This is a genomic window from Mesorhizobium sp. WSM4848 (genome assembly GCF_055811375.1).
Map to the genome: position 1 here is coordinate 1 of NZ_JBVVPX010000046.1, position 48,317 is coordinate 48,317.

General features: G+C 60.1%; 29 protein-coding genes and 3 pseudogenes. 8 read left to right on the forward strand and 24 right to left on the reverse strand.

All coding sequences use genetic code 11. The features are described 5' to 3' along the window. Nucleotides 1–73: 73 nt before the first annotated feature. The 4 genes from AC0L16_RS29700 to AC0L16_RS29715 form a co-directional block, all read right to left on the reverse strand. Nucleotides 74–3,982 (reverse strand): ATP-binding protein, encoded by a 3,909-nt coding sequence (locus AC0L16_RS29700; RefSeq protein WP_473624977.1) that lies wholly within the window; start codon nt 3,980–3,982, stop codon nt 74–76. 1,097 nt (nt 3,983–5,079) lie between these two features. Continuing rightward, nucleotides 5,080–6,279: an IS256 family transposase gene (locus tag AC0L16_RS29705; RefSeq protein ID WP_473624979.1), complete on the reverse strand. Its 1,200-nt coding sequence runs from the start codon at nt 6,277–6,279 to the stop codon at nt 5,080–5,082. 540 nt (nt 6,280–6,819) lie between these two features. After that, nucleotides 6,820–7,122: a DUF2285 domain-containing protein gene (locus AC0L16_RS29710; protein ID WP_473624981.1), complete on the reverse strand. Its 303-nt coding sequence runs from the start codon at nt 7,120–7,122 to the stop codon at nt 6,820–6,822. 16 nt (nt 7,123–7,138) lie between these two features. Continuing rightward, nucleotides 7,139–7,621: a transcriptional regulator domain-containing protein gene (locus AC0L16_RS29715; RefSeq protein ID WP_473624983.1), complete on the reverse strand. Its 483-nt coding sequence runs from the start codon at nt 7,619–7,621 to the stop codon at nt 7,139–7,141. Nucleotides 7,622–8,965: 1,344 nt separating this feature from the next. On the opposite strand from AC0L16_RS29715, the gene AC0L16_RS29720 reads away from it, so the two are divergent. The 3 genes from AC0L16_RS29720 to AC0L16_RS29730 all read left to right on the forward strand — a co-directional run bounded on the left by AC0L16_RS29720 (nt 8,966) and on the right by AC0L16_RS29730 (nt 15,414). After that, nucleotides 8,966–11,092, forward strand: a complete 2,127-nt coding sequence (locus AC0L16_RS29720) for a prolyl oligopeptidase family serine peptidase (RefSeq protein ID WP_473624985.1) — start codon at nt 8,966–8,968, stop codon at nt 11,090–11,092. A gap of 697 nt (nt 11,093–11,789) precedes the next feature. After that, nucleotides 11,790–12,467: an OmpW/AlkL family protein gene (locus AC0L16_RS29725; protein WP_473625018.1), complete on the forward strand. Its 678-nt coding sequence runs from the start codon at nt 11,790–11,792 to the stop codon at nt 12,465–12,467. A 607-nt stretch (nt 12,468–13,074) separates the two neighbouring features. After that, on the forward strand, nt 13,075–15,414 hold the full coding sequence (locus AC0L16_RS29730) for a S9 family peptidase (protein WP_473624987.1): 2,340 nt from the start codon (nt 13,075–13,077) through the stop codon (nt 15,412–15,414). A 1,481-nt stretch (nt 15,415–16,895) separates the two neighbouring features. Here AC0L16_RS29730 and AC0L16_RS29735 read toward each other — a convergent pair. From AC0L16_RS29735 to AC0L16_RS29760, 6 genes are all read right to left on the reverse strand, one after another. Then, nucleotides 16,896–17,072, reverse strand: coding sequence for a hypothetical protein (locus AC0L16_RS29735; protein WP_473616566.1), 177 nt, complete (start codon nt 17,070–17,072; stop codon nt 16,896–16,898). After that, nucleotides 17,069–17,305 (reverse strand): hypothetical protein, encoded by a 237-nt coding sequence (locus AC0L16_RS29740; protein WP_473624989.1) that lies wholly within the window; start codon nt 17,303–17,305, stop codon nt 17,069–17,071. Before AC0L16_RS29740 ends, AC0L16_RS29735 begins: the two co-directional genes overlap by 4 nt. Beyond that, nucleotides 17,302–17,604, reverse strand: coding sequence for a hypothetical protein (locus AC0L16_RS29745; RefSeq protein WP_473624990.1), 303 nt, complete (start codon nt 17,602–17,604; stop codon nt 17,302–17,304). Before AC0L16_RS29745 ends, AC0L16_RS29740 begins: the two co-directional genes overlap by 4 nt. A 27-nt stretch (nt 17,605–17,631) precedes the next feature. Continuing rightward, nucleotides 17,632–18,024 (reverse strand): hypothetical protein, encoded by a 393-nt coding sequence (locus tag AC0L16_RS29750; RefSeq protein WP_473624992.1) that lies wholly within the window; start codon nt 18,022–18,024, stop codon nt 17,632–17,634. Nucleotides 18,025–18,051: 27 nt separating this feature from the next. Continuing rightward, complete coding sequence (locus AC0L16_RS29755) at nt 18,052–18,942, reverse strand: omptin family outer membrane protease (protein WP_473624993.1); 891 nt, start codon at nt 18,940–18,942, stop codon at nt 18,052–18,054. 345 nt (nt 18,943–19,287) lie between these two features. Continuing rightward, nucleotides 19,288–19,581 carry a GNAT family N-acetyltransferase gene (locus AC0L16_RS29760; RefSeq protein WP_473624995.1) on the reverse strand — a complete coding sequence of 98 codons (294 nt, stop codon included), beginning with the start codon at nt 19,579–19,581 and terminating at the stop codon, nt 19,288–19,290. A gap of 519 nt (nt 19,582–20,100) precedes the next feature. Between AC0L16_RS29760 and AC0L16_RS29765 the strand changes: the two are divergent. Then, nucleotides 20,101–20,668, forward strand: a pseudogene (locus AC0L16_RS29765) (DNA-binding protein); the annotation flags it as partial. Between the two features lie 4 nt (nt 20,669–20,672). On the opposite strand, the pseudogene AC0L16_RS29770 reads toward AC0L16_RS29765, so the two are convergent. The 12 genes and pseudogenes from AC0L16_RS29770 to AC0L16_RS29825 all read right to left on the reverse strand — a co-directional run. Beyond that, nucleotides 20,673–21,489: pseudogene (locus AC0L16_RS29770) on the reverse strand (ParB/RepB/Spo0J family partition protein); the annotation flags it as partial. 320 nt (nt 21,490–21,809) lie between these two features. After that, the gene (locus tag AC0L16_RS29775; protein ID WP_473624996.1) at nt 21,810–24,584 is read right to left on the reverse strand and encodes a hypothetical protein; all 2,775 of its coding nucleotides are present in this window, start codon (nt 24,582–24,584) and stop codon (nt 21,810–21,812) included. Next, complete coding sequence (locus tag AC0L16_RS29780; protein ID WP_473624997.1) at nt 24,581–25,417, reverse strand: hypothetical protein; 837 nt, start codon at nt 25,415–25,417, stop codon at nt 24,581–24,583. The genes AC0L16_RS29775 and AC0L16_RS29780 overlap by 4 nt, the downstream gene beginning before the upstream one ends. 39 nt (nt 25,418–25,456) lie before the next feature. Further along, nucleotides 25,457–27,538, reverse strand: coding sequence for an AIPR family protein (locus AC0L16_RS29785; RefSeq protein WP_473624999.1), 2,082 nt, complete (start codon nt 27,536–27,538; stop codon nt 25,457–25,459). Further along, nucleotides 27,538–28,521 carry a PD-(D/E)XK motif protein gene (locus tag AC0L16_RS29790; protein WP_473625000.1) on the reverse strand — a complete coding sequence of 328 codons (984 nt, stop codon included), beginning with the start codon at nt 28,519–28,521 and terminating at the stop codon, nt 27,538–27,540. The genes AC0L16_RS29785 and AC0L16_RS29790 overlap by 1 nt, the downstream gene beginning before the upstream one ends. Next, complete coding sequence (locus tag AC0L16_RS29795) at nt 28,518–31,280, reverse strand: Z1 domain-containing protein (protein ID WP_473625002.1); 2,763 nt, start codon at nt 31,278–31,280, stop codon at nt 28,518–28,520. The genes AC0L16_RS29790 and AC0L16_RS29795 overlap by 4 nt, the downstream gene beginning before the upstream one ends. After that, nucleotides 31,277–32,761: an ATP-binding protein gene (locus AC0L16_RS29800; protein WP_473625003.1), complete on the reverse strand. Its 1,485-nt coding sequence runs from the start codon at nt 32,759–32,761 to the stop codon at nt 31,277–31,279. The genes AC0L16_RS29795 and AC0L16_RS29800 overlap by 4 nt, the downstream gene beginning before the upstream one ends. A 171-nt stretch (nt 32,762–32,932) precedes the next feature. After that, nucleotides 32,933–34,414: a DNA cytosine methyltransferase gene (locus AC0L16_RS29805; RefSeq protein ID WP_473625005.1), complete on the reverse strand. Its 1,482-nt coding sequence runs from the start codon at nt 34,412–34,414 to the stop codon at nt 32,933–32,935. Then, a complete protein-coding gene (locus tag AC0L16_RS29810; RefSeq protein WP_473625020.1) occupies nt 34,411–34,794 on the reverse strand; it encodes a very short patch repair endonuclease in 384 nt (127 codons plus the stop codon). The genes AC0L16_RS29805 and AC0L16_RS29810 overlap by 4 nt, the downstream gene beginning before the upstream one ends. A 1,051-nt stretch (nt 34,795–35,845) precedes the next feature. After that, the gene (locus AC0L16_RS29815) at nt 35,846–37,210 is read right to left on the reverse strand and encodes a hypothetical protein (RefSeq protein WP_473625006.1); all 1,365 of its coding nucleotides are present in this window, start codon (nt 37,208–37,210) and stop codon (nt 35,846–35,848) included. Further along, nucleotides 37,207–39,330: an ATP-binding protein gene (locus AC0L16_RS29820; RefSeq protein ID WP_473625007.1), complete on the reverse strand. Its 2,124-nt coding sequence runs from the start codon at nt 39,328–39,330 to the stop codon at nt 37,207–37,209. Before AC0L16_RS29820 ends, AC0L16_RS29815 begins: the two co-directional genes overlap by 4 nt. 337 nt (nt 39,331–39,667) lie before the next feature. Beyond that, a complete protein-coding gene (locus AC0L16_RS29825; protein WP_473625009.1) occupies nt 39,668–41,320 on the reverse strand; it encodes a hypothetical protein in 1,653 nt (550 codons plus the stop codon). Nucleotides 41,321–41,460: 140 nt separating this feature from the next. Between AC0L16_RS29825 and AC0L16_RS29830 the strand changes: the two genes are divergently transcribed. The 3 genes from AC0L16_RS29830 to AC0L16_RS29840 all read left to right on the forward strand — a co-directional run bounded on the left by AC0L16_RS29830 (nt 41,461) and on the right by AC0L16_RS29840 (nt 44,931). Continuing rightward, a complete protein-coding gene (locus AC0L16_RS29830; protein WP_473625010.1) occupies nt 41,461–41,652 on the forward strand; it encodes a hypothetical protein in 192 nt (63 codons plus the stop codon). A 1,030-nt stretch (nt 41,653–42,682) separates the two neighbouring features. After that, nucleotides 42,683–42,829 (forward strand): hypothetical protein, encoded by a 147-nt coding sequence (locus AC0L16_RS29835; RefSeq protein ID WP_473625012.1) that lies wholly within the window; start codon nt 42,683–42,685, stop codon nt 42,827–42,829. A gap of 422 nt (nt 42,830–43,251) precedes the next feature. Continuing rightward, nucleotides 43,252–44,931 carry a tetratricopeptide repeat-containing sulfotransferase family protein gene (locus AC0L16_RS29840; RefSeq protein WP_473625013.1) on the forward strand — a complete coding sequence of 560 codons (1,680 nt, stop codon included), beginning with the start codon at nt 43,252–43,254 and terminating at the stop codon, nt 44,929–44,931. A gap of 335 nt (nt 44,932–45,266) precedes the next feature. Here the strand turns inward: AC0L16_RS29840 and AC0L16_RS29845 are convergent, their stop codons facing one another. Together AC0L16_RS29845 and AC0L16_RS29850 are read right to left on the reverse strand one after the other, a co-directional pair. Continuing rightward, on the reverse strand, nt 45,267–46,484 hold the full coding sequence (locus AC0L16_RS29845; RefSeq protein WP_473625014.1) for a porin: 1,218 nt from the start codon (nt 46,482–46,484) through the stop codon (nt 45,267–45,269). Between the two features lie 316 nt (nt 46,485–46,800). Then, a complete protein-coding gene (locus tag AC0L16_RS29850) occupies nt 46,801–47,448 on the reverse strand; it encodes an antitoxin Xre/MbcA/ParS-like domain-containing protein (protein ID WP_473625016.1) in 648 nt (215 codons plus the stop codon). A 609-nt stretch (nt 47,449–48,057) separates the two neighbouring features. On the opposite strand from AC0L16_RS29850, the pseudogene AC0L16_RS29855 reads away from it, so the two are divergent. Then, nucleotides 48,058–48,317 (forward strand): annotated as a pseudogene (locus tag AC0L16_RS29855) (hypothetical protein); the annotation flags it as partial.

Genomic DNA, 48,317 nt, shown 5'->3' on the forward strand with positions numbered 1-48,317 from the left:
ACGCTTCACCCCAGCCGAATGCGCCAACTACTTCAAGGCAGCTGGATACGACCCAGATTAAACAGGACGCGCTCTAGATGTTGTAGAGCACGCCGACGATTTTCCGGGCGCCAATGACCGACGGAACCCCATTTGCAGCCTTTCCCACGGAAAGGACCTGTGACGATCCCATCCCGCCTACGCTCTCGAACAGCCTTAAATGGGAAAGGTCGCCGGAAAGCGCCGTCCCCACCCGCTTGAAAATGCTGGATCCGTCACTAAGGGCAAGGGCGACGAGCGCATCCTGGTGATGCCCGAGGGTGTCGAGTTGGACGCGGCCTCCTCCGAGGACAACTTGCTTATCAAGCGCTAACGGCACGGCACTTTCATCGACCACGCGAAAGGCGATTTCGATCCGCTGCAACTCCCTGTTGGCGTCGACGGCCACGGCCTCTTCCGGGCCATGATCGACCCGCACCGTGTGATCGAAAATGATCCCGATAACTTGGTGGATTGCCGTTTCATCCTCGGGAAGAAAGACGCTTTTGGGGTTGCGGATGCGCGGGTCCGGGGCTTCGGCGGTGAGGCCGATCAATCCGCCACCATTTGCGTTGCGAACTAACCGGCGCGCGTAAACGTCCTTGCCGTGCCGAGCGATCACCAGCCGCCGGTCCGCGCTAGACGTGGCGATGGACTTGACGATCGCAAGGCTGCCAGCGGGTGTCGCGAATCCGAAGTTGGCTCGCCTGAGATAGTATGCAACGCAGCTCTCAAGAACGCGGGGCTCGAGAATTTCCGGCTCGTCCTGGGTTTCCGCAGCCACCCGGTCCCTAGTAAAGGCCGCCAAATCGGGACAGATGACGACCCGGGGTGCAGCGAGCGAGGTAAAGTCGATCGCGGCCGGCGCCTCAAGCTTCTGCCTCGCTGTTGGTAAATCCCGCCGGCGCCAGCGATAGCATTCTTCACGAATGTCCTCCGCGAGCTTGATCAGATCAACCAATGGGCCAGCGCATTGCGCGACCTCACCAGCCGTGATGTCTCGGCGACGCCCGTGGTGGGCCTTGTTCATCAAGGTCACCACCGGGGAGTTGTCACCCAGCGCAGGGTGTTCAGCGAACCGCCTGAAAATGTCTGCACCGAACATCCCGGCCGACCCGGCCCGCACCAAGGGGCGCATCCGCTGCACGAAATCGGCGAGCGTGGGATTCGGGGTGGCCTTGGCCCAAGATGAATGGGCCGGATCGTCGAACATGTCACCAAGCTGCGCCTCGAGGAACACGCGACATCCATCGGCGAAATCGCGTGCGGGCTCTTCTTCATTTGGGTCGGCATCGAAGCGCTTCTTGCGCTCAAGCAGGACGGAATGGGGCACGATCGTCCTGAGACGGGGCTGCAACCGCGTCGCGGGGTGCACTGCAAGATGCTCAACTCCGCCCGGAAGCTGGATTTTGGCAACCCGGCCGCTGAACCGAGGATCATAGGACGTAACGATCACCTGCGCGCCCCCACTCGCCAATTTTCCGAGCGCGCCCGCCAGCCGCTCCCGATTTTCGTCGTCAAGCAGCTCCTGGGGATCGTCAAGCACGAGGGTAGTCAAGCCACCGCGCTCCTTCAGCACGTGCTGCCAGAAGGCGAAAAAGAACGCGACCAAACTTGCGCGCAGGGCCGACGCGTTCGTGACATGTTGGGCTGGGGCCGCAACGCCTCCTGTTTGGACGACGAGGTCCAATTCCCCTTTGCGGCCCATACCGGTATCGACGAGTTGGTGAGCCGTATCGGGAAATGCGCCGAGATAGATCAGATCACGCCAAGCGGCGGCATCCGTTCGAAGAATTTTGCGAAGCTGGTCGACTTGCTGGTCAGCCAGCGTCCCCAAATCAGCGAGTCGACCGAGCGCCGTGCTTGCCGTCGCGTAGTTGCCAAGCCGGGCTTCAGCCGCCCGGCGCGTCGCCAAGTGCTGTGAAAGCCGCACACACTGGGTCAACGCGTCCGAGATCGGCTCGGCTGCTTTCACGATGTTTTGGAGTTCTAACAGCTTCCCCGTGAGGGTCAGTTTCTCTGTATGCTCCCCTTCCTTGGGCTTGCGCCCGAGCACGCGGGTGAGAACATCCTTTGCCAAGGCATCGTTGTTCTGGCGCCAATGGGCAAAGCGGATTGCTCGGTCAAGGCGCTCCAAGGCTAGTTGAAGGTCGCTGCACCCTGCTGGCAACGCGATGGCAAGGGGATCATCCAACTCCGCGCGGTTCTGGAATATGGCATCGAGGCTTAGGGCCGTTGGGGATTTCAATTCGCCAAGAATGCCCGCGAACGGTGCGAACGAAAAAGCCTCATCAACGAGCGCTTTTCGCAGAAGGTCGCACGGATGCGACGGCAAGTCGGCGACCAACTCAGTGCGAATCGCATCGGGTAACGAGCGCAACAGATCGCCATGGGCATTTGCCGCCCAATGGGCAAGGGTTTGCGACAAGAGGTCAGCATCGGAAGCAGACCCGGCTAGGTGCTGTTTGACCGGTTGGCCCGTAACAGGGTCAACGGCATCGGCATGATCGCCACCACAGACGACGCACCGGTTTTGGTCGCGTGCAGGGTCCGGATGATCGGCCATCCAGGCCTTGATCCGTGCATACAAGCGCGTGCGCGCTGCGCTCGACGGATTTTGCGCCAGCTCCTGCAGGGTGCGCGCTTCCGACAGAATGGCAGTTAGCCTGTTTTCGGCGTCGGCAAGCTCGTCCGGCGTCAGTTTGCGGAGATCGGCGAGCCGTGCGATCGACTTCAACGTTTGAGGCTGGCTGATACGCTCGAGCGCCCGACCGATATTCTCTTCGAGGTCCGATCGCAGTTTTGCATCGGCGGGGTCGAAACGCCCGCCAAGAATCTCTTTCGCGGACTCAAACGCGCATGCCTTCGCGTCGTCGAAGTGCGTCTTGATGGTCTTAAGCTTTTCCTCAATGGCCTTGTCGTCCGACGGGACTGGCACCGGCGTCGGCGGCTCTAGCATAGCATGCGTCCGCAAGATCTTTTCGAGGTCGACTTTGGCAATGTTGTAGTCGGCGTCCGCCTTATCGCGTTCGCCGCGCTTGGCCTTGACGAAATCTTTGTCGATCTTGGTTTTGGCGCGATGCGAATGTGCAGCAAGGTCCACGAGCGCTGACAACCCTGTAAGCTCGGACACTGCGCGTCCCAGTTCCGACTCAGATCCCAACTGAATGAGCTGGAGTAAGCCCGGCATGACGGTACCGATGCGAAGTGCGATGGGATCGACCCCAAGCGGGGTTAGATCGGGCGGCAACTCCTTCAGCTTGCCCTGAAGCGAGCGCGTCATGCTGCGGCGGATGGGGGGAAGCTTCACGCCGCCATCTTCAACGAAGGTCAGTTCAACCCATGTATCAGCTGGAACCCAGTCCTTGTCGGGTCGGTACTGATCCAGGAGTGGCATGGGTGTCAGTGACGACATTTTGTGCGTTGTCCGCTCGTCCTCCTCATTGCCTATCCAGCAATCGAAGTCCTCCGGGCTTTCAGGTTCGCGCTGGGGCCGAAGCATCTGACCTGTGAGCGTCCAGATAACGGCATTGAGCAGCGACGTCTTGCCGGATCCGTTCCGCCCTTCGAAGAGCGTGATTGGGCACGAGAACTCATGGACATAATTCTCCGGGGCCGCATCCGGTGTCCCAAACTTGTGCAGGCCGGCGAACCGGTGAGCCTCCATCCTCTTCAGCCGAAGTCGCCTGTTGTTGGCGTTCGCGGGCCGCGAAGGCAAGGCCTTCACAGCAGGTGGCGGTTGGGAAATCGCGTCTACGAGTTCTTCCGCATGCGAAGAGCGGACATCAGCAATCCAAGCCGCCGGGCCACGGTTTTGGTACCATCCCAACGCGCTACGCGTTGCAGCATCAGGTAGAGAAAAGGTGCGCGCGCCCTCAATGAGAACTGGCTCGCCTGCGATTAGATCGGCAACTAAAGAGTCAATGGTGTGCAAATGCAGCGCACGAGTATTCAATCCATCCATGTTTACGTCTGTCCATTGTTTCGCCTGAGACATCGTTCATCAAAGGCAGCATGCTCTGGCTCCGCCGCACCGCGCAGTCATCAGCAGTTCTTACTTTGAATGGTCTGGGGACCGTCGACCCCCAGTATGCTTGTTGCGATATCCATCTTCGCATCATGTATAATCATTGATGCGCTGCATGGAGACCGGATTAGTCTAGTCTTTGCACACTTACCCCTTACGACCTCTCGTAAGGACAATGCCAAAGGTATCCAGCGAACACTGCAGTCGATCACCGGCAGTTTCGCGGGGCATTCGCCTCGGTAATCTGGCTGTTTTAGGTGAATCTGTTCCCCAGTCTCCGTCCTTTAGGCCAATCCTGGGACGGCTCGATACCCGCATGATGACATATAGCAGTCCCAGATGGACCGGGTCCCGCGAACAACCGTACCGTCGTCGCAGGAAATCGGCGTTTTCGCGGCGTCTGCGCACAAGACCCGCAGTTGGCTGCTGAGAGGTGCGAAATCCCCCGCTCTGCGGTTGCGCGGGGGAACTGCCCAGGTGCATCGTTGCGTCGAAGCGTGCGCTGCGGCACATTACTGGGGACGCGAGATCGCGAAGCTCGGCCGTGAAGTTCGCCGTGCTGCTTTCCGTTCATGTGAAGCCGTTCGCCAAACATCAGAATAATGACGCGGCAGACGCCGCAGCTATTGTGTAGGCCGCCATCCGGCCTCCGATGCGGTTTGTAGCACAGAACTGTTCGATGATCGTCCGGACACGCGATCTCTCGTGCGACGGAGAACGCAGATCATAAATGCTCTCCGGGCCACCGGGCCGAACATGAGGTCATTGCGTCGCCATCCCGGTATCGTGGCCGTCTTTCGGCTGGCCCGCGGTCGGCAACCGGTCGCCTAATGGAGAGGCAGCCCCTGAGATCGCGCTCGTCCGGTGCCCTGAGTCTCTCGGGCGCTCCTAGGTGGTCCATCCGCCCCAATCCTCTTCAGCCGGAGTTGTGTGCGTCAAGTTCTGCAAAATGGCGTCGCATTCAGCGGTGACGTTGGCGTGTCCGCCGCGCAGCCCCCGTGTTTAGCGGAGCGGCGGACATGGCGGGCCGCGTCTCAGGCGGCCAGTGCCCTCAGGTTCTCCTTCTTGTGCTCGCGCAGATGATCCATGTTGAGGTAGCGGGTCGCCTCGAGCCAGTTCTCGTGGATCTCCACCGCCAATGCCCGAACCAGCCGCAAACAGCTCTGCGGGCTGGGGAAGATGCGAACGACCAGGGTGCGCCGCTTGATCTCCTGGTTCAGCCGCTCCAGCATGTTCGTCGACTTCATGTGCTTGTGATGCGGCAGCGGCAGCCGGTAGAAGCTCAGCGTCTCCTCGATGTTGTTCTCCACCCAATCCACCAGCTTCGGGTATTTGGCCTGCCATTTGGCGATCCACTGCGCCAGGTCGCGCTTGACCTCGGCTAGGTCGCGCCGGTCATAGAACCATCTGAGCTCCATCAGGCAGTCGTCATCGACCTTGCGCGGCACATAATCGAGCGCGTTTCTGAGGAAGTGCACGTAACAGCGCTGCCAGACTGCCCTCGGGCAGGACTTCCCGGATCGCTGCCCTGAGCCCGGATGGTCGTCGGAGACGACAAACTCGAGGCCGGCGAGCCTGCGCTGCTTGAGCCCTGCCACGAACGCGCGCCAGCTTGAATGGCTTTCCCGGTTGGCCAGTTCGACACCGAGCACCTGGCGCCGGCCCTCCCAGTCGACCCCGATCGCCACCAAGACCGCCTGGCTGGCGATCACGCCGGCCTCGCGCGCCCGCTCGTAGCGCGCGTCCAGAATGAGGTACGGGTAAGGTTCGGCAAGCCGCTGCTCAAAGAACGCCTTCAGCGCCTCATCCAGCCGCGCCGTCGCCTGGCTCACCGTCGAGGCCGAGAAGGCGTGGCCGCACAGCTCCTCGGTGATCGCCTTCACCTTGCGCGTCGACACGCCTTGCACGTACATCTCGACCAGCGCCGATACCAGTGCCTTCTCCGAGCGTTGATAACGCTCGAACAACTCCGTCGAGAACCGGCCGGCCCGATCCTGCGGAACCCGAAGCTCCAGCACGCCAACCCGCGTCACAAGCTTGCGTTCGTAATAGCCGGACCGGTAACCAACCCGCTCCGCCGTCCGCTCGCCTTTCTCGGCCCCGATCGCCTCCGTCATCTCGGCTTCCAAAGTCTCCTGCACGACAGTCTGCAAAACTCTGCGGAAGCCGTCCTCATCCGACAACAGCAACGCTTTCAACTCGCCTCTGCTCAGTCTAACGTCTCGCTTGGTCATGGCACTTACCCTTCCACGGGAATCGGTGATCGCAACGTCACCAGCGTGCCATGGCCGCCCCTCGCCTCAGAGCAAGGGCTGTTCTCTCTCCAAAGCTTTTTGCAGAACCTTCAGGACACTATCTCAGCCGGACATTGCGCCGCCTAAGTTGAAGTTCCGAGCGCGAGTACGTCTGAAAGGGTATGCCCGGCAGGAGACTGAGCTCGCTGCCGGGCCGGGTACGCCTTGGGAGGTGGCGTAAGTCAGCGAGGTTTCGTGGCGGTGGGACCACTCAGTCCGCGCGTTTTGCTGAATATCCTGCATGTAACGTGCCAAGGCAAAGAGCATTTAAAACACCCGGTGGGTCAGCTTCCTCTACGTTGCGTACCCGACATTGTCGGCTATCGGACAACACCGAACGTGCCTCTCGGCATCGGCCAACGCTGAACCAGAGCGCACCCGCAAGACCGTTCGCTGCCATTTCGACCGGGCGAACTGCTGGTGACCGGGTTTTAGCTCCGAACCGTTCGCCGGCTGACGCACGGCGCGGACTGTCACTTTTCAAGCGAGGAAATCTCTGTACCCTCCATTCATGAGCGCGCGGCCACGAGAGACGGCGCGGCGAATGCGGTCGCGCAGATGATCGCGAGGATCCCTCCAGTCGGCATGGACGCGCCGTTGACCGATCAGCGCTTCGGCGAGTTGGCGATGTGACGCCCCAGCAAGTGAGCCGTCGAGCGCACGAAGAACGAAGGTTAGACGGGGACCGCGCTTTTCCGGCGGAAACAAGCGGGCGGGCAGGTGTTGACCCAAACTCAGAGCATTGAGGCACTCGAGCGCCCTCAGACGGGGCTTCGAAAGCATCGCTGGCCAGATCGCCTCAGTGCGGAGGCAAACAGGGCGCAAGATATCCGCGCCAGAGACGGCGAGCTGGAGCGTATGTTCCGCATTGCGAAGAAGAACATGCTGGCCCTTGTCGGGCGCCAGCAGGGCCGTCGCATGACATGGCAATGCCGAGAGCTCGAAGGGCAATGTCGCCCACGATGCAGACAGCTGTTCTGCAATGACTGGCAGCACATCGACGCAACAGAACGGAGACCAGAAAACGAGCGAATTTCGCCCATAAGACTCGGCGAAACAGGACACCCCAGCGCGACAGGTCACCGGCCGACGCGATCACGTCGAGAAAGGGTTGGTGAGACAAAGTATTGGCCTGCTGGCTTGTCACATCACGTTGGAATGCTGGATTGCGGCGTAAGAACTCCCAGGCCCACTCAAGCGGCGTCAGACCAGCGGTGTAATCGTATGATCCTTCATCGCGCCAATCAGCCTCATCCACACCTGTCACGAGAACTGTAGGCACGACTGTGCTCCCCTGCCCGCCCCCAGGGAGGTCGAAACATCATGCCACTTGGCAAAGCACCGGCGCCGAGGGCACCAGAGGTCGATGGCGTCGTTTCGTCGAAGCGTGTGCCATTGGCACTGTCGAGGGCAGAAGACGCGCGCAAATAGCGACCGGGCCGTCGAACCCGCGCAGCGACAGCCAGCGCGGCCTGAGCACGCCAAGGGAGTCAGTTTGATAGCGGCGATCGGCTCCTGCATCCCGTTCGAGACGTTCCTTGAACGTGCAGTGGTGTGGCGCTGGATTGCACGCTCATTGTGGGCAAGTTGTCGTAGCGCCGGCGCTATAAGGTGAGTCATCGCAGGTCTCCTCGGGGGAATTTCCGCCATTGGAGGCCAAGTTCCGCGCTATGGCAGCCTGTATAGTTGTACAGGTTTAAGCCGGCTGTTCAGTGGAACGCAAAAACGAACTGGCGAGGGGCGCAATCGCTTCTTTGGGTGGTGCTCACGCCGGTTTTTCCTTGCGAGGGGTATCGAGATGGAGCGCGACCGGGCTCGGCTTGCCCCGGCTGCAGCCGATTTCCCAGGCAGACTTGCCGCCGCTGCCCTTGTTACCAATGCGGCGCCGTCAGCGCGACATCGTCGATCACTGGCTGCCTCGCCGAGAGCACGCGGAGCCGGAGCTTCCCTGTCTCCTGACCCTCGTAACTTGCATATTGAACGACGGTTCGCCAGCAGCCGAAGTTGGCCTAGCGACCACTCCAATGTGTCCGTCGGAACGCAGCTTGCTGGCGCGATCGGCAGACTTCAAGAATGCAATCAAGGGGACGGTGCAGGCCAAGATTGCTTGCAGGGCCTGGACAACCATCAGGTCGGCCGAGCGGCGCCCCATCCCTTTCCTCGGATCTCCGATTTTACCGCTGGCGGTGTCCAGACTCACAGACGCAGCCGGCTCGGTCACTCACGGCGTCCATCACCTCATTTGTATCTACCAATTGAATCCAGCTGCGTGAGCGTTCCGGAGCGAAGATGTTGGAGTCAAGTCGTTGTGAGCTTCACTGCTTTAGTTCTGCACGGTGTCCGCGCCGGAGGTTGATCCGGTGATTACGCTGTGCGCTTGTTGTCGGATTCTCGACGATGTCGGACATGTGACACACCGCTGCCAGAGCGATCCCATTGTTCCGTAAGGATTTCCCAGTTGGCACGACGGTTGCGGTCCTATGCGCAAAAGCACTGCGACGCCGCACCGACTGGGAAGAACCCACCTGATGATTACGCTTTTCGAACATGCGGGCGCCGCCGCAAACATTGATCCTTCTCAAGCAGGCAAGAGCCATTGCGCCTTCATTCCTCAGGTCTTTCGGACATGAGCGAATTCGATTTCCGCCCAACGCTGAATGCGCCCGACGATGACCCCCATCTTTGGCTTGAAGATGTAGAAGGCGAACCGGCACTTGCGTGGACCGCCAGCCAGTCGGCAAAGACCCTGAAGCACTTCGCGGGAACGCAGTTCGAGCGCGACCGGGCGGCCCTGACAGCGATTTTCGACCGTCCTGACAAGATTCCCACCATCTGGCGCCGTGGTCAGTACCTCTACAATTTCTGGCAAGATGCCGGAAATCCGCGCGGACAGTGGCGCCGGACCACCCTTGCCGCCTACATGAAGGCGGATCCCCAATGGGAGCTACTGGTCGATCTGGACGCCCTCGCGGCTAGCGACGGAGAAGACTGGGTCTGGGGGGGCGCGTCGATCGAGCCGGAGACGCGCGAAAGAGCCGTCTTGCGCCTGTCGCGCGGCGGCAGCGACGCGGTCGTGCATCGCGAATTCGACCTGAGCTCTCTGAGCTTTGTCGCCGACGGTTTCAATCTCCCCGAGGCCAAGGGTGACATTGATTGGCTCGACCCCAACACGCTTCTGCTTTCCAGTGCGCTTGGTCATGGCATGGCCACCCGCTCCGGTTACGCGCGCACCGTGCGACTGTGGAAGCGTGGCGCGGATCCCCTCACCGCGCCGGTAATCTTCGAGACCGGTTCCGAAACCCTGGGTGTGTCTGGCCATCTGGACCGTACCGCCGAGAGCGAGCGCGTGTGGTTCATCGAGCAGCTGGCCTGCTTCGAGAAGATAGTCCGCATTGGCGATGAAAGCGGGCCGAAGATTGAGATCGACCTTCCTAAGGACGCCTGGTGGGGTAACTTCGGCGATTGGCTGGCGGTAAAGCCGCGCACAGCATGGACGGTTGCCGGGACGACCTATCACGCCGACGCGCTGATCGGCATCTCGCTTTCCTCTTTCCTGGCCGGCGAACGCCGTTTCAGTACCCTGTTTGAACCGGACGAGAGGCGCTGTCTGCAGTCATTCTTCTGGAATGACGGGAAGCTCATTATCGCCTACCTGGCGAACCTCGTTCCGAGATTCGAGGTGTTCACGCCGGGCCCGCAGGAATGGACGCGCCGAGCCCTGGACACCGTTCCCGTGCAAGGGACTGTTCACCTCTGGTCACTCGATGCCGCAGATCACGAGACCAATGGGGAGGTTCTGGTCGGGGCTCATGATCCAATCACCCCGCCGCAGCTTTTCCTATTCGATCTCAATGCCGCGCCGCCTGTCAGCGCTTCAGTAATCCTGAAGCGCAGCCCGGAGAATTTCGACGCATCCGGCCTGGTGGTCACGCGCCACGAGGCAGTATCGATCGATGGTGAGATGATTCCCTATACACAGGTCGGTCCGGCGGATGGGAACGGGGATGCCCCGGTTCATCTCAGCGCCTATGGCGGGTTCGGCATATCGCTCCTGCCCTCCTACAACTCCTCGCTCGGCAAGCTGTGGCTCGAGCGCGGCGGCACGTGTGTGGTGGCGAACATCCGCGGGGGCGGCGAGTTCGGCACCCGGTGGCACGATGCCGGGCGGAGGGAGGGCAAGCGTCTCGCCCATGACGATTTCGCCGCCGTTGCCGCCGACCTCGTGCGAAGGGGCATTACGCTGCCGAGGCGGATTGCCGCCGAGGGCGGCTCAAATGGCGGCCTGCTGATCGCCAACATGCTTACCCGCTATCCTGAGCATTTCGGCGCGCTGTTCTGCACGGTTCCGCTTATCGATATGCGCCGCTACACCAAGCTCCTGGCGGGCGCGAGCTGGATCGACGAATTTGGCGATCCTGACAAGGCTGACGATTGGGCTTTCCTGAAGGAAGTCTCCGCCTATCACGCCGCGACGCCCGGACAGCCCTATCCGCCTATCCTGCTCGCGACCACGAAGCGGGACGACCGCGTCCATCCGGGCCACGCGCGCAAGATGGCGGCAAAGCTGCAGGCCCTTGGCTATCCCGCGTACTTCTACGAGCCCGGCGCGGGCGGCCACGGCTACGGCAAGGACAATCGGGAGCGCGCTGCATTCATAAGTCTTGGCATCCACTTCCTTCGCAGCGCGATCGGCTGGCACGCCGATAGCTTTCATAGACGATCGGGAGCTCGACAAGCGCGGACCTTCGGATGAGTGAGTAGAGGTCGAGGACTGCGACAAGGTGCAAATAATGCGAGCACGGTTTGCGCAAATGCGCGCCCCGCACGCTGTCGATATCAATCAATACTGCAGGACTATTGCAGTCTACCATTTCTGAAGAGCAAGGAGAAATATCATGGCAACAAAGCGAGTGAAGGTGGCGCGGGGAGTAACAGCGGCCGTCGGCTTGATGCTGCTGGCACAGCCGGCTATCGCGATTCCAAAAGCCCCCTCCGCGTCTCCGCCTCCCCCTCCGCCTCCCCCTTACCCGTGCCCGTCTACGACACCAATCTAAGAGCCAAGCTCTGGGCAGTTCCGCCTGCGCCGCCTCGGGGCATATTCGGACTACGTTAATACGATGCCTTCCCGCTTACTTCTATGGGACCAGCGCAGGCGGGCACAGCTACGGCAAGGACAATCCGAGCGGGCCGCATTCATTGCCTTGGGCGACGATTTCCTTGGCAGCGCGATCGGCTAGCACTCCGATAGCGTTCATTGGCGACCGGCAGGTCGACAAGGGCAAACTTCGACGAAGAGAGTACAGGTCTATAGTTTGCGAGAGTGTTGCAAACAATGCGCGCAGAATTTGCGAATAATGCGCGCCAGCGTTCTGTAGATAGCAATCAACACAGCAGGACTATTCACAGTGAAGTCTAACGAGCAAGGAAACAACATTATGGCAACAAAGCGAATGAACGTGTTGCGGGGACTCACAGCGGCCGTCGTCCTGTTGCTGGTAGGACAGCAGGCGGCCGCGGCAGACCTTGCAGAACCGTGCGACCCGGATAAGGGTGCCTTGTTCACGGAATGGCCAAGCCCTTGGCAGATCCGCCTGCGCGCGTTGGGGGTTATCACTGAGGATTCGGGCTACGTTAACGAGGTGCCCGGCTCCGGTCTTTCCTATTCGAACACCGTAACGCCGGAACTCGATATTTCGTATTTCTTCACGGACAATGTCGCAGCCGAGCTTATCCTCGGCACCACCTATGCCAACATCACAGGCCAAGGCTCGATCGGCGGGCTGGGGAATATCGGCAAGGTTTGGCTGCTGCCGCCCACGCTGACATTGCAGTACCACTTTACCGATTTCGGCGCCTTCAAGCCCTATGTCGGCGCCGGCGTGAACTATACGATCTTCTATCATCAGCAAGCCGGCAGCGCCGATGATCTCAAGGTCAAGAACACGTTCGGCACCGCGCTGCAGGTCGGGTTCGACTACATGGTCGACCAGCACTGGGGCGTCAACTTCGACGTGAAGAAGCTTTTCCTGAAGCCAGACTTCGACGTCACCGTGGCCGGCACGAAGCAGACGGGGAAGGCGGAGCTCGACCCCTGGCTGATTGGCGCAGGCGTCACGTACCATTTCTGACGCCGGCGAAGTCGGCTTACGCGCAGCCCGAGTCGAATGAAGGGCGCCTCGTGCGCCCTTTTGCCGTCGGCCCGACGGTCCACTTTTGTCAACCGACATACACCCAAGGTCATGTGACTTGGGGTTGTCCGAGCTGTCGGATATGCGACGTTAAAGTCGTTCACCCGACACAGACAGTCCGATCGATTGCCATGATCTAAAAGGATCTCCTTTGGCGCGCATATTGCATCGTTCATCCAGACACGGATCAACGGACTGACGACAGCCATGCAGAGAATGTCCATAGCCAACACTTTGTGCCGGGCCCAATTCCGGCCCTTCCAGGTACAGAGAAAGGAAGGGAGCGTGATTGCAAGCGTCATCGGACTTTGAATTTTCCATCATTGTGGAAATGGAAAATACCCTGCTGGCTCGGCGCCAACTCTTCAGTCTGCTTCACCCGGCCAGTTCCTGGATATCCGCGTAGGGCGCACGGGTCATGGTGACTGCCGTCTCGGCTGCACCCCGCGTGCTGACTCCTTCGAGCAACGCTCAACGCTGCTGCACACCGGCGATGATAAGCCAGATCCAACAATGCGTCTCCCGAAAACCGAAGAGGTGAACAGATATGGTCAAGATCGGCGCTTCGGCGCTCTCGTTATTAATTCAAGAGGCTTCGGGATCGGCAACCGCTGGGGCGCTGGCCAACGATTCGAATGGTGCACATCCACCGCTGGCGCTGGCGGATTTCGAGCGGGCACTTACGATCAACGATCGCTATAGCGGACTCAGTGCCAATGTCCCCGAAATGCCTTTTTGGCTGACTGGGGGTGAAGCCTTCGTCTACCGCCGGACTAGCCACGGCGAGCGCCAGTTCATGCGGGTCGATGCTGCCACGGGTTTGAAACGGGCCGCCTTCGACCAGGCCCGTCTGGCGGCGGGGCTAAATGAAGCGAGCCATAAGAGCTATCAGGCCGGCGATCTTCCCTTCGAGCGTTTCGAACTGACCGAGGATGGTTGCAGGCTCGACTTCCTGATTAAGCAGGTCCGGTGGAGCTGCGACGTTGCAAGCTATGTTTGCACCAGCACAAACTTGGATGTGGACGCGCCGGCCTTTCAGCTCAGCCACGACTACACCCCCCCGGCTAAGAATAACCCCGACCAGAGGAGCGTCTCGCCCGACGGCAAATGGATCGTCTCTATAAGGAACCACAATGTTTTGCTGCGCAGCAAGGACGGATTGCAGAATGTTGCGCTGAGCCGGGATGGATCCGAAAACAATGGCTACGTCTTTTCGACACTGAGTTGGTCGCCGGACTCGCGCCATCTCGCGGCCTACCGCGTTCGCCCCGGCTACAAGCGGGAGGTCCCGTACCTCAATTCGTCGACGGACCGGTTGCAGCGCGAATATTCGACAAGGGTCTATCCCAAGCCGGGCGATGTCCTTCCGCTGCCCCAGCCGGTCCTGTTCGACATTGCCGGCCGCCGCCAGATCGTGATCGACGACGCCCTGTTCTCGAACCCCTTCGAACTTTCCCCTCTCCGGTGGTGGGCGGACGGTCGCGGCTTCACTTTCGAATATAACCAGCGCGGGCATCAGCTCTATCGGCTGGTCGAGGTAAACGCCGCCACGGGCCGCGCACGCTCGCTGATCGATGAGACCAGCACGACCTTCGTTGATTACCGGCCGCTGGTGATGAACCAGCGCCGTACCGGCAAAATCTTTCGTTACGATGTCGACGACGGGAAGGAGATCATCTGGGCGTCCGAGCGCGATGGGCACGAGCACCTGTATCTGTTCGACGGCCGGACCGGCGCGCTCAAGAACCAGATTACCAGCGGTGAGTGGGTCGTGCGGGGGGTCAACCATGTCGATCCGGTCAAGCGCCAGATCTGGTTCGAGGCGAGCGGGATGCACCCGGGGGAAGACCCTTATTTCGTCCATGCGTACCGCATCGGCTTCGACGGTGAGGGGCTGACTGAGCTCACGCCCGAGCCGGCCAACCACCATGTCGAGTTCTCTCCCGACGGCCGCTACTATGTCGATCTCTGGTCACGCATCGATCTGCCGCCCCGCATGATGCTCTACCGCGCCAGCGACGATGTCAAACTCCTGCAGGTGGAGACCGCCGACATATCCGAGCTCGTCGCCGCAGGCTGGCAGCCGCCACTCAGTTTCCACGCCAAGGGGCGCGACGGCAAGACTGATATCTGGGGCGTGATCCACCTGCCCGCCAATTTCGATCCGAAGAAGAAGTACCCGGTGGTGGAGAATATCTATGCCGGGCCCCAGGGCTCGTTCGTCCCAAAATCCTTCTCAGGGCGGACAGAGCCGCTCACGCAGCTGGGCTTCGTCGTTGTGCAGATCGATGGCATGGGTACCAACAAGCGCTCGCGCGCCTTTCATGACGTTGCCTGGAAAAATCTGAAGGACGCAGGCTTTCCCGATCGCATTCTATGGCACAAGGCGGCCGCCGCGAGGTATCCGTGGTACGATATCTCCAATGTCGGCATTTTCGGCTGGTCCGCAGGCGGCCAGAACGCGGTGAGCGCGCTGCTCTTCCATCCCGAATTCTATAAGGTCGCGGTCGCCAACAGCGGCTGCTACGACAACCGGATAGACAAGATCTGGTGGAACGAACAGTGGATGGGGTGGCCAGTCGGCATTGAATATTCCCAATCCTCCGCCATCGACAATGCTTACAGGCTGCGGGGCAAGCTGATGATCGTCGTCGGCGAAATGGACCGCAATGTCGACCCGTCCTCCTCGCTGCAGCTTGCCGACCGACTCATCAAGGCGGGAAAAGATTTCGACATGGTCTATGTGCCTGGTGCCGATCACAACGCGCCAGGCATCTACACTGAGCGCAAACTCCTGGACTTCTTCGTTCGCAACATTCTCGATCAGACCCCACCCGACTGGAACGCTGAACGAACCGAGCTGCAAAAGAGCAAATCGTCACGATGATGCTTCGGCTGCTTCTGCCTATAGCAATCCTCGCCCCTGTTTTGTTGGCTGTGATCGAGGCGGCGAGCGAGCGGAGAACCGCTCGGACGAGGGCCTGCGCCGATTCCTGCGCAACGGGCGTTAGCAAGACGGAAACAGGACGATTCCGACGCTCGACGGCCGCAAAGCGGGAATCGAGGACATGGGCGCTCCCGCCTCTGCCTGCCTCTTCGATGACGGCACGCTTCTATCTTGCATGCTTCGTTTTGCCTCCGCTCGCCAATCGCGGCTTTCCCCGGAAGCGGGACGGAAGCGGGGCGGACGGCGAGTTGCGACCGGAAGGGCCGCCGTCCAGGCGGACCGCATCCGAAGGACCGGAACGAAGAGAAGGACCCGAGGCGAGAGCGAAGGGTTGCGGTTCGACTCCAGAGCCTCGTAGGTGGCGATGATATCTTTCACGCTTGGGCGGGACGCTCCGGCCGACCGTGGGGATGGCTCGTATCTCTTGAATCATCTTTTCAGCGAAGTCAGAATGTGGATGCGTCTTCGGTCAGTCCGCTGGCCGGCGGTCAGCGCATCATTTCGGTGACTAACCTCGACGAGGCGACGAGGCGGGCCGCCGGACGCACATCACCTCAAGTCAGCGACCCACACGCGACGCATGGCCAAAACCCAACCTCGCCCTGATCCGGAATGCTTGCCGCCAGGCCTTGGCGATCTGCCGAGCCCTGGATGACCGGCACGAGTATAGGCGAGCCTTTGCGTATCGGGGGCGCTCGGCTTGATGCTCTCAGCCGAGCCGAACCTTACCGCGGCGCAGATACTCGGTAGTCGGCTCTGAACAACGGCTAAGGCGTCGATATTGTTGATATTGCGAACCCGGGAAGACGAGTGGAAGCATCCGATTTCGCCGTTTTCGGCTGGAGTGCTTGCAGGCACTAGGCAAGCCAAAGCGCGAGAACCGTGAGGATCAGGCGCAGATTTTGGCCGCGACGGGCAGCGCATTGATCGCATCGCCAGCATGACCGAGGAGAGCGTGCCATCGATCGACTGCTCGCAAACCGGGCTCGCACTGGTGATCGCCCATTCGTCTCGATTGAACAACCGGCGGATCTTCAGCTCTTCCTTGTTCTTTTGTAGCTCCCGGGCGAGCACCTCCAGACGCTGCTGATAACGACGAACGTTGCCGCGAATGGCCGCTATCGCGTTGTCCCGCAAGACCGCTTAGGAGACAGGCCGCGCGATTGGATGACTCGATGCCCAAGCGGCGTCGCGGATATCGGGCTTGCGCAGGTTCAGACACCGTCGCCAGGGGCGGACGTGGCTATCCGCGTTGCGTCTCGGCAACATCCCGGCGCGGCGCAGGGCTGGCGAAGGTGATGAGTTGGCGTCGGGATTTCGCGTGCGGTGCACGCCGGAAAAGCCGCAAAGGTGCAGCCGGCATCGCCCGAGAGAGGTGCCAGACGGCGGCACTCGAATTGCCTCCGCCTGGCTGGGCTGGTTCATTCGGCCATGAACAGCGGCTGAACTCTGGCCCATTGATCGGCGGTGCGGAAGCCGCCCTGGGTCGTGTAGCTTTCGGCGGGGAATTTCATCCAGCGCGGCAGCCATGCGTCGACTTTCTCCCTGCTGTTCTCGCCGAACAGGAAGTCGCGGATGGTTGTCTTTTGCGTCTTCACCTTCTCGAAACATTGCCGTGGGCGACATGCTTGCCGCCGATATCGGCGAGTATCAGATTGGCAATTTCCTTGTCGCGCAACAGGTCGAAGAGGGCGTCGTCGGCTTGCCAGCAAGCGGCCATATCGACATTCAGGTGATTGCCAAGCGCCTCGATGACGGCGCTGCCGGCTTCGACCGTCTCGGCCATGACGATGGCGAGAACGCGCAGGACATCGTCGTCGGACAGCGTCAACAGCCGGGCGAAGACGCGCGCTGTGGCAAAGGCATCGCCGTTGCCGCCGGCGACCGCGCCAGCCTCCTCCGGTTGCTAGCAGCGCCAAAACCTCGCGCCGCCTTCGCAGAATACGGTTCGGCCTTGCAGGCTGCGAGGCTTGCCGCCACCGCTTCATTGGCCGTACGCTGCGGCTCGCGGCGAACCTGCCACAGGCCCGAACCTGTGATGGGATGCGCCCCGCGCAGCGCGACACCCGGACGGTCGAGCATGGCCGCGCGCACCGCGGCATGGCAATGCAGATCGACATGGTTCTGCATCGGCCCGGTGAGTTCCGGTCGCGACGGCTATGCGGGGGTTTCTCCGTGCTCGCCGCCCTCGTCTTGCGCGCGGGCGCGGCGGGCATCCTTGCGCGACAGCCAGCCCTCGTGGCAGTCGACCGCGCCGCGATGCGAGACTGATATGAAGACCTTGCCGCCCTTTTTCTTCGGCGTCTTTTCGTGGTCCCAAGACTGGAAAAACTGCCCCGGTTCCAGCACGGCCACGTCGGCCAGCCGGCTTCCAGATAGGCGTCGCGCTTGGCCAGCGATCGCCTCGTTCTGCTTTTGCCAGAACAGGTCGGCGTCGGCGAAATAGCTGTCCTCGCCGAACAGGTCGCAGACGATCAGGCCCGGATAATCCTCGACGGCAAACAGTGCTATCCGGAGCAATACGCGCCGCGCGGCGACCAGTTGAAACAATGGCTGTTCGGCGGCCAGTCGATTTCCTCAGAGGTGGCGCGGAATGTCATAGGTGTTGTAGTCGCCGCGAGCGGTGAACACCTTTTCGTAGGAACCGGAGACGAAGAAGCTGGTCCGCTCGTTGTACTGGTAGCCGACGCTGCCGCCGACTATCAGAACCGGCGCCGATTCGAAATCTTTCTCGAAGCGCAGGTCACGCCTCCAGTGATGATCGGTATCGCCGGCCGAGAAGGTCATCCCGCCCTTCAGCGCAAAGCCGAAGTTCCAGCGATTCTGGACATAGGTCGCATCGATGCCGGCGAAGGCGACCGGCAATTTCTGCTGGTAGCTGATGCCCTTTGTGTCTCCTGGGAAGTCGCCAACCCGATCCCGGAAGCCGTCAACGCTGTAGACATAGGAGCCGCCAAAGGCAGTCCACTTGACCGAGGTGTACTTGAAGCCACCGTTGACGTTGATCAGCAGCTGGTCGCTGACCTGGAAATCGTGGCCGAGCGCGACGGTTGCCGAATAGAAGTAATCAAGATCGGTGTCGGAATGGCGCGAACGGTCGCTCCACTCGTTCCAGCCATCATTGGTCGAGAATCGCGGGTCCCAGTCATAGTCTTCCATGTAGCTGTCGCCGCTGAAGGCGATCTGGCCGGAAAGCTTGGCGGTCCAGCCAGTCTCGCTGCGCGCCGTCATCTCGGCTGAAATGACCGGAGAGGTGCTTTCCCAGATAAGGTGGCTCCGCTTCGAGCCGCTGCCGGGAGCCTGATAGAGTAGCTCGTTGGCCTCGATGTCGATGACGCCGACGCCGCCAACGAAAGAGAAATTGGGATTGTAGGGCGCCGGTTCGCTCACCACCGCGGCGCTGGCCATCGCCGGCCAGGCGGCGAGCAACGCTGCCGCTCCACCAAAAACTTTCGCATACAATTTCATGAAACTACCCTCATAGGAATGATCCGTTATTCGGCTATACGCTGCGTAACCGGGTGCACGTCACGTGCGGTCGTCTATGCAGCGCCCCTGTAGGTTGGCAGATTTGCCGCCCTCGGCTCGGTTCCTCAACACTCAAGGAAACGTCGTTAGCGTGACCCGATTGACGGCGGTTTTTGCCGATGCGCTCCGGGCGGCCGGCGTGACGGGAACCTTGCATTATCTGAGGCACACATTTGGGATGACGATGCTGGTACGATTGCAGCGGCAGGCAGCGACCACGCCGGACCTCAATCCGCTGAGATCGTGCAGGTTGCTTTGAGCCAGTCCACAGCAGACACTCTGAGTCTAGATTATCCGACAGAGCCGAGGGCCGACTTCCTCGAACCCGTTCCGCAGATAGAAATCGAGCGTGCGCTTCCATTTTGGTTGCCCGGGCGCTCCAACTTCAAGTCGCTTCCAACCACGAGCACGGCTTTCCTGCGAGGCGACCTCAAGCAGATGAGGGGCAATCCCTTTGGAGCGCATGTCGGGTCGAACATACAGCTCCGAAATGTAGCCGAACTTGCCTCCTGCATAGATCGCCGTGCATTCATTCAGCACCATGATGCCGACCGGCTCGTCATCTGCACTTGCGATCACAGCGACCCCGCCAGCGTCGGCAAGCACCGTCTCCGCGCTTTGTCTGACGACGTCGGGCGTGGGCGCTTTCCCGCCAGTGAGTTCATCGAGTAGCGCGTGAATGAAACCGGCGACCGTCTCTGCGTCCCTTGCGTTGGCGCTACGTGTAGATATGGAAGGCATATTCTCTCCTGCTAGTGGTCAAAATCCCAGATCCATGCTGCCATCCCCGCAGGTCCGACTCACTTTTAGATGTAATGGCGGGAAAATGAACAGCGTTTTTTCATTAAATATATGTGAAAGAACTGCAAAACAAATATTACAAGCATGCAGGATTCAGGATGACTTGAGGTGAATTGCGCAGACAGGGGACCTTCTACAGAAAAGCAACCGTGTTACTTCGTAACCGCACGGTGAAGCGGCCTTGCCGAGGTAAGATGAAGTTGCAAGTCTGGAAAGAGCCTGGGACAAAAGATACAGCCTGAAATGCCCGTGCTGCCAGAACGCTCGGATTATCAATGCAGTCGAGCAAAGAGGACAATTGACGCAAACCTAAGCGATGCACCCGCTAGACTAGACCAGTTCCGCGCCTTTCCAGACCCTCCGTCAAAAAAGGACAATCCGAGGAGGACATCGCAGCCCGTTTCTTCGTCTCGGTCAATTTGGTGAAGCAGCGTCTGCGCCTCGCGGCCGTGTCGGACGCTCTGCTCACTCTACGCCGAGGACGGCATCACGCTGGAGCAACTGATGGCCTTCACCGTAACCGGCGATCACGCCCGCCAGGAGCAGGTCTGGGAGGCCATTCAGCGGTCCTTCAGCAAGGAGCCCTACCAGATCCGCCGGATGCTGACGGAGACGACGGTCCGGGCGTCCGACAAACGTGCGCAGTTCGTCGGCTGGACGCTTATGCCGAAGCAGGCGGCGTCATGCGCGATCTCTTCCAGAACGACGATGGCGGCTGGCTGGAGACGCCGCTCTGCTCGACCGCCTGGCTGGCGAAAAGCTGAAAGCTGAGGCTGAGACCGTCGCCGCCGAAGGATGGAAGTGGATATCGGTCGCGGTCGAGACGCCTTACGGATGCGCCCACGGACTGCGCGAACTGGCTGGAACGTCTTCTCGATAACCAAGGGATCGAGCAAAGCTGCGTCTTCATAACCACCACGATCCTCGGTGAACAGGTCGCGGAGAATAGCACCGCCCGCCTCCATGTAGGCTTCGCGCCGATGAAGAGGGCGCGGCGATCTCTTGCCGCAGCATGCGTCCGCGTTAGTTCGCGGCGAATGATGTAGGGCTCGCGATTGTAGGTGAGGTTTCCGAAAACCTGCTCCTGCCGGGCGTGGTGTCGGTGATGGCGAAGGCCATCAACTGGTCGAGGGTCAGATCGCCGTCGCGGTAGACCTGCATCAGCTTGGGGCTTACGGCTCCAAGCCGCAGGCGGCGCTGCCGCACGACATGCGCGGTAAGGCCGAAGCGGGCGGCGATTTCCTCCGCACCCCATCCGCGTTCCTCGTGAAGCTCTCGGAACGCTTCGAACTGGTCGGCAGGATGCATCGCCTCCCGGGTGATGTTCTCGTCAAGGCTGATCTCATGCGCGTCGTTCACCGTGTCGACGACGCAGCGGATCGGCTCGGTCTTCTTGATCTGCTTGCGCTTCACGCGAAGCAGCTGCGCCAGTCTGCGGCCTTCGCCGATGCTGACAAAATAGAAGCCGGTTTCCGCCCCCTCTCCGTCCAACTCCGGCTCCACCACAAGATTTTGCAGGATGCCCTTTGCGGCGATGCTGGCCGCATAGGCCTCGACAATCGCCTCGCTGTGCGGGGTCTTGCGGGCATTGCGGGGCGACTTTTTCAGCTTGTTCAGTGGAATGAAAACTTCCGTGCCGCTCGCACTGGCGGTTCCGGTCTTCGCACTCTTTTCATTGATCGTCATGGTTCTGATCCTTCTCCGTTAAATGCCGAAGGCATGCGCCTCGGCATGCCTTCCGGGGGCGCGTGAGCGCGCGGCAGAGAGGGGGGCGAATGCCGGCGAGCGGAGCTGGGCTGCGCGTCGAGCGGGGCGGATCGGATAAAGTCCGGCGACGAGAATCATTCACCGCCTTGCGAGCGGGCGGCCCCGTTCTGCGCAGGCGGCACTCGTGGGGAGAGATGGCCAAGACCATCTCTCCCCTCTTCAGGCTCACTGAATTGGAGCCAGTCAATGCAACAGGATCAGTCGTTTTCTCGAAGGTCTGAGCACGTGACCCAGGAGGGTCACCCATTCAGGTTCATCTCAAGCAGCCGTTCCAGAATGTCCAGATCAGACGCGTCACGTGAAAGGCCAATTGTCGACAGGAGAGCAGCATCCAGCTCAGCAATCAGTGGATGTCCGACCCGGGATCCATCGAATTCCTGGTTTCGCTGCAACCGCATGCGATCGCCAAGGATCTGCGGATCTCGGTCAAGCATTTCAACCATGTCGCCGATCGGTCCAGCATTGGGCGCCAACCGGAGCTGTGACGGGCTGTCGGACTCCTGATGCAGAATCATGAACGCTGGCGGTACTGGAACAGTCTCGAATGTTCTGCTGATCGAGAAGCGGGACGACCAGCTTGTCGACCTTGAGAGCGTCGCCTGTGCCCAGACACTGAAAAGTCGAGACGTGAAAAATGCAGGTACCGATCCGTCACCGTCGACTATGAACAGACGCTGGGCGGGTACTTCGTCGACCGCGAGTTCGGCCATAGACACTGGCAACTGGCCGTCCTCCATCACGAAACGTCTGGCTCCGCCCCGCGGTATCGACCAGGCTATGCGAAGATCACTGATCCGTTTTGCTGCCTGATGTGCTGACGACCGACGTTGGGTAACAAGGCCAGCAAGAGCCATTGCCGCTTTGTCGTCTTTACGCATTGCATTGGTCAACGCCGCAGCTGGAACGACCATTTCGGCGGCCAGACCGTTCTCCACGATGGAGGTACGATATCGGCGTGCCTCGGCAAGGAGTGGCGAAACGCCGGCGGCGGATCTCCAATTTTCGAATTGACTCAATGGAATCCGAATGACGTCTCGTGGATCGATGCCACGGGTAGCCAAGCTACGATTCCGTATTCGACGCTGCAGGTTTGGAAACTTGATCTCCTGAGGCAGAAACGGCCACTGCACCCAATCTTGCATGCCAAACAGGCCGCGCAGCGACTCTCGGTCTGTGTAGCGCACCGCGGCCCAACCGGATTGTGCGGCCGCCCGCAGCAACCGGACCGTTGGAGCCTCGGCGGTTACCACGACGCCGAACGGAGTCGACGATTTCCCGAATTGGAAGGCTGCAGCCAGGTCGGGGTATCGAAGAGTTTGCGCGATCGAGGCAGGCACTACAGAGTGTCGGAGACGGTCGTCAAGTTCTGGTATCGGCCCGTTCTCGATGTCCGCGACAACCGCACCTGCGAATCGCTCAAAGTTAAGCCTGTGGCGACGGACCTCCCCGACGCCATCTCCTGGCTGCAGGTTGGCTCTGGCTTTTGGATGAACTCCGAAGTGGAACCTGAAGATCGTCTCATCATCGTTTTCCAGGCCACCCAAGCCTGCTGCTGTGACTTCGGAGGCCATTCCCAGCGGCAACTGCCGTCCTTCGTCGGTTTTCAATGTGAAGGACAGGACAACTGGCTCATAGCGCGGATTTTCGTTATTCATATAGGGTCGGAGCAGATCGTTTCCTGCACAGAGCAGTGCTGCCCCAGTAACAATGTCGGCGATCCGCCGGTCAATCGACCGTCGCGGATTGCCGGACCAGAATGGCGAGCGTGCCACGGCGGTATCAATCAGGCATCGGAAAGGCATGTCAGATGGCGGTTCGCGGCCGCCGCTAACAAGTGTGCGAGAGGGTTCCAGGGAAGGTACCGCTGGAGCGATCAGAAAGATACCGCCCCAGTTCTGGCTATACTGTGCCAAAATCGCGTCTTGCGGATTCGAGAAACCGCCCTTCGAAAGAGCTTTGTCGTCCACGAGCCAGATCACCACGCCGTAGTGCCGAAAGTCGGGAATTGAAGATTGTTCTCCAACGACGTCGATCACCGGCTGTTTGCTGGAGACCGGCTGTGGACCGCCATGGGAATCGTCCAGCCTACGCAGCAAATAGTGGGGAAACTCGACCTCATCGAGCTTCCAGACGGGCGCCCAGTCCGGCAGTGAAAGGTGTCTCGCAATGCTCCGGGCTCGTAGTCCGGATACGATGATGAGAATGTTCAACGGGGTGCCGACGAAATCCAGTTCCGGCTTGCGCCGACCCGCAGTATCGGTTGCTGTTTGCCCCGCTGGCAGTTCAGCGTCAGCGTCCTCAAAACTAAAGTCATCGAGGCTTACGCCTATTGCGTCAGCCAGCTGCCTGTAGTTCTCAGCCAGCGCATTGAGGCGCCCCGCTCGCGCCAGAGCAGTCGAGATCGCCTCAGGCAGCACGATGCGAAAATTGCCGTCATGCGAATCTTCGACATCGATTTCGCGCACGCTCGTCGGAGGCTCCTCCGCCAGATTGGCTGCAAGGATCTGACGACGTGTCTCCAGCACCATCTGCTGTCGTATAAGGGTGTCTCGAAGCCAGTTTGCGGCTTTGTCTCGGCCATACCGCTCATCAACGTATGAGAAGGCCGAGCGGGCTATCGCACGCGTATCGAAGCCTTCTGCCGACAGAGCAAGGTCGAGCAGGGATATGGGGGCCTGATCAACAAGATCCGGGATGTCTGGCTTGAGTGAGACCAGGATTTCACCTGGTGTTCCAGCATGCGCGTCGCCTGACCAGAGAAAGACGTCCTTCCAGGAATCTCCCCGCCGCACTCTCCGCTGCAGCCCTGCCGGCAATATCTCGACAACATCGGTTTCGAAGATCTCGAAGCCGGTGATCTTTCCAGTATGATCACCGTTGACAGAGCAGACGGCAGTATACCACGCGTTCGGCAGCGGCCCCGTCGCGTAACAGGGAAGCGCGAAGCCATGCTCGGTCAGCGGTATATAGCCCGCGAGCAGAAGTTCCTCCGGGCCCTGATCCTCTCCGGTCATAGATAACCCATGTCCTTCAGCCAGGTTCGCGTGATTGCCGCGATCTCGTCCTGGAACTCGTCCGGCATTGTGTTGGGCTGCCAGTCATAGACGCACGTATCGATGCCATGGTCCTCCAGGAGCTTGATGAAACCCGTATTCGGACCCGAAGGTGTTTCAAGATACTGCTTCGGGAGAATGGCAAGCAGCACATTGCCTTTGACGTCGACGTCATGGTTCGCAGCAACTTCGATCGCCGACGCCCGCTTGTCATGCTGATTGCTGCCTGCCCGGCCCATCCGTGCAATGTCATTGTAGCCCCGGGTGATGGTCTCAAACTCGGGTACGCCCTCGAGCAGATCGGCGCGGAGCTGGCCGTCGAAGTAGGCCTGTGACGTCCCGAATGCCCATCCGACATGTCCTGCGCCAGCGGCATGGGTTGGTTCCAGCTCGTAGTCTTCGAGGGGAATGAAGGGATCCGCCTGTCTAGCAAAAGCGCCATTGACGGCGCCACCGGTGTCAAACGGATAGACATGATGGGGATTGGGGACGGCTTTCGGCGAAACGACGAAGACCACGGGAAAGCGATTGATCTGGTGTGATTTCGTACCGCCGTCCTTTGCCCGATATGCCGGCCTGAGAACGAAGAAATACAAGAGGTCGCGTTTGAAGACACTGCAGGCACTTGTCTGAAACTTGCCGCTCTTGACGATCTCATTTGCGGTCCAGACGGCCGTCACATGGACAAGCGGAAGCTTCTCAGGAAGCGCCCCACGGCTCGCACGCTTCCGCAGGGAACGATCCGAGGGCACCCCTCTTCGCCGGTTCATGCCTTTGCCGCGCTTCCCGGTCATCGGCGTTTGCCGTACTGCTTGGCTGACATCAACTGGAGCTCAGTTCGCCTCAACCGTCGCCTCCTCGGCGCTGGCAGACGGAAGCACTCCAGCCTGGCGGACGGTCGAAAGGGCTTCGAGAGCGAAACGCGCCTGCTTGACCGACGGTTTCTTCTCCCACCCACCTGCTGCATACCCTGCCATCGTTCTGCAGATGCCCGCCAGTTTCCAATGCAGTACCTTGGTCCGCTGGCCAAATTCAGCGGCTTCCAGCCACGCTGAACTGTCGACCTCCGTGCACTGCCGGATTCGCTCGAAATCTTCGACTGAGAGCGTCACGGGTCTGGCATCGCCGTCGACCGAGGCGGCTGCATTGGCCAGTTCGGGGGGCAGAGGGTCGGCAAGTTCGGGCAGACTGTTTCGCATTGCCGTCCAGCAGTCCTCCTTCTTGAACCATTCGCCTGGATTGCGTTGTCCCGCGGTCGCGCGCAGCAACGCATCGACCTCGGGGGCCCAGTTGCGAATGAGATCCTCCATCTCGGTCGAAATGGCCTGGTTCCGCCAGATCGCTTCGAAGTCGATCCGCCCGCCTGCCCGCTGAGATATGCTGGCAACGATGTAGGCGACGATCTGCGCGCGATAGGCCGGAAACTTCATCATCCGCAGCACCCGTTCGGCTGCGCGGTAGAGGACGGCGATTGCGACAAGACGCCGGAACCAGGCCGCGTCTGGAGGTGGAGGTGGCTGATCCTTCATCCGCTGCATGAAATACTGAAAATTCTTCTGCCCTCCGAGGCAGACCCTGTAGGGCAGACCACCCCAGGCGTTCAGATATCTGGCAAGATCGAGCTTGCTCAGGCGCCGGGACTTGGGAGTCTGTGCGCGGAAGTTCTGCTGATCCGTCTTGCGATAGGATGCCTTCTGTTCAGCCGCCAGGTATGAGCCGCGCGCGCGTTCGTAGAACCAGCGGCCATTGCCACTCTCCAGCCAGGCATTGTTCGCCAGCGTTTCGACTTCCTGATGGAACGGGTCGTTCGCTGAAAAGTCGGCGGGCTGGATCGTGTTCTGACGGTTCGCCGCGCGGGAAACGGAACCTACCATCGAACTCAGATCGCCATCCGTGACGTGGATGATCTTCACGGGCACTTCGACGTCGGTAAGTTTTATGCTCTCCTTGACGCGTGCGCGGTGAAGAGAAGCCGTCGTCTGACCCCCGTTGACGATCTGCAGCCCGCGAAGCTCGCTGATGAGTTCACGACCGGCAGCATCCTTTTCCAGGACGATGTCATCAACAGTCGCGACGATGCCATTGTTGAAAGCCAGGAACATGGACGGCTGATCAGCGATCGTCTTTCGCAGTTCGGCATTTACACTCTTGCGCCCCTGGATTCCGAGAAAAGCGCGAACATTCAGCTCGAGCAGCTTGACGCCATAGCGATGATAGATGCGCGACAGTACTTCGCCTGGAATGACCGTCAGATAGGCTTCGTAACCACCCCCCTCGGCGTGGACGTGCAGACAGGGCAGAGCTCTGCCCGCAAGCTGGCGCAGATCCACGGATATGTCGGATCGTGTTTCGCCCTCACCAAGAATGCGATGCAGTCGAATGATGTCGAACGCGTCGTGCTCAATAGGCCTTCCCGCCCATTCGCCGTCCTTCGGCAGCGCCGACGCCAGGATACCATCCGTCAGAAGGATCAGTCGTATCGAGGTGATCCTGGTGGCGGCGCGTTCGATCTGCCGCGCGAGATCGCTGGCATCGGTGTTGGACGGCTCGAGTTTATCCGCCAAACCCTCCATCGCCGCCCTCGCGAAGCGCAGGGCACGCTCGAAGGCACGTGTCGCATCGGCGGCTGAAATTCGGGCTGGGGGCATGTCGCCACTGTACAGTGTGGTGAACAGTTCGAGCACGCCGCGTTCTTCATCCAGCGTGTAGCCGTCGATCCGATAGCTCGCGCGCCCAAAATGGCCTTCCTGATTGAGGTCGAAGGCAGCTTCCAGCTGGCCCACCTCTTCGAGCCGTTCGAGGACCATCCGGGTGAACATTTCCGGAGAAAACAGAGTCGGTGCGTCCGGGCTGGACACCGCATCTTCAACGTCCGATGCGAGCGCCTGTGCGAAATTCTGAAGAGTATCGTCCATCAGCTGTTCCTGTTGCAGTAGGTGGCACACGCACCCGACCAGGGCGAGGCGAATGCCTGCAATGGCCCGAGTTCAATTGCGTAGGACGCCTCGATGATCCCCGCTGGCACGTCCGAGCGGTTCAGGCGGGGAAAGGCTTCGGTCACGGCATAGGCGGTGATCTGCTGGAGAGCCGTGCGCAGACCGGACCTCGCAGCGGTGTCATCCGGCCGAATACCCCGGCGCAGCAGTGCGTTAGAGAAGTCACGCCTGGAAGCCTCAGTTTCCAGGCGTGCAGAAATGGCGTCGATCAGATCGTCGACACGCTCTCCAAGCGGCGTCTCGAACAGGCGCACGTGGAGCAGAAAGAGCTGATCCAGGCCTGCTTGATCCAGCTGGTCAAGGGTCGAAATTCGTACTCTCGATCCAGCTCCCAGGGTTGTCTTTACTTCAAGCGCCTGCCCGGCATTCTCGAAATCATGGACTGCGTCATCCGGCGCTCGCCATGTCGCGACAAGCGATGGCCGCCGCTCTACAATCGTCCTCATGACACAGAGTTCGCCGATCAGCCCGATGATCTCAGAACGGCTCATGCCACCTGCCAGCGAGCGCAGAAAGAGACGCCAGGCATCGAGCCTAGCAAGCACCAGTTTCAACCCGTCAGCAGCGGTGTCGGCGCCGGCAAAGCTTAGCACGTCGGCGCACACTGTTGCGAAGAGTTCGCGGTGAGCTGGCTCCTCCAGTGAGAGAACCATGCATTGACCACCGGCAGCGGCCGCCCGAAAGAAGCGCATTCCGCCGACTTCGAACTCAGCGTCGCGGACACTGGATGGGTCCGGCAGATCGAAGAGCAGGCATGGTGCCGTATCCAGCGCGCGCAGGGCGACATGAACATCGAGATGATTGGTTGGGTCGATGCGAACGCTGACAAACTGGCGCTTCGGGGTGCCGCCGGCAGCCAGCCTCGCCCAGACTAGTTCCAGATCGGCGGCCATCACGCTCATCGGCGCGCCAGCTCCTTTTGAAGGACGGTGTTTTCCAGATAGATCCGCCGACTGGCCGTTGCACTTTCGGGAAAGCTGACCACCAGGCCAATGACGGGACCGTCGGTGTCCACGACACCGTCCTCGTCCGGATCGAGTGGATATATGATTAACATTCCAGACTCAGGCCGGCGGCCACGGATGTAGCGGATGTCCGGTCCGGCTGGTCGGCTGGACGGGGCCATACCCACTGCAGCGCGCGCCGCGTTCGTCCGGTCGAGTGCTGCCGCGAATTCGGCGTCAGAGAGATCGAGTGCTTCGTCGGGCGGGTTCAGGATCGACTTGACGATGTAGCGGTCAGCTGTCCGCCGCTCTGCAAGCGGGCGTCTGATGACACTCTTGATCCTGTTCCCCGCCACATCGACCAGGCGTCCGTCGCCTGCGGGGACGAATACCGTCCAGCGGGTGAGCTCAGGCTGCGGCTGTCGCAGCTGGTCCTCGACGTAGGCCGCCAGTTGGACGGCCTCGATTTCCTTGTTCTCAGGCGGAAAGCTCATGGTACGAAGGTAGGCAGCAACCATCTCGCCCGTCACCCCTTTCCAGACGAGTCCGGCGGCAGTGCCGTCGCCACCGGGTCGGTTGACCGAGCGTTCGGCGACGCCAAGCGTCTCGAGGAAAGTATCCGTTGCTCCGGCATTCTGCTCGAGCCGGCCCTTCTCCGTGTACATGACGGTCTGAATTTTTCCCTCTCCGGCGAAGCCTGTTCGACGTTCGATGGCATGACGCTGCTTGTTCGATGCCGTCACACTCATCACGCTGTGCGTCTGAACGCGCAGGCCATAGTCCTTCGGAGTCTGAAGCATCAATCTCATGTGCACGAGTTCAGCCCGCAATTCCTGACTGGCTGTCGCGACGTGGCGGAACCAGTCCTCCATGTCCGGCGTGGTGTAGAGGCGGCAGATATCGGCGAACCCGCGCCTGTAGCCAAACCAGCGCCCCATCTGCAGAAGGCTGTCGTACTGCTTTGTGATGCGAAGAAAGTAGCTCACGGTGAGCCCTTCAAGGGTCAGGCCTCGCGACAGCTTGTCGCCGCCAATTGCGATGACGGACAAGCCACTCTCCTTGTAGCGGTCGTAGTCCAGGTTCGCCTTTGACCTGCCATTCGCGACGATCACCTGGATCTTGTCATTCGAATCGGCAAGCTTGTCTCGTACCTGCGACCAGGTGAGCTGAATGGTCCCCCTGTCGAAGACAGTTCCGGAAAGCGCTGCCGTGGTCGGCACAAAATCGGACAACCAGAGCGCTTCTAGCTCGGTGAGGGTTTCAGCATCGCCGCCTGATACACGGGCCCGGATATCGTCGAGATAGCGCAGTACGTGGGCATGGACCTGGTCATGAACGTCAACGAATCGCGACACGTGGATCAGCATCGAATTGTGAGAGGCTTCCCGGCCTCGCGCCGCTCTGACCGCGCATGCGAGCATGAACGAGCGGATCGCTTCCTTCAGCGATGGCGGAAGCTCATCCCGGCCATCGAAGCGTGGCCGAAGATACCTGTCGTGGGTTTCGGGAATCCAGTTCTCTGCCGTCTGGTTCACATGCCGGATCAGCGGCAGACCAACATTGTTGCCGTCGCTGTTGGATCCGAAGACCGCCACAGGACCGAAATAGTCGTCTGGCGGGGTGAGAGAGAAGATGAAGGTCGATGGAAACAGGTCTGCACCGTATTCGTCAGCCGTTCTCTCGTCGTGGATCAGAATGTTGGCGAATGGGGTGGCCGTATAGGCGACGTAGGCAGAACGCGCAAACGAACGCAGCAGCTTGCGGATCTCGCCATTGATTCGGGTTGGGTCGTAGTCTTCGTCAAAGCTGCCGTCTGGCAGCGTTGGCTGGTCCTTGGTATCGATCGATGCCTGGTCGGCTTCGTCGTCGATCAGCAGCAGTGGCGCAGCTCGGAAATCTTCGTGCAGCTTGCGGATCCAGCCGTTGAGATTGCGCAGAATGGTCGCATTCTTCTTGACGACGAAAAGGCAGGGTTGATCGAGGGGCGCAAAGTTGGCCTGACGTGCAAAGGCTACATTGAAGTCGCCGGTGGGCGAAGCGAGCGTAAGGCTGCCGACATTCAGCGCTGGCGGGATGAGACCGACGCCAACTGCCTTCATCTGGCCAGCGCCCAGCTGCTCCGGCTTTGTATCATAGCCGAGGAAGTCGAGTTCCAGACGTTGCTGGGTCTGGAGGCGCAGCAGATTGTGCATCCCCGCGAGAACGATGACCACGCGATAGCCCGCATCCACTGCGCGGTTGATCACGCCAGCGTAGTGCGCTGTCTTGCCGGACTGGACGTCGCCGACGACAAGACCGCGCCAGCTCCAGGGGCCTTCCCGTTTCGGGTCGTCCAGCAGTTCAACCACACGGGCAGTGCTGTCGCGCAGTTCATCGACCGAACGGACAGGCCAGTCATCCTCTGAAAGCTTCTGCAGGTAGCGGGTCATGAACGGGCCAGGTTTGCGGCGCTCGCCGACGTACCAGTCCGCTGGCACATTGTCCTTGTCGACGACCGCGACTGCGGAACCCTGCTGGACCACATACGCTGTCTCAAGAACCTTTACAGCTTCCTCCAACTCGATCTCACTGAAGGTGTGGGCGGTCCGTTTGGCGACCATGGGACTGAGGAGGTCGATGGTCTCCCGGATTGCCGTCCTTTCGATAGGCTGTTCGTTCGTGGACGTCAGAAGTTGCCGAGCCATGTTGATCAGCGTTTGCCTGGGGTCGCCGTTCATGAGGGCTCTCCGAGTCTCGAAAGCACGGTAGCGCGCAGTGCGGGTGCGTCCAGGCGGAGTGTCCGCAGCAGCGAGTCCAGCACCTCCTCTGGCTTGCGGTCGGATGCTGATGCTCGCAACGCCGTTACGAGGTCATCGATCAGGGCGCCATCAACGTCGGCTGCCGTCGCTGGAGCCTCCGCGCTCTCGGAGACGTCCAGCCAGATGCGCTCGACCGGTACAGATCTCTCGATGAGACTGAACGCTGATCGAGCCAGGCGGGCAGCCGCCGTGTCACTCTGGAGAAGACTGGCAATCACAGGGTTGTCACGGTTGATCCGGTAGCGCCGCTTTCCAGAAAGATATTCTTCCATCCAGACAGGTGAGACGGCCATTGCGGTCTTTCCGGTGCGAACCTGACCGCCTCGCCAGGCGAATACCTCCCTGGCGGTCTCGCGGCACGCTGAACCAATGTTGGTTAGTCGCGCACGAAGATTCGCTGGCGGTCGCGCAGTCGCCTTTCTGATGTCGATCCGCCACGCGGAATCGACCCTCTGAGGGAGGTCGACGGCAATGCGCGCAAGACGACTGCTCTCTTCCTTTGTCCATTCCCGAAGAGATCCCAGACCGAGCCAGCTGCCTGCAACGATCAGGCGCTTGGCCCGATAGATGTAGAAGCCCTGCCGTTCCGCCCAGCCGCCGGAACCTCCTGCGGCGGCGTATTCGGTGTCGTTGGCGAAACGGTCCCGGTGCGGGAGTACAAATGGTACAACATGTACGGCCTGCGCACCGGCGCCGACACCTCCCTCGCCCAGCCGCTGTGTCGCGGGATGGGTGCGAAGCATTGGATCCCACCCTTCCACGTCACGCCCGTTCACAACGATACGGATGCGCCTAGCGTCGAGGCTGAGAAAACGGTGAAAGACCATCGCGAAGTGACTTCGAATATCCTGGAGTTTCGCGAAAAAATGCCCCTTGTCGAGCCCGAACAGTCCACCGATCTCATCCATTCGTTCCAGTACGACAAGCGTACCAGAAGGACGCTTGTCGAGGGCCGGCAGATGGTCGAATTTCTGTGGCAGCAACCCAACGCCAACAGTCCAGCGCTTGGTGCGAAGCACGTCATCGACATTCCAGGTCCTGCTGTTCGTTTCGCCGTCGCAACGGCTGAGCACCGTCAGGCACCGGCATTGCGAAAGCGATGCCGTCTTCAGGCCCAGTCCAAACCGGCCAAGGTCGTCCGGCTTCCTCTCGACGTCTGGACCATCACCGCCGAAACGCATGGCGGATTCCAGGTCGGCTGACGTCATTCCTCGGCCGTCATCGAGCACGCCGATGCGCATCTCACCGTCGTTCCAGTCGATGCTGAGCTCGATCGTCTGCGCCTGGGCTGCGATGCTGTTGTCGATCAGGTCGGCAAGGGCGGTTTCAGGTGAATAGCCAAGTCCGCGCAGCGACTGCAACAGTGCCGCGGGAGTCGGTGCGATCTCTAAAGGTTCCAACTCACTACGCCCCCTCCATCCCTCCCCGGAGAGCCCGTCTCCCGCAAAACAGGTTATGGGCCTTCACAATCAGCGCTGAGGATACTTCCGTTGTTACAGGCGACCGCCACTGATCTGGAAATTCAATCCTAGACAGACGGCTCTTGTCTTGAACAGCCCATTGAGCTGTCCTCACGCAGCGTGCCTGTTCGTTGCCTCCACGCTCTTGTGAGATGCAGCCGCCATCTTCAGTTCTGTCTTGATGTGCTCGGACACCGCATATGCCAATAGTGGCGGCACAGCGTTCCCGATCTGACGAAAAGATGCATTCATGGCTCCAGCGAACCGAAAACCGTCGGGAAAGGATTGCAGCCTTGCGGCTTCCCGGACTGAGATCATGCGTTGCTGTTTGCTGTCCCAGTGAATGTGCGAATAGCTGTCCTTGCCCAGGTGCGCCGTAAGGGTGCGAGATGGCAACGTGGGTTCAAGCTTCCACCACTTGTTCGGGAACTTGCCCGGATCGTAGGGCGGAACGCAGTTGCCACGGATTTCATCATATCGAGTGCTCCCCTTGCGTGGCCGTCTACTTTCAGATGCCAGCATTTCGCCAAAAATCTCTTCGGCAATCTGAAGGGCCCTGGGATAGTCCGCGCCCGCTCGCATCCTCCGGAAGATGGGAAAATCGCGGGGTGTCAAACGCACCACGTGGCCATCTACGGTTCCGCCGGTTCTGAAACCCTGCCATTCCCGCATCAGATGGGCATAAGCGGACAGTCCCGTGAAAGACCGATAGGGCAATGAATCCTGCACCTTTCGGCGCTTCATCGCTTTCGGATCCCGATAGTGTTCTGAAATGTACGGGAGATCAGAAAGGGCTGCCTTCACCGTCACTGCACCTGGAAGATCCGACGAAGCGACCGGGATTGGATGGAAGTGCGAATTGATCTCCGGGATGTACTTCAGGGCTACCGTGCGTGCGCCTTCATATCCCGACGGGAGTTCGACTGAATGCGTGGGGCTGGGGAATGTAGGCACATATCCGAGCGACTTGTCGACCGCGACGAGAAATAGCCGCTCCCGCAACTGAGGGACCCCATAGAATGCCGCATTCAGGAGAGTGTAGCTTGTTGAATACCCAAGCGTGTCAAGCGTCTCGCTGATTTCCTCGGGTATGTTGTGCCCACCAAAATTCAGGATGTCAGGAACATTCTCGATCAGGATTATGACAGGCTGAGCCACTTCGACGTACTGCAGGAATCGCTGGTACAGCTTTGCCCTGGCGTCATTCCGAAAAGCAGCGTCGTCGCCAGTCACCGAGCGAAGCTTGGATCGCCCGATCCTTGCGAACGCTTGGCACGGAAGGCCAGCTGCCAGGACGTCAAACGCGTGCTCTGCACCACCAAGGCCGAGATCTCGGGCGAGGGTTTCAGGACTGCATTCGACCATATCGCGCGGCGCCGCCCAACCTCTGGCGTGGGTGCCGTCCGCCGGCGAAAAGTTGATCGAATAGCTTTGCGCAGCCTCTGGATCGTTTTCAACATGCGCAACAAGCTCGAAACCAGCGGTCTGCAGACCGAGCGACATGCCGCCACAACCTGAGCAGAGCTCAAGAACGCGTGGCTTCGAACCTCCGGCGATCCGCTTTATCTTTTCCGAACGGATGGCGCTGCTCATTGAGCGGCTTTCATCTTGAGGAGATCATTGAGTCGGGAAACAACCTCGCTGGGCCGCCGGGTTTCGCATTCCCAGATGATGAGGGCGTCCCACCCGGCAGCGCGCAGTTCGTCCATGATTCGAGCATCACGGGCAATGTTGCTGGCAAACTTCGCCTCCCAGAAACTGGCATTCGACTTAGGCGTATACGCAAGGCGACAGCCATTGTGCCGGTGCCAGAAGCATCCGTGCACGAAAAGGGCCTTCCGTCGGCCAGGGAATACAAGGTCAGGTCTACCTGGGAGATCCTTGCGATGAAGCCGGAACCGCAGGCCAAGGGAGTGCGCAGCGCGTCGCACAACCATTTCCGGCACAGTATTCTTCCCCCGGATCCTGGACATGACATTGGAACGTCGTTCCCTGGTCAGAATATCCACGTTCCGTTCCCCTACTGTTCCTGCAACCTGATACCGAATATGCAGGCAATGCGCCAGCCCTGTTGAAGCCTGTTCCCAATGGTTACGAGCGGTCAATCGAGCGCTCGGCTTCGTCCCGATGCTTGAAACTGGAAAAATGAGGCATGATCGTTTTTCTGGCTGACGTCAAACCGCGACAGTGCGTCAGGAGGCCGTGTTGGCATCCCGGTTGCGCCAGGGTCGCTTGCGTCTCAGCGGCAGCTGACGGATAGGTTTTGCGACCAAGTGCATTCGGCCCAGTCGTGATCACAAAACTGGGGCGCCAACGCTCTGCAATGCACACTATCCGACGTTGCCGAAGAGCCGTATCATTGGAAAGTGTTCAAGCGTGTTCTGTTCGACGTCCAACCAGAGCGGAAGGTTTCCGCTGAGGATCTCAGATGGCCTGTCGGCGCCGAGGTCGATACGGTCTGGGTTGCAACTGCGAATATTGTGATCTTCGCGGATTGTCGTGGACCGATGCACGGCAGATACATGCCCTCGAACTCGCGATGATTCGCAAGATCGAGTCCGGTGCAGAACCGGACGAAGATTATGCGTCTATTGAGGACGAGCTGGAGTCAACCGATGAGACCGGACTGCTCATGGGCCTCGACATTGGTGTCGCTTCTACGGTCGCGGCGCTCTCAGCAGCACGGTGTATTCCCGTCACAAGCTGCAACGGCGGGGCGTTCGGGGTACCGCACCACGAGACCCATCCGCTCGTCGTATTCTGCGCAAGACCACAGCAGCTCGAGCTGCTTGTTCAGGGAGCGGAAAAGGCATCTCGGGCTGGTCAGCAATGGTTCGGGTTTGCTCGTAGCCTACGCGGACGACATCAGAAAAATGCCCGCCTTCGCTCTCGCACTGATCGAAATGCGCGCTGCGTTCCGGCAACTGCGCTTCCGTACATCCGGCAAACCGCGAGTGGACAAGGAAAGCCAGCTGAAGCTGTTTGATCAGCTACGACAGAATAGCGAGCCTCATGCAACTGGCTTCAATCGAACGTTATGATGCCGGGTCTTGCCGAATAGCCGCTCATCTGTGACGCAATCTGGCTCATCAGCGGCTCCCGTACACGGTAAAGGACGGTTGCTCCCATCACATCTGCGTCAGAAAGCGACGTCGTCCAGTGCCAGTCGATGATAAGGCGGCGATTCGTTGGCGCGCCACCCCCCAAAGGTGGCATCGCGAAGCAAGGTGTCGTCGAGATCGCGCCATGATTGTTGAAGCGAAGACCCAGGCCTTTGTCTTTCAATGTCCCGGGCACTTCGAGTGCGAGGACGACCGGTCGCATGACACCCTTGGCTTGAGCCTGATCGCAGATGGCTCGCATGCCGACGAATACCCAGCGGCATTCCCGGGCGACCTCAGTCATATCGGGGAGCGACGGTTTGTTCTGCCCTTTCGACTGGCTGGAGAGGAAGTCCGCCGCGATATCCCGCAGCGTCAGCTGTGTTGTCGCCGCCATCTTTTCGGCCGCACCGTCAGGCAACATGAAGACTACACCGCGATCGCCCGCATCCATCGGGCCCGAGCCGGCACGGGCGATGTGACTTAGCGCATTGAGGTGCGAGCCATGTGCCGGCTCAGGTGTCGGTATGTCCGGTGCGAGCGTGATCGCATCAGTCCATAGCTGGATCTCTCCATCGGCCGGCAGCTGGTGCATAAGGCGATCAAACAGAATCGGCACCAGCGCCTCGTTCACCGCGGCGCGGCGATCCGTTGCAACGTTGCCGCTCCCCACGGCGCTGCGCGCTATATGCGTGAGCGTGGCGTGGAGAGATGGCCCGTATCGTGCAGCGAATCTGTCCTCGCGGGAGAAAAGGTCCAGCAGCGAGCAGATCACGTCTCCCGCGGCACGGCGCGCCGACATTTCCCATTGCATGAGGGCCCGGATCTGCGGCTGATCGGCTATTACCGACATGATCTGCTCGCGAAGGCTTATACCGCCGTCCTTCGCAGCGCCATCACGTGTGAAATTCTCCTTCTGCAGAAAGCCGGTGACAGCAGGCGGCGGGATCTCTGCCACATGGGCAGCAAAATGTGCCATGAGGCCATCATGCTTGTCGGCCTTGCTGCTCCAGGTGATCAGCACGTAGGGGCCATTGTCAGGCGCCAGGACCTTGCACAGGATGGTGGCTGCAGCTTCGTACATCGCCACATCGTTTGTCACAGCCTTAAGGTAGTTGATGTCGAAGAATACCAGACGCACACCGCTGAGCGGCGCCCGAATGTCGACCTTCGTTCCTTCGACCAGGACCGGCAGGCAGGCGACATCAAGTTGGCGCAGCGCCTGCACGATCGTGGCGATCTCCTGCGGATTGTCATCGACGGCGATCACCGACGGAGGATGGATCACCTGATTGCCTCCCCGAACTGCATTGCGACCACCGCGCCGTCTACCCAGTCGGGCAGATCAAGATCGTCGCGATCGGGGAAAGCCAGTGAGCCGCTCGCCAGCGACATCGCTAGCGACGAATAATAGAGGCCAAGGCCCATGCCGTCCGGGCGTCGAGTGAAGAAAGGCTTGGTGACAATCTCCGGCAGATCCTGAAATCCGGGGCCATTGTCCGCGACGATCAGGGCCGGACCGCCGGGAAGATCGTCCGTCAAAGCGATGTGGATCCGCCTTACCTGCGGCTCATCCGGCCTCTGATCCGGCCAACGGACACGGAGCCAGTAAATGGCATTGTCGACGAGGTTGACGAGCACATTCTGGAGCAGCGCCGATGACCCCGGGATTCTTATCTTGGGCATCCCTTCCGGTAGATCATAGGTGACCTTCACCTGGTGACGTCTGTAACGCCGAACGTTAATTTCAGCATTGCTTTGAACGAGTTCGCGTATGTCGACGCCGTCTCGTGCCTTCTCCTTGAGCAGGCCCCCGACGCTTTCGATAAGCCCCATCAAGCCTCGGGACTGCTGTTCGAGGAGTTCGGGTGATGCCTTGCTGCGGACGGCCTCGTGGATCGAACGGACGCCCTTCTCAACCTCGTGAATGACAATTGCCAGGTTGAGACCCGACATGCCCGCACGCAGGAGCATATCCCGCATTTCAACGTACTCTTTTTCGACGCGGTCGACCAAGGGAAGTATCGTTCTGGCGTCGGCCGACGCCGCTACCGCTTCTTTGAGACGCCGCAGCGGCGTCTCGACCAGAATTTCATCTTTGTCAGCCGCGTCTTCAAGCAGACGTTTGAGACGATCCTTGTCGAGTGCGCGTTCCACCTCGAAACGGTGGATGACTGCAGTCACGATCCCCCGGAATCGTTTGAACGTCTCGGTTTCGTCAAAGCCCTCACGGTTGGTCTTTTCCCTGAGCCTGGTGCTTGTCTCAAGGTTCAGGTTGATAGCGCCAATGACGATGTTGCGGCTCAGGCGTTGAGAGGGTCGATTGACGCGTCGCAGGTCCAGATGCAGCCAGTCGTCACCGGGTTCACCATAGTTGTAGACGCGCACACCATCGCGATAGACCCGAACGCCGCCCTGCTGATCGAGGAACTGCTTTACCAGCAAGTTCTGGGGAAGCAGCGTCAGAATCTTGCGATCGCGGTCATAGGCCACAAGCTGGCCGCTGATCGGGCCTATTCCATCGAGCGTCTGAACATCCGCTACTGGCGACGACCTGTCTCCGGATTCCTTTTCGAGGAGCAGCGGATCGCTTTTGCCGGAAAGACGCCGCCCCTCAAGTCTGCGCCCGATCGGTGATCTGAATTCATACGACCAGTTCAAAGTACCGTCGAACGTGAACTCGAAATGCCATGGTGCCAGCTCGACGAGAGCCTGCACATCGGGCATGCCCTCAAGCCACTCGGGGTGCTCCGGAATGCTCAGTTCGGCGGAGAAGCCGTCTGAAGAATCGAAGGGGGAACTGATCGCCGTGATCGATCGGTACAGCTGGCGGGCCTCGCCGCGTCGCCACACTCGGTTTCGCAGCTTGCGGATTGAGATCAGAGTGCCGTGCGGTTTCCGACCCTTCTCCACCGTGAAGAATTCGGGCTCGCGCGTGTGGACCGTGACACTCGTCTGATCGAGATACCGGACGCTGGTCAGTTCATCCCAGTCGAGCAGCACTTGGTGTTCGACATTCTCTCCTCTCGGCCGGGTCAGCAATTCTATCCGGTGCCCCAGCTTGTGGACCGCGAACCGGCCGACCCCCTTCTCACCGAGCGGCAGACGGTTGAAAAGCTTGGTGCGTCGTTTCTCCAGCCGCTGAATCTCACGGTGATCGCTGGCGGGCTCAAGCCAGATCGACGTGATCGTCTCCATATCCATTCCGTCACCGGTATCGATGACGTCGATCGTCGGGTCGTCACCGTCTACACCTGCGAGTGTCACAGTGACCGATCCAGCATCAGCGTCGTAGGCGTTCTTGACGAGCTCGAAGATTGCGAGCTGATCGGTGCCGATCAGCTGATCTCCGAGAAGAGCAAGAATACGCGCCCTGGCGCGGAATGGGGCGACGATGGGATCAGTCAAGCGCACCAGCCCCGATATGGCCACTCTCCCGCAGCATACGGACACAGGGCAGAAGTTGAGCCGTCAGGTCGCCGACAGCGATACCACCAGCCCGGCGTTGATTGCTGTGAGCCGCCAGCCGAGGTGTCAGCCCGGGCGCATGCCCGGCGTGCCGGCTGCCTGAGCCACGCAGAGACGATACAGTCGGTGTGCAGGGAGGTGCGCTGAACGTGGAAAGCCGAGCGAAATCCATGAGTAAGCCCTCCGTCAAAAGGTGCTCAATCCGGTTTGGCAGTCCTCTGTTTTGCCGACCCATGGAACGTTCCCTAGCATACTTGTCAAACCTTTCGCCAGGACTCTAGGACGATCGCACTTCAACTGTCAGTCCTGGTATTTCATGGATATCGATGGAAGGCGTTCGGCGCCTTGACCTGGCTGCTCCGCGACTTCGGGCCAGCACCCTGAAAAAGTCCGGGTCCTGGCTGGTCAGGCATCTCTGAACCAGTCGTGGCCAGCTCTCCCAGTACGCACGCCCATCATAGCCAATTTCTCCGCTGAAGCGCGCAGCGTGCCGCGCGAGCACAAGCAGAACTGGAGATGCCGCCGAACCCGACGAACCGAGGCCAAGGGCGGTGGAAATGTCTCCTGAAGAACGACCGTCAATCCATTCGGAGATGCGGCTCACCCACTCGTTGGCCTTGAGCAGATTCATTCGCCGGCTGTTGCGCTCCGCGAGAGACCGCCCGTAGACGTCGGGCCATTTCAACTGTACCAACCCGAGGCGGCCGGTCATGTTGTCGATCAACACCGCGTCAATGTCGGTTAATTCTGTCCCGTCTGGTCGTCTGATGCGGAAGCCTCGGTCGGGAACTGTGTATCGTGGTGGCGTAAACAGCTCTCTGAGGTTCTCTCTGAATACCTGCTCGCGTCCGTCCACGGCCCTGTCCCAATCCCGACGGAAGGTTCGACGGAGATGCCAGGTCAGACCTGCACTTGCATTCATCAGGCCACCGAACATTGGCAGCAGAACGAAGTGCCGACCTAAGTCGACATAGTAGGGCAAGGGCAGTTCGTGATCACGTTCACAGCCAGCCGCCGTGTCCGCATTCAGCGACAGGCCGGCAATGATCTGTTGCGCTCCTTCGGCGGTCTCTCCGGACTGTTGCCAGACCGCCGCCACGTCATCTTTTCGGGCGAACACCGTGAGCAGGTTGCGAAGTTCGAGGCCCGTCGTTCTGGCCTTCAATCTCGTAGCGCAGGCGATGTGGTGGAGCACACGCCCATACGCCGATATCGAGGCCCTGTTCCAGTCCCCGAATGAGCGTCCTCCGAGGAGTGCACTGCTCGGGAGTGCGTCTGCCTCTGCTGTCCCGGCATTATGAATTTCCGCAAAATCGCGATGATAGACCTTTGTTTCCTGATCGGGATCGTACCGCAGAAACCACCCATCCTGGACGCTTGCGTAGCGGTCTATCCTGCCGGCCACTTCAGCCTTCTGGGCCGCCATGCGAGCCGCGATCATCGACAGTCGCTGACGTGCCAAAGCCCCTAGCCACGCGCCAGCTTTACGTTCCGCGATATCGTCATCATCGGACGCCATCTCCAGTACCAGATGATTGTCCGAGAGGAATGTTGCTTCAGCCAGTCCGTATCGCTCCATGGCTGCCAGTCTCTGGACAACGGCAAGCCGGCCACAGTTGATGAGATGTTGATCAGCAATGGAGCTGAAGTGTGGGGTCGTCGGCCCCCATGGCACTCCGCCAGGATCGTCCTGCAGGCGTTCCAGAAATGGCCGCAGCGCCGAGGCGGCCCCCAGGAGAATGAGGTGTCTGGCCGCGTCCCTCCGCACCAGCTGAGCACTATTGGGAGCCATTGTGAACGCAAACGATGCTTCATCCAGCCCGCGCACGAGCTCTATGAGGAATTGACGTTCGTTTCCTCTCCAGGCTGCTGCAGTGCGCGCCAGGTATGCCGCCCGGATCGCGAAAATCTCCTGCTCGGCACGATGCATGATCTCAGATCCCAGCGGTCGTTCATTACCAGCTCGCGCACGCTCTACCAGAATTTGCTTGAACCATCCTTCAGTATTGACCGTGCTATCGAGATAACTTCACCATCTGCTCAGGACAATCCGCGGGGAGGGGGTCGCCAATGCTCAGCATCGGCGCCGGCACGTCCAGCATGATGCAATGGGGTCACGGCATGAGCCTTGCGCTGTGGCGCCCGGGGTCCTTCGGTATCAACATGAACGCACGATTCGATGGGATCAGATTTCCACATGCACGCGGAGAGCTTGCGGCGTCAGCCTCCTTCTACTTTGAAGCCGACCTGCTGCTATTGTGAAATCAACAGACCCACCCCAGGCACTGAGGCTTGCCCTGGCCTGCGGTTTCAGCAATCCTGCCATGATGGGATATTCACCTCTTGCTCTTGTGCTGGCGTTGGCAAAGGGGCGGTTGGCCCAGGCCGCCGCGGAGGAATGGGCGGCACCGGTGTGGACGGCCGACACAGGCCGTGTTCCCCATGTGCACTGCTCGCCAGAGGAGGTTGGAACGCCGGCGTGAGAACACGAGGCGAGCAACCGAACACGCCACCGCCTACATCGCCGCTGAACTGGAAAAAGCGAGACGGCGCCATCCTCATTCGTCTTTCCAGACGACGCGTGCTCACTGGCCAGTCACCGGGCCGGCAACTGTCGGCGCGCCAAGAAAGAACGGCGTATAAACCGCAGTCCTGCGTGCGTCCGCAACAGCGGACGTTGTCGCGCGCAGGACGGAGGAAATTCGCCCCCGCCGCGGGCGGTGAACGGGACAGCCGTAGGAGCGTCAGCATAGCGCCGGCCGCAGGACGGGACGCGGGACCGACTGTCCCCGTCCGCGGCGGTCCGCATGACTTTGCGTCACGATGCAGCCGTGATCGGGCGCAGTTCCGGTTTCGGCAGTCAAGGGCCTGTGCCGATTCCTGCGCACGGGCCTTAGCAAGACGGAAACGGGAACGATTCCGACGCTCGACGGCCGCAAAGCGGGAATTGAGGACAGGGCGCCCGCCCCTCACCTGTGTCTCCGCTAGCGGTACGCTTCTATCTTGCATGCTTCGTTTTGCCTTCGCTCGCCAATCGCGGCTTTCCCCGGAAGCGGGACGGAAGCGGGGGTGGGCGGCGAGTTGCGACCGGAAGGGCCGCCGTCCAGGCGGACCGCATACGAAGGACCGGAACGAAGAGAAGGACCCGAAGCGAGAGCGAAGGGTTGCGGGATGACGCGGCGGCCCTAGAAGGGAGTGCCGCCTACCCGGCTCCGCCGGGGGGCCCAAAAGAAGAGCTGCGCCCGCCCTTGCCCGCGCCAGGGCGGGAGCGGAATGGCTGAGACACCTGAGATTGCCGAAGAAAACCGGGCCCGGTCCGCCGGCAGCCGTGCGCGCCGCGACGCGCACCGGCGCCAGCTATGACCGCAGGCTCAACAGAATCTCGCACGGGGTCGCCGTCAAGGGCCGCAGTTACGTCGAGAAACTCAACAATAAATAGCCGATCTCATTCTTGCCATCGACCCGATCCTTGAACCGGTCCGCGCCCGCAAGGCTGTTCGCACCATATCGACCGCGCCAACTCGATGGTGACGAGCGGCAGCAAGCACCTGTTCGGCGGCTGAATACGGCGCGGATTGCCACGCCTTTTCAGACGAGAAAGTCCAGGTACGCGCCATTCATCAGTACGCGGCCACGCGAAACGGCGCGGCGGATGCGATCGCGCAGGTGATCGCGAGGATCGTTTCAGTCGGAGTGGACGCGCCATTGGCCGATCAGCGTGAAGGGAGGGCGCTGGCGCATGGCAAAGGCTCGTTCGAAAAGGGCCTTCTTGCTAGCGCGGCACAGGTGGCCGCGCAAGCTCCCGGGCTGGCTGCAACCAGCATGCTGGATTCCCCCCACGCTTTTTGCTAGCGAGCTATCATGAACAATCGTCTCCCGCCTGCCTGGTCAAAGCACATCAAGCCCGGACCCGCGCCGAAAGCGAAGGTGCCGATCGTGAAGCCTTTGGTGAGCCCGCAGAAAGCGAGCGCCCAATCGCGTGCGCAGGCTGACGACGCATTGCTGAAACAGGCATATGCCTTTCAACAGGCCAAGCGGCTCGACGAGGCCCAGGACTTATGCCTTCGGGTTCTGGAGCGCACGCCAAATCATCCGCTCGCCTTGTACATCCTGGGGACGATATATCTGGGTTACGACGACGAGAGGGCCTTGCGATATTTCGCACGGGCGGTCGGCGAGGAACCTGAAAACCCTTACTATCATCTCAGCCTGGGCGAGGGCTATGTGAAGGTCAGCGAGTATGCGCCAGCAATCAGGCATATGCAGTATGCCCTGGAACTGAAGCCCGGCCTTATCGAAGCACTTTGTGCATTGGGGCGCACTTACATGGCGTTTGACAAGCCCGATATGGCTTTGCCGCTTTACCAGAGGGCGCTGAAGATCAACCGCGATCATCCCAAGGTGCGAGCCGGGCTGGCCAGCGCGCTCAGCGGCCTGGGGCGCATGGATGAAGCCGCCACCTATCTGAGAGAAGCAATCGCACGTCGTATTGGCGTGCCGGCTGCCTACAACGACCTTGTACAGACGCGAAACTTCACCGAGGAGCCCGAGGAGCTAGAGTCCATCCTTCGTGAGCTTGGTAATCCGAAACTTGGTTCGGAAGGCGCGCAGCAACTCCATCACGCCGCCGGCAAGGTGCTGAACGACCTCAAGCGCTATGATGAGGCATTCGACCATTTCAACAAGGCGAAACAGGCCTCCGGCCAAAGGTTCGATATCGATCTGTATCGTCGGTGGGTCGATTCGATGATTGAAACCTTCACGCCGGACTTTTTGGCGGCCAGGGCCGGCTATGGAAATCCTTCCGAAGCGCCTGTGTTCGTAGTTGGCATGCCACGCTCGGGGACGACGCTCACCGAGCAGATCTGCGCCAGCCATCCCGACGTTCATGGCGCAGGGGAGCTTAGCAAACTGAGTCGGGTCGCGAATGCGATCGGCCTCAAGACATCATCGGCTGGTGATTTGAGCCAGCCGATCACCTCGATCACGGAAGACCTGTCCAGAACCTTGGCCGAAGAGCATCTGTCCTATTTGCGGGAGCGGGCGCCTGCCGCACTTCGCATCGTGGACAAGACGCCGCACAATTTTGAACTGATCGGCCTTATCGGCCTTCTCTTCCCCAACGCACGCATCATTCATTGCCGACGTGATGCCATCGACAATTGCGTCTCCTGCTTCGTCCTCAACTTCAGCGAGGCGCACAGCTACAACACCGACCTGACAACACTAGGCCTGTACTATCGCGAATATGACCGCCTGATGCGGCACTGGAACGAGGTCTTTCCAGGCCTTATCTTCGAAAATCGCTACGAAACGCTGGTCGACGACCAGGAAGCCCAGTCACGCCGCCTGATAGATTATCTCGGGCTGCCTTGGGATGACGCCTGCCTGCGCTTTTTCGACAGGGATGGTTCGGTCAACACGCCCAGCCGCTGGCAGGTTCGTCAACCGATCTACAGATCGTCGGTCAAGCGCTGGAAGAACTATGAAAACGAAATTCAGCCGCTGATACAGTCGCTGGGCGATCTTGCAGAGATTTGACTTGAGGTCGGTCATCCGCATTGTGTGGACCGCGGGGTCGCAAGCGCATAGATTCGCGGGCCGATTTCTAGCGTGCGGCCGGCACCGGTCAGCATCCCTCCCTTCGTCATTTCCAGGGTCTCCGCTCCGCTTCGCGTCGCTCCGCCCTGGGATGAGGAAGGCATGGTGGCTGATGCCCATTCGCCGGCGTTGAGATTTAGAAATTGAAGGCCGATCCAGCAAAGAACGACCATGGCTGGCATTGCCGGCGTCATGCATCGCGCAACGTGACAGCCACGCCGATAAAAAAAACCGGCGGTTGCCCGCCGGGTTCGATTTCAGTCAAACGCTGCTGATTAGAACGAGCGCTGGAAGCGGAGGCGGCCGCCGAGGCTGTCTTCGTCGTCCGCACCGGTCCAGTTGGAGAAGTCGGGCTCGTCGAAATCGCCGGCGTGCAGGTAATCGACTTCGGCCGTGATCGTCAGGCCCGGAACGATGTCATAGGCGATGTTGGCAGCGATGCCGAGGTTTTCGCCTTCGTCATACGAGATCTGGGTGTTGAACGAGGTCTTCTCGTTGATGGTGTAGGTGCCACCGCCCCAGACCGCCCAGTTGCCGCTCCACAGCTTGTACATGCCGCGGCCGCCGGCGACGGGTGTTGCGAAGCCGGGATCCTCGTAGTTGTCGTCAGTGCCGTAGCCGGCCATGATGAACAGCGACAGGTTCTCCATCGGGGTGACGTCGAGGCGAACCTTGCCGGCCACTTCTTCGTAGTTGGCGTCGTAAGCAATGACGCCGGTGATGGCGCCCCAGCCCTGCGTCCACTTCACGCCGCCGACAACATGCGGAACATAGCTGTCGATCGTGAAGTCGCCATAACCTTGTTCGAGCGAGACCACGGCCGAGAAGCCATTGCCGGCGTCGAAGTAGTACTGGACGACGTTGGTGTCGAAACCGCCGTAGGGAACCAGCGTATCCTGGATGACGTTGCCGGCGTAGCCGATGAACGTATCGTAGGCCGATTCGTCTTTACCGACGCGCAGGCCGCCGAGCTGGATCCAGGCGAAGTTCAGCGAAATGCCTTTGTTCTCGGCAGGGTTAGCGACAATGATAGTCTCACCTGGCAGCGGGTCCAGCGGACCCTCCGGGCCGTCCGGATCGGGACCGGGGACGTATGTGCTGCTGACGTGCCGGTTCCGGTTGCCGAAGTTGAAGCGGGTCTCGGTGTAGGTCTTCAAGGTGCCGAGCTCGGTTTCCTGGCCGGTCCAGGTCTTCAGGTTAAAGCGGGCCTGCTTGTAGTACGTGTCCTGGATGTCGCCGTCCTCGACGTCGAAGTTCTCAGCACCGTCGAACGAGCCGACGTCGCCGACGCCGATGTCGTAGCGGACATAGCCGCCGATGCGCAGGCAGGTTTCGGTGCCGGGGATGTAGAAGTAGCCAGCGCCGTAGACGTCGCAGATGCGGACGTATTCAGCGGGTTCCGGCTCGGCGACGACGACGGCGTCGGCGGCGCGCGCACCGGAAACTGCGACCAGTGCCGCAGCGGAGCCGAGAAGAAGGCTCTTGATGTTCATTTTGATCTCCTTGAATGATTTGAAAAGGGCGAGGACGTCGATGGACGAACCGCTCCCTTGTCCCCACGATCGAAAAAGATGCGCATCACGGAGCATCCTTCCCGGCTCGAACGCTATTCACCGGGCGGAATAGTGCAAGTGCAAACTCCGCTTCCGACCAAACCTTGCAGTATCAGTTGTATTTTTATCACGAAATTCTAAGTATTACTTGCACGAATTGAACAACTATACATTTATACAAACCGCACAATTGGTACACTGACTATTTGCGTACGGATCAAATCTGCACAAAAAAACCGCCGACGCCTGACCAACGTCAGACATCTCCAATCAGAGAAATGGCCTGGGCGGCCGACGCAACGACTTCTGTGTTCGTATCTTCCCTGAGCAATTCGATAGGAACGCGGCCTTTGAGAAGAGGCGACGGACTGATCAGCCACAGCCAAGCCAATCTGGGATCGGAGATCGAGGAGAGCACCTGCCGGATTCCGGGCATGGGCCTGCCGTCGATGAACTGAGCCAGGGGAAATACATGCTTGCGGGAGCCTCTTCGAAAGGCAACCACATCATTGTGCTGCTGCCACCAATGCAGCGTTGACCGCGGTATCCCAAAACGTCTCTCGAGATGCGTCGAGCCAGCAACTGGACCGGCCCACTCTGCAATGCGCGAGCCTTCTCTCGGATAATCTTTCAGTACCGAATGCCCGAGCGGATGATCGGCTGGCCGGGGTCGCGAAGCGATCTCACACGCCTGAGCGTTCAGCCGTCGCGCTGCTTCGGCCTCCAGCCTGCCAAGCAATTCAGCGGCCACGGCAGTCAAATCGGCGGAAGCAGGCGCAACAGCTGCCCTGTCAACCTGCCTCGCCTCATCACATTGGGCGAGAATGCGCTGCACCTCCCTCAGGACAAAGCTTGAAAGCTCGCTCTCGCGCTTTTCATCCGCAAGATCACTCGACCCGGACATATATGGCTTTCCCAATAGCATTCCCTCAGCAAGCCGCTGAAAGAGCGTTGAAGACCGGAAGCTTGGAAGACGGCGATGTGTTGCATTTTCGCATGCTCGCGACCTAGCGGCCGCCTCGCGGCTTCAAATCGCGCCTCTCAATTCCCTCATCTATACTTGTACAAACGGCACATATAGCACATTTAAGAGAAACCTAGATGTGATCGCAACTTTTATGCTCCGCATTTTCTGGCGAATACATGCTTCACTGCTGCCCGCGTCGCGTTAATCAAGTGCGTGGCACCTCCTTCATGACTAAGGTGAAAGCCCGCCTTCGGGAGTCTTTTAGCCGGTGCCTCAGCCGACTATCTGCAGTCGAAGGATCAGGTGCCGCGTCCTTGTCACCAGCGACCAGCAGGCCCCGTGCTCACGCTACATATTAGAAGACGCCTCCTGCTGAAGTCTGCAATGTGCGAGGGTTCGCTGCAGCTTTCCTGCGTTTTTCTCGGTGGCCTGAGGAGCGCCGCCTTGCCGAGGAGATGGGAGAGTAGTTGCCCGTCGGTATGATATCAGGACTGACTGTCGCCGAGTCACTCGTCTCGAGATATTTGATGCTGCCGCCGGCGCCGCTGGTCGGAGGAGGAGAAGCTGCTGATCGTCGAGGAGAGCTATGCGCGGCAGGCATCGGCGATGTCGCAGCGCCAAGGGCTTTCCAACCCACTGCTGTTTGCGTGGCGCAAGGCGCATGGCGAGGGTCGGCTTGGCGCAGCTGGCGTCTGCGGTTCTCGTGCCGGCGATGATCGTTCCAGATCAGAGTGTCGGTGGAAACGCATACAGCGTGCCCGACGCCACCAGAAGGCGGCTCGTCGAAGTTCACACCTTGGCCAATG

Excerpts from the sequence above, each read along its gene's own strand:
- AC0L16_RS29775 (WP_473624996.1), bottom strand. The coding sequence starts at position 24,584 with ATGACCGGAGAGGATCAGGGCCCGGAGGAACTTCTGCTCGCGGGCTAT.
- AC0L16_RS29805 (WP_473625005.1), bottom strand. The coding sequence starts at position 34,414 with ATGAGCAGCGCCATCCGTTCGGAAAAGATAAAGCGGATCGCCGGAGGT.
- AC0L16_RS29845 (WP_473625014.1), bottom strand. The coding sequence starts at position 46,484 with ATGAACATCAAGAGCCTTCTTCTCGGCTCCGCTGCGGCACTGGTCGCA.
- AC0L16_RS29850 (WP_473625016.1), bottom strand. The coding sequence starts at position 47,448 with ATGTCCGGGTCGAGTGATCTTGCGGATGAAAAGCGCGAGAGCGAGCTT.
- AC0L16_RS29785 (WP_473624999.1), bottom strand. The coding sequence starts at position 27,538 with ATGGACGATACTCTTCAGAATTTCGCACAGGCGCTCGCATCGGACGTT.
- AC0L16_RS29755 (WP_473624993.1), bottom strand. The coding sequence starts at position 18,942 with ATGAAATTGTATGCGAAAGTTTTTGGTGGAGCGGCAGCGTTGCTCGCC.
- AC0L16_RS29825 (WP_473625009.1), bottom strand. The coding sequence starts at position 41,320 with ATGCATCGTGCCGAGCAGGAGATTTTCGCGATCCGGGCGGCATACCTG.
- AC0L16_RS29780 (WP_473624997.1), bottom strand. The coding sequence starts at position 25,417 with ATGACCGGGAAGCGCGGCAAAGGCATGAACCGGCGAAGAGGGGTGCCC.
- AC0L16_RS29810 (WP_473625020.1), bottom strand. The coding sequence starts at position 34,794 with ATGTCCAGGATCCGGGGGAAGAATACTGTGCCGGAAATGGTTGTGCGA.
- AC0L16_RS29795 (WP_473625002.1), bottom strand. The coding sequence starts at position 31,280 with ATGAACGGCGACCCCAGGCAAACGCTGATCAACATGGCTCGGCAACTT.
- AC0L16_RS29700 (WP_473624977.1), bottom strand. The coding sequence starts at position 3,982 with ATGGATGGATTGAATACTCGTGCGCTGCATTTGCACACCATTGACTCT.
- AC0L16_RS29720 (WP_473624985.1), top strand. The coding sequence starts at position 8,966 with ATGAGCGAATTCGATTTCCGCCCAACGCTGAATGCGCCCGACGATGAC.
- AC0L16_RS29725 (WP_473625018.1), top strand. The coding sequence starts at position 11,790 with ATGAACGTGTTGCGGGGACTCACAGCGGCCGTCGTCCTGTTGCTGGTA.
- AC0L16_RS29705 (WP_473624979.1), bottom strand. The coding sequence starts at position 6,279 with ATGACCAAGCGAGACGTTAGACTGAGCAGAGGCGAGTTGAAAGCGTTG.
- AC0L16_RS29840 (WP_473625013.1), top strand. The coding sequence starts at position 43,252 with ATGAACAATCGTCTCCCGCCTGCCTGGTCAAAGCACATCAAGCCCGGA.
- AC0L16_RS29830 (WP_473625010.1), top strand. The coding sequence starts at position 41,461 with ATGCTCAGCATCGGCGCCGGCACGTCCAGCATGATGCAATGGGGTCAC.
- AC0L16_RS29710 (WP_473624981.1), bottom strand. The coding sequence starts at position 7,122 with ATGCTTTCGAAGCCCCGTCTGAGGGCGCTCGAGTGCCTCAATGCTCTG.
- AC0L16_RS29790 (WP_473625000.1), bottom strand. The coding sequence starts at position 28,521 with ATGAGCGTGATGGCCGCCGATCTGGAACTAGTCTGGGCGAGGCTGGCT.
- AC0L16_RS29730 (WP_473624987.1), top strand. The coding sequence starts at position 13,075 with ATGGTCAAGATCGGCGCTTCGGCGCTCTCGTTATTAATTCAAGAGGCT.
- AC0L16_RS29745 (WP_473624990.1), bottom strand. The coding sequence starts at position 17,604 with ATGCAGAACCATGTCGATCTGCATTGCCATGCCGCGGTGCGCGCGGCC.